The sequence below is a fragment of the Paenibacillus sp. JT22N7 genome (assembly GCF_059383875.1).
Window position 1 is genome coordinate 286,596 of the sequence record NZ_JBXENY010000003.1, and the last position, 57,671, is coordinate 344,266.

The 57,671-nt window shown below is 49.4% G+C and carries 50 protein-coding genes and 1 pseudogene (2 of these 51 cut by a window edge); 42 read left to right on the forward strand and 9 right to left on the reverse strand.

The features are described from left to right. The 15 genes from AC50Y5_RS09755 to AC50Y5_RS09825 form a co-directional block, all read left to right on the forward strand. On the forward strand, nt 1-1,379 hold the 3' portion of the coding sequence (locus AC50Y5_RS09755; protein WP_494860160.1) for a hypothetical protein. Its footprint begins 346 nt before the window's first position; the window shows 1,379 of its 1,725 coding nt (coding positions 347-1,725); its start codon lies off the left edge, out of view; its stop codon occupies nt 1,377-1,379. A gap of 83 nt (nt 1,380-1,462) precedes the next feature. Continuing rightward, the gene (locus tag AC50Y5_RS09760; RefSeq protein ID WP_494860165.1) at nt 1,463-2,131 is read left to right on the forward strand and encodes an aspartate/glutamate racemase family protein; all 669 of its coding nucleotides are present in this window, start codon (nt 1,463-1,465) and stop codon (nt 2,129-2,131) included. Between the two features lie 67 nt (nt 2,132-2,198). Beyond that, entirely contained in the window at nt 2,199-3,458 is a 1,260-nt protein-coding gene (locus AC50Y5_RS09765) for a ribulose-bisphosphate carboxylase large subunit family protein (RefSeq protein ID WP_494860167.1), read from the forward strand. Nucleotides 3,459-3,464: 6 nt separating this feature from the next. After that, nucleotides 3,465-5,003 (forward strand): four-carbon acid sugar kinase family protein, encoded by a 1,539-nt coding sequence (locus AC50Y5_RS09770; protein ID WP_494860699.1) that lies wholly within the window; start codon nt 3,465-3,467, stop codon nt 5,001-5,003. Further along, nucleotides 4,993-8,238 carry a glycoside hydrolase family 2 TIM barrel-domain containing protein gene (locus AC50Y5_RS09775; protein WP_494860169.1) on the forward strand — a complete coding sequence of 1,082 codons (3,246 nt, stop codon included), beginning with the start codon at nt 4,993-4,995 and terminating at the stop codon, nt 8,236-8,238. The genes AC50Y5_RS09770 and AC50Y5_RS09775 overlap by 11 nt, the downstream gene beginning before the upstream one ends. A gap of 177 nt (nt 8,239-8,415) precedes the next feature. Next, on the forward strand, nt 8,416-9,453 hold the full coding sequence (locus AC50Y5_RS09780; RefSeq protein ID WP_494860171.1) for an ATP-binding cassette domain-containing protein: 1,038 nt from the start codon (nt 8,416-8,418) through the stop codon (nt 9,451-9,453). Further along, nucleotides 9,450-10,265 (forward strand): ABC transporter permease, encoded by an 816-nt coding sequence (locus AC50Y5_RS09785; protein WP_494860173.1) that lies wholly within the window; start codon nt 9,450-9,452, stop codon nt 10,263-10,265. Before AC50Y5_RS09780 ends, AC50Y5_RS09785 begins: the two co-directional genes overlap by 4 nt. Before the next feature lie 68 nt (nt 10,266-10,333). Next, nucleotides 10,334-11,008 (forward strand): response regulator transcription factor, encoded by a 675-nt coding sequence (locus tag AC50Y5_RS09790; RefSeq protein ID WP_494860175.1) that lies wholly within the window; start codon nt 10,334-10,336, stop codon nt 11,006-11,008. Further along, nucleotides 11,005-12,087, forward strand: a complete 1,083-nt coding sequence (locus AC50Y5_RS09795; protein ID WP_494860177.1) for a sensor histidine kinase — start codon at nt 11,005-11,007, stop codon at nt 12,085-12,087. Before AC50Y5_RS09790 ends, AC50Y5_RS09795 begins: the two co-directional genes overlap by 4 nt. Nucleotides 12,088-12,329: 242 nt before the next feature. Continuing rightward, nucleotides 12,330-13,694, forward strand: a complete 1,365-nt coding sequence (locus AC50Y5_RS09800) for an outer membrane protein assembly factor BamB family protein (protein ID WP_494860179.1) — start codon at nt 12,330-12,332, stop codon at nt 13,692-13,694. Nucleotides 13,695-14,359: 665 nt separating this feature from the next. Then, on the forward strand, nt 14,360-15,976 hold the full coding sequence (locus AC50Y5_RS09805; RefSeq protein ID WP_494860181.1) for a response regulator: 1,617 nt from the start codon (nt 14,360-14,362) through the stop codon (nt 15,974-15,976). Between the two features lie 35 nt (nt 15,977-16,011). Next, entirely contained in the window at nt 16,012-17,856 is a 1,845-nt protein-coding gene (locus tag AC50Y5_RS09810; RefSeq protein ID WP_494860183.1) for a cache domain-containing sensor histidine kinase, read from the forward strand. A gap of 92 nt (nt 17,857-17,948) precedes the next feature. After that, on the forward strand, nt 17,949-18,617 hold the full coding sequence (locus AC50Y5_RS09815) for a VOC family protein (protein ID WP_494860185.1): 669 nt from the start codon (nt 17,949-17,951) through the stop codon (nt 18,615-18,617). Nucleotides 18,618-18,716: 99 nt separating this feature from the next. After that, a complete protein-coding gene (locus AC50Y5_RS09820) occupies nt 18,717-19,355 on the forward strand; it encodes an HAD family hydrolase (RefSeq protein WP_494860187.1) in 639 nt (212 codons plus the stop codon). A 14-nt stretch (nt 19,356-19,369) separates the two neighbouring features. Beyond that, nucleotides 19,370-20,200 (forward strand): GNAT family N-acetyltransferase, encoded by an 831-nt coding sequence (locus AC50Y5_RS09825; protein WP_494860189.1) that lies wholly within the window; start codon nt 19,370-19,372, stop codon nt 20,198-20,200. A gap of 97 nt (nt 20,201-20,297) precedes the next feature. Here the strand turns inward: AC50Y5_RS09825 and AC50Y5_RS09830 are convergent, their stop codons facing one another. Continuing rightward, a complete protein-coding gene (locus AC50Y5_RS09830; protein WP_056040595.1) occupies nt 20,298-20,477 on the reverse strand; it encodes a hypothetical protein in 180 nt (59 codons plus the stop codon). A gap of 355 nt (nt 20,478-20,832) precedes the next feature. On the opposite strand from AC50Y5_RS09830, the gene fabI reads away from it, so the two are divergent. From fabI to AC50Y5_RS09940, 22 genes and pseudogenes are all read left to right on the forward strand, one after another. Continuing rightward, nucleotides 20,833-21,609 (forward strand): enoyl-ACP reductase FabI, encoded by a 777-nt coding sequence (gene fabI / locus AC50Y5_RS09835; protein WP_056040594.1) that lies wholly within the window; start codon nt 20,833-20,835, stop codon nt 21,607-21,609. A 35-nt stretch (nt 21,610-21,644) separates the two neighbouring features. After that, entirely contained in the window at nt 21,645-22,325 is a 681-nt protein-coding gene (gene rpiA / locus AC50Y5_RS09840; RefSeq protein ID WP_494860191.1) for a ribose-5-phosphate isomerase RpiA, read from the forward strand. 122 nt (nt 22,326-22,447) lie between these two features. After that, a complete protein-coding gene (locus AC50Y5_RS09845) occupies nt 22,448-23,539 on the forward strand; it encodes an endospore germination permease (RefSeq protein ID WP_494860193.1) in 1,092 nt (363 codons plus the stop codon). Beyond that, a pseudogene (locus AC50Y5_RS09850) lies at nt 23,536-25,010 on the forward strand (spore germination protein). Before AC50Y5_RS09845 ends, AC50Y5_RS09850 begins: the two are co-directional and overlap by 4 nt. Before the next feature lies 1 nt (nt 25,011). Further along, on the forward strand, nt 25,012-26,160 hold the full coding sequence (locus tag AC50Y5_RS09855) for a Ger(x)C family spore germination protein (protein WP_494860195.1): 1,149 nt from the start codon (nt 25,012-25,014) through the stop codon (nt 26,158-26,160). A gap of 168 nt (nt 26,161-26,328) precedes the next feature. Continuing rightward, entirely contained in the window at nt 26,329-26,496 is a 168-nt protein-coding gene (locus AC50Y5_RS09860) for a cold-inducible protein YdjO-related protein (protein WP_231594233.1), read from the forward strand. 84 nt (nt 26,497-26,580) lie between these two features. Beyond that, on the forward strand, nt 26,581-28,536 hold the full coding sequence (locus AC50Y5_RS09865) for an ATP-dependent DNA helicase (protein WP_494860197.1): 1,956 nt from the start codon (nt 26,581-26,583) through the stop codon (nt 28,534-28,536). A 59-nt stretch (nt 28,537-28,595) separates the two neighbouring features. Continuing rightward, nucleotides 28,596-29,801 carry a Bcr/CflA family multidrug efflux MFS transporter gene (locus AC50Y5_RS09870; RefSeq protein ID WP_056040582.1) on the forward strand — a complete coding sequence of 402 codons (1,206 nt, stop codon included), beginning with the start codon at nt 28,596-28,598 and terminating at the stop codon, nt 29,799-29,801. 625 nt (nt 29,802-30,426) lie between these two features. Continuing rightward, nucleotides 30,427-31,881, forward strand: coding sequence for a spore germination protein (locus AC50Y5_RS09875; protein ID WP_494860199.1), 1,455 nt, complete (start codon nt 30,427-30,429; stop codon nt 31,879-31,881). A 4-nt stretch (nt 31,882-31,885) separates the two neighbouring features. Beyond that, nucleotides 31,886-33,004 (forward strand): spore germination protein, encoded by a 1,119-nt coding sequence (locus tag AC50Y5_RS09880; RefSeq protein WP_494860201.1) that lies wholly within the window; start codon nt 31,886-31,888, stop codon nt 33,002-33,004. Further along, nucleotides 32,994-34,205 carry a Ger(x)C family spore germination protein gene (locus AC50Y5_RS09885; RefSeq protein WP_494860203.1) on the forward strand — a complete coding sequence of 404 codons (1,212 nt, stop codon included), beginning with the start codon at nt 32,994-32,996 and terminating at the stop codon, nt 34,203-34,205. Before AC50Y5_RS09880 ends, AC50Y5_RS09885 begins: the two co-directional genes overlap by 11 nt. A 170-nt stretch (nt 34,206-34,375) precedes the next feature. Further along, nucleotides 34,376-35,305 (forward strand): tyrosine-type recombinase/integrase, encoded by a 930-nt coding sequence (locus tag AC50Y5_RS09890; RefSeq protein WP_494860205.1) that lies wholly within the window; start codon nt 34,376-34,378, stop codon nt 35,303-35,305. Nucleotides 35,306-35,583: 278 nt separating this feature from the next. Then, nucleotides 35,584-36,126, forward strand: coding sequence for a DoxX family membrane protein (locus AC50Y5_RS09895; RefSeq protein ID WP_494860701.1), 543 nt, complete (start codon nt 35,584-35,586; stop codon nt 36,124-36,126). Nucleotides 36,127-36,377: 251 nt separating this feature from the next. Next, nucleotides 36,378-36,920 (forward strand): DoxX family protein, encoded by a 543-nt coding sequence (locus tag AC50Y5_RS09900; protein ID WP_494860207.1) that lies wholly within the window; start codon nt 36,378-36,380, stop codon nt 36,918-36,920. A 193-nt stretch (nt 36,921-37,113) separates the two neighbouring features. Beyond that, nucleotides 37,114-37,869, forward strand: a complete 756-nt coding sequence (locus AC50Y5_RS09905; RefSeq protein WP_172455612.1) for a Crp/Fnr family transcriptional regulator — start codon at nt 37,114-37,116, stop codon at nt 37,867-37,869. 192 nt (nt 37,870-38,061) lie between these two features. Next, on the forward strand, nt 38,062-38,967 hold the full coding sequence (locus AC50Y5_RS09910; protein WP_494860209.1) for an SDR family oxidoreductase: 906 nt from the start codon (nt 38,062-38,064) through the stop codon (nt 38,965-38,967). 19 nt (nt 38,968-38,986) lie between these two features. Further along, a complete protein-coding gene (locus AC50Y5_RS09915; protein ID WP_494860703.1) occupies nt 38,987-39,961 on the forward strand; it encodes a helix-turn-helix transcriptional regulator in 975 nt (324 codons plus the stop codon). Nucleotides 39,962-40,034: 73 nt separating this feature from the next. After that, on the forward strand, nt 40,035-40,508 hold the full coding sequence (locus tag AC50Y5_RS09920) for a ferritin-like domain-containing protein (protein WP_494860211.1): 474 nt from the start codon (nt 40,035-40,037) through the stop codon (nt 40,506-40,508). 235 nt (nt 40,509-40,743) lie between these two features. Beyond that, nucleotides 40,744-43,311, forward strand: a complete 2,568-nt coding sequence (locus AC50Y5_RS09925; RefSeq protein WP_327204941.1) for a WG repeat-containing protein — start codon at nt 40,744-40,746, stop codon at nt 43,309-43,311. Nucleotides 43,312-43,402: 91 nt separating this feature from the next. Continuing rightward, nucleotides 43,403-44,287, forward strand: coding sequence for a radical SAM/SPASM domain-containing protein (locus tag AC50Y5_RS09930; RefSeq protein ID WP_099520280.1), 885 nt, complete (start codon nt 43,403-43,405; stop codon nt 44,285-44,287). A gap of 295 nt (nt 44,288-44,582) precedes the next feature. Continuing rightward, nucleotides 44,583-45,134, forward strand: coding sequence for a class I SAM-dependent methyltransferase (locus AC50Y5_RS09935; RefSeq protein WP_494860214.1), 552 nt, complete (start codon nt 44,583-44,585; stop codon nt 45,132-45,134). A gap of 66 nt (nt 45,135-45,200) precedes the next feature. Then, on the forward strand, nt 45,201-45,821 hold the full coding sequence (locus AC50Y5_RS09940; protein ID WP_494860216.1) for a hypothetical protein: 621 nt from the start codon (nt 45,201-45,203) through the stop codon (nt 45,819-45,821). A 192-nt stretch (nt 45,822-46,013) separates the two neighbouring features. Here the strand turns inward: AC50Y5_RS09940 and AC50Y5_RS09945 are convergent, their stop codons facing one another. From AC50Y5_RS09945 to AC50Y5_RS09965, 5 genes are all read right to left on the reverse strand, one after another. After that, a complete protein-coding gene (locus tag AC50Y5_RS09945) occupies nt 46,014-46,781 on the reverse strand; it encodes an ABC transporter permease (protein ID WP_056040562.1) in 768 nt (255 codons plus the stop codon). Then, entirely contained in the window at nt 46,782-47,543 is a 762-nt protein-coding gene (locus tag AC50Y5_RS09950; protein WP_056040560.1) for an ABC transporter ATP-binding protein, read from the reverse strand. It lies immediately after the preceding gene. Nucleotides 47,544-47,555: 12 nt separating this feature from the next. After that, nucleotides 47,556-48,422, reverse strand: a complete 867-nt coding sequence (locus tag AC50Y5_RS09955; RefSeq protein WP_056040558.1) for a pentapeptide repeat-containing protein — start codon at nt 48,420-48,422, stop codon at nt 47,556-47,558. A gap of 15 nt (nt 48,423-48,437) precedes the next feature. Then, a complete protein-coding gene (locus AC50Y5_RS09960; protein ID WP_056040557.1) occupies nt 48,438-48,767 on the reverse strand; it encodes a PadR family transcriptional regulator in 330 nt (109 codons plus the stop codon). Nucleotides 48,768-49,007: 240 nt separating this feature from the next. After that, nucleotides 49,008-50,234, reverse strand: coding sequence for a chloride channel protein (locus tag AC50Y5_RS09965; RefSeq protein ID WP_494860220.1), 1,227 nt, complete (start codon nt 50,232-50,234; stop codon nt 49,008-49,010). A gap of 189 nt (nt 50,235-50,423) precedes the next feature. Here AC50Y5_RS09965 and AC50Y5_RS09970 point away from each other — a divergent pair, with 189 nt between their 5' ends. The 3 genes from AC50Y5_RS09970 (at nt 50,424) to AC50Y5_RS09980 (ending at nt 53,346) form a co-directional block, all read left to right on the forward strand. Beyond that, a complete protein-coding gene (locus AC50Y5_RS09970; RefSeq protein WP_494860705.1) occupies nt 50,424-51,206 on the forward strand; it encodes a PhzF family phenazine biosynthesis protein in 783 nt (260 codons plus the stop codon). A 134-nt stretch (nt 51,207-51,340) separates the two neighbouring features. Continuing rightward, a complete protein-coding gene (locus AC50Y5_RS09975; protein ID WP_056040845.1) occupies nt 51,341-52,411 on the forward strand; it encodes a M42 family metallopeptidase in 1,071 nt (356 codons plus the stop codon). Continuing rightward, nucleotides 52,390-53,346, forward strand: coding sequence for a phosphotransferase family protein (locus AC50Y5_RS09980; RefSeq protein ID WP_494860222.1), 957 nt, complete (start codon nt 52,390-52,392; stop codon nt 53,344-53,346). The genes AC50Y5_RS09975 and AC50Y5_RS09980 overlap by 22 nt, the downstream gene beginning before the upstream one ends. A gap of 90 nt (nt 53,347-53,436) precedes the next feature. On the opposite strand, the gene AC50Y5_RS09985 is transcribed toward AC50Y5_RS09980, so the two are convergent. After that, a complete protein-coding gene (locus tag AC50Y5_RS09985) occupies nt 53,437-53,643 on the reverse strand; it encodes an alpha/beta-type small acid-soluble spore protein (RefSeq protein WP_056040551.1) in 207 nt (68 codons plus the stop codon). 402 nt (nt 53,644-54,045) lie between these two features. Between AC50Y5_RS09985 and AC50Y5_RS09990 the strand changes: the two genes are divergently transcribed. Further along, the gene (locus AC50Y5_RS09990) at nt 54,046-54,684 is read left to right on the forward strand and encodes an ATP-dependent DNA ligase (protein WP_056040547.1); all 639 of its coding nucleotides are present in this window, start codon (nt 54,046-54,048) and stop codon (nt 54,682-54,684) included. A 17-nt stretch (nt 54,685-54,701) separates the two neighbouring features. On the opposite strand, the gene AC50Y5_RS09995 is transcribed toward AC50Y5_RS09990, so the two are convergent. Beyond that, nucleotides 54,702-55,115: a ribosomal maturation YjgA family protein gene (locus AC50Y5_RS09995; RefSeq protein WP_494860225.1), complete on the reverse strand. Its 414-nt coding sequence runs from the start codon at nt 55,113-55,115 to the stop codon at nt 54,702-54,704. 28 nt (nt 55,116-55,143) lie between these two features. Next, on the reverse strand, nt 55,144-55,971 hold the full coding sequence (locus AC50Y5_RS10000; protein ID WP_056040543.1) for an AraC family transcriptional regulator: 828 nt from the start codon (nt 55,969-55,971) through the stop codon (nt 55,144-55,146). Between the two features lie 138 nt (nt 55,972-56,109). Between AC50Y5_RS10000 and lacZ the strand changes: the two genes are divergently transcribed. Beyond that, nucleotides 56,110-57,671, forward strand: the 5' portion of a protein-coding gene (gene lacZ / locus AC50Y5_RS10005) for a beta-galactosidase, LacZ type (protein ID WP_494860227.1). Its footprint extends 1,567 nt past the window's final position; 1,562 of the gene's 3,129 nt are visible here — the first part of the coding sequence; the start codon lies at nt 56,110-56,112; the stop codon falls past the right edge of the window.

Genomic DNA, 57,671 nt, shown 5'->3' on the forward strand with positions numbered 1-57,671 from the left:
TCGACCAGCGTGCGGTCATTTTATCGCTTACGAGCTGGTTTATGGAGACGGGTGATCCGTTGGTGAAGGAGGCGGCAGATAACCATGTTGCGGCGCTTAAACGGATTGCGATTAAGGAGCGGGATGTGTGGTTTTATCCGGCGTCGGAGTATAAGGAAGGCGGCTGGCCTTCGTCCAATGGTATCATGCTGCGTCTTGCGCCAGATCCGGCTGCCTTCTGCGGACGGCTCGTTATGCCGCTGCTGAAATACCATGAGCTCACAGGCAATGCGGATGCGTTTGAGCTATGCCAGTTTTTCACCGCGCTCATCGTGCAGCGCAGCGGCGTGTTTAACGCAGACGGCAGCTTTAACGATGCGCTCGCTTACCGCAGCGGACATTTCCATACGAGGCTCGGCACGCTCGATGCGTTGGCGCGGTTTGGCGTATTCACAGGGGATGCGGCGCTGCTCAGCTTTGTGGAAAAAAGCTACGCTTGGGCGGTTACACAGTGTACCGCTTTCGGCTGGACGCCGGGCGACATGAAGGAGCAGGCCTACGAGCATGAAACATGCTCGCTGGTCGATCTAATCGCAACGGGCATTACGCTCGCGCAAAGCGGCTATACCCGCTACTGGGGCGTGACCGAGCGTTATATTCGCAATCACCTTACCGAGTCGCAGCTGCTCGATATGGACTGGGTGAAGGAAACGGAAGACCGATCCGGCAACATTCCTGGACTTATTACGCATGAAAATATTGCGAAGCGGACGCGGGGCGCTTTTGCCGGGTACTCGGCGCCGAATGATTTTTGCTGCAACGTCAACCATGGGCGGGGACATACGAATGATTTGCAAATTTGCTGCCTCGGCTCGGGCACGCGCGGGCTGTTTATGGGCTGGAGCAACACCGTTACTGAGAAAAAAGGTACCGTCAGCGTAAACTTCCTGCTTAACCGCAGCTCGGCGTGGCTCGATGTCGACAGCTATTTGCCGCATGAAGGCAAGCTGGTGCTGCATATCCACCGCGACATTCCGCGCCTGCAGGTGCGCATTCCCGAGTGGGCAGGCTTCGCGAAGGTAGCCTTTACCCGCGAGCTGGACGGCAGCACGGAGCAGGGCAAAGGCAGTGAGCCGAGCCGCTGGGTGAATGAATGCTTCCTGCTGCTTGGCGCAGCATCCGCTGGAGAAATGATTACGATTACGTTCCCGCTTTCGCGCCGCCAGACGGTTGAAACTGCAATCGGACAAACGTTCATAACCCAGTGGCTAGGCGATGATGTCATTGGCATTTCGCCGGAAGGGGAGCATCATCCATTCTACAGCGGCAGAGAGGTATATGATAAAGCACCGATGCGCGAAGCCAGCATACGGCGAGTGGAGAACGAATTGGTCTGGTAGCTCAGCCAGTTTGCTAGTCTGTCAATTCTATAGAGCAGGTTAAAGTACAGGTTCAATAATTGTTCGAATGGGAGGCTGGGAGTATGACAACGGTAGTTGCGGTTTACACCGGACAAGGGCTTGCTGATCCGCTGAAGGCTGTGTTTCAGGAGGTGCTGCCGGGCGTGCGGCTGGTCAATATTATTGATGACAGCCTGATCGGCGATGTCGTCAAGGCGGGACATATTCCGGCGGGAGTGAGTAAGCGGCTGACGCAATATTTTCAGCATGGGGAGGAGCTGGGGGCGGATATTATTTTGAATACCTGCTCCTCAGTTGGCGAAGTGGCTGATGCTGCGCGGGGACAGCTTGGCATTCCGCTCGTTAAAATTGATGAGGCGATGACCGCCAAGGCGGCGGCCGAATACGACGCGATTGCGGTGCTGGCCACGCTGCCTTCAACTCTGGAACCGACGATGCGCTTTTTGGCGAAGCAGGCGGAAGCCATTGGCAAAGAGGTCACCATCTTGAATGGGCTCGCTGTCGGAGCCTTCGATGCGCTGGTAGGAGGAAACCCGGCGGAGCATGACCGCATTTTGCTGGAGACGGCGCTTGCGGTCAGCGATCAAGCGGATGTCATCGTACTTGCCCAAGGATCAATGGCTCGGATGGAGGGAGCCATACGGGAGGCGACAGGCAAGCCGGTGCTATCCAGCCCGCGGCTTGCTGCCGAGCAAATTAAGGAGATGCTGGCAGAGCGAGGGCTGCTTTAGCCGCAATGATTTTAGCATGAACAGCTACAGCAAGGGACAAAGGCAAATTTAGCGGGAGGGAAATAGCGTGGAAAAAGAGAGAGTAACGGCCGTCTATTTAATAGAGACACCCTATTCGCTGGAGCGTGCTGCCGAGGTGATTGCCGGCGAGCAATCGACGGGCACTTTTACAGCGGTGCCAGGCGAGACGGATCAGCTGAAAGAGCGGCATGGGGCGCGGATTGAACAAATTGTCGAGCTTCAGCCTGTATCCTCACAGGCGCTGCCGGGCTCCAAAACGCCGCTGGGTCATGACGGTCTTTATCGGCGCGGAGAGGTAACGATTTCCTTTCCGCTGCACAATTTTGGGCCGTCCATTCCGAATTTAATGTCTGCAATTGCCGGCAATTTGTTCGAGCTTCAGGAATTGTCCGGACTGAGGCTGGTCGATTTGGAGCTGCCGGAAGCGTTCGCAGCAAGGTACCCCGGCCCGAAATTTGGCATCACGGGTACTCGGGAGCTAACCGGCGTGTATGACCGTCCGATTATAGGGACGATTGTCAAGCCGAGCATCGGGCTTCCTATGGCTGACCTCCAGCAGATGATTATGGACGTTTCGGCTGCTGGGCTTGATTTTATAAAGGATGATGAGCTGAATGCTAATGGAACTTATGCGCCTCTTGCACAGCGGGTCAGTGCGGTCATGGATGCCGTCAACCGGGCGGCTGACGCAACGGGCAAAAAAATCATGTACGCCTTCAACATTACCGGTGATATCGATGAGATGGAGCGTGGGCATGAGCTAGTCGTCAAGGCAGGCGGCAACTGTGTCATGGTCAGCATAATGAGCGTCGGATTGGCGGGGCTTGCTCACTTGAGCAAATACAGCGAGGTGCCGATTCACGGCCATCGCAATCAGTGGGGCATGATGACACGCTGTCCGATGCTGGGCTTCGCTTTTCCAGCTTATCAGAAGCTGTGCCGTCTGGCAGGAGCCGACCATCTGCATGTGAACGGTTTAGACAGCAAATTTTATGAAAGCAACAGCTCGGTTGTCAGCTCCATCCGCGCTTGTTTGAAGCCTATGTATGGCGGTTATGGGACGATGCCAGTCGTTTCCTCGGCACAATGGGCAGGGACTGCTCCGGCTACTTATGAAGCAACAGGGACGGTAGATGTGATGCATTTGGCCGGAGGCGGCATTTTGGCCCATCCGGGCGGGGCGGCGGCTGGCTTTGCAAGCATGAAGCAGGGCTGGGAAGCTGCCGTTCAAGGCATTCCGCTCGCTGAGTATGCAAGTCGGCATCCGGAGCTGCAGCAGGCTATAGCAAAATACGGAAAGGGCTGAGCGGTGATGGACAGAGCGGGATTAACGCATAAGCCAAACGATTGTGACACTAGCGGCAGCGACAGCGGCGGAAAGATGCCACTCAGCATAGGCACTAAGGGGGACACTGGGCAACGCCAGAAGGAGGCAGGCTCGGGTAGCTCCGGTGATCGGCTCCCGGCATCGCAGCGCCTGCTCAGCTACTATGGCGACGATTTCACCGGTTCTACCGATGTGCTGGAAGCACTGTTCCGAGCAGGTCTGCGGGCAGCGTTATTTCTGGAGCCGCCAAGCGAGCAGCTGCTTGCTAGCAAATTTGCAGATTTAGAAGCCATTGGAGTAGCGGGCATTGGACGCTCGCTGACGCCAGATGAGGCGGAGCGTGAGCTGCGTCCGGTACTAGAGCAGCTGCGAAAAATAGGGGCTGCCATTACGCATTACAAAATATGCTCGACATTCGATTCCTCCGCTGAAGTTGGCAGCATCGGCAAAGCAGCGGAAATTGGCCGCTCCGTGTTCGGTTCTGGCTATATTCCGATACTGGCGGGGGTTCCTTATTTAGGCCGCTATACGTTGTTCGGCAACCATTTTGCAGCGGCAGGCGGCGAGACGTATCGGCTTGACCGCCATCCGACGATGTCACGCCATCCGATTACGCCGATGGCGGAAGCGGATTTGCGCCAGCATTTGGCCCAGCAGACGGAGTTAAAGACGGCGCTGATGGATATTTTGGCGCTGGAGGGAGACATGTTCGAAGTGGGCGAACGGCTCGCTAAACTAGTAGAGCGCGAGCAGCCTGATCTCGTGCTGTTTGATGTGCTCGACGAAGCTAGGCTGGCAGCGGCTGGACAGCTGATTTGGGCGGAAGCCCAGCAGCGTGACGGCTTGTTTGCCATTGGCTCTTCTGGTGTGGAGTATGCGCTTGGGGCCTGCTGGCGCAAGCTTGGTCTGCTGCAGGAGCAGCCAGAAATTAGCGCTGCTTCTGCAGCAGAAGTTGAGCGTCTGCTCGTAGTGTCGGGAAGCTGCTCGCCAGTTACGGAGCAGCAAATCAAGGCAGCGCTGGCAGCAGGCTTTGCAGGCATTCGCGTTCCGGCAGAGGAGCTGCTGGACGGGAAGAAAGGCGCGGCTGCGAGGCAGCGGCTGCTGAAAGAAGCTCGGGAAAAGCTGGCAGATGGGCGCAGTCTGCTGCTATATTCAGCAGAAGGTGTGGACGATCCAGGCATTCCGCGTTTCCGGGAAACGCTTGCCGCGCAGGGCTATGGGCCTGAGCAAAGCAGCCGCCTATTAGGCGCTTTGCTTGGAGCGCTGGCACGTGAGCTGATCATCGACGAGCAGCTTACACGCATCGTCATCGCTGGCGGGGATACGTCTGGTTATGTAACGCGCGGCTTGGGCATTTATGCACTGGAATGCGTGGCTGCACTAACGCCGGGAGCGCCACTATGCCGCGCTTTCTCGGAGGAGTCTGCGCTGGATGGGCTGGAGCTGGTGCTGAAGGGTGGACAAATCGGCGAACGGGATTTTTTCACCCGGATGAAGCAAGGGAGGACAGCATATGACGAATGAAAACGAGCAACTGCCAGATTATTGCAACTTAAACGTGCTGGAGCGCGGTTCATTGCCTCCACGCAGCGAGCTGATTCCATTTGACAATCCGGCAGCGGCGCTGCGTGGCGACCGAGAAGAATCGCCCTATTACAAGCTGCTTAGCGGGAATTGGCGTTTCCGCTACTTCGAATCGCCGCTGCATGGTCCAGAGGGCAGCCATTTGGATGCATGCGATGATACGGGTTGGGATAAAATTCCCGTTCCCTCCAATTGGCAAATGCACGGGTACGGACAGCCCCATTACAGCAGCTGTCCTTATCCTTTTCCGCTTGACCCTCCACATATTCCACTGCTCAATGCTACAGGCTGCTATCGTACCAGCTTTACAGTTCCAGAGCATTGGGAAAAGCGCCAAATTCGCCTCGTATTTGGCGGAGTTGATTCCGCCTTCCATGTATGGCTGAATGGCGAGCTGGTCGGATACAGTCAGGGAAGCCACCATATGTCAGAGTTTGATATTTCCCGCCTCATCCGTCCCGGTTGTAATTTGCTTGCGGTTCGCGTCTACCAATGGTGCGAGGGCAGCTATTTGGAGTCGCAGGACAAGTGGCGGCTAAGCGGCATATTTCGCGATGTTTATTTAACGGCACAGGCCGCTGTCACGATTGAGGATGTTCTGGTGCGAACTGTTTTTGTCCCCGATACTGCCTATCGGGAGGCGAGCTTGAGCTTGCAAATGACGCTCGCTCAAAGCAGTCTCTTGAGAAGTGCGGCGGAATCCGCCAACTTGACCGATTATACAGATGGAGAAGGCTTCCGTTTAAGCGTCGCCTTATTAGATGCGGACGGAGAAACCGTTGCAGAGCAATCGTTTAATGCAAGCAATCCAGACCCTTCTTGCCATTCTGATGCACGGGGTACAGGCAGCTATCCAACGTCCGATTCGCTTAAAGAGCTCAGAACGATTTCCGCCGAGATTCCTATTTCGGGGCCCCAGCTATGGACAGCAGAAACGCCTTATTTGTATGCGCTGTTATTGACGATATATGGGGCGGATGGAGAGGTAGCGGAGGTGAAGCGGCTTTCGGTTGGCTTTAGGGATATTCGAATTGAAAAAGGCAAGCTGCTCATAAATGGACAATCTATCGTTATCCAAGGCGTCAACCGCAACGAATTCCACCCGCAATTAGGGTATGTAACGACGCCTGAAGCGATGCTGCAGGATATAACGCTGATGAAGCAGCATAACATTAACACGGTCCGGCTGTCCCATTATCCGAACGATTCGCGCTGGCTCGATTTATGCGACCAATTCGGCTTGTACGTTATAAACGAAGCGGATTTGGAGACGCATGGGTTTCATTTTATGGACAATGAATCTTATTTAAGCAAACATCCCGACTGGCGGGAGGCGTATTTACATCGTGCGCAGAAAATGGTTGGACGCGATAAAAATCATCCTTCTATCATCGTATGGTCGCTTGGCAATGAGTCAGGCTACGGTGAAAATCATGATGCAATGGCGGAGTGGATACGCAGCGTCGATCCGACAAGGCCGATTCACTACGAGCGGGCTTATGAGGCCGCAGTCGTTGACATCGTCAGCTCCATGTACCCTTCGGTCGACATGCTCATAGAAGAAGGCAGGAAGCCGGATGAACGCCCATATCTCATGGTCGAGTTCGGTCATGCCATGGGCAATTCCACGGGCAATTTGCAGGAATATTGGGATGCGGTGTACGAATATCCACGACTGCTGGGCGGCCTTATTTGGGAATGGTCAGATATGGGCATTTTACAGCAAAACGACGGCAAACCAGCGTTTTACGCCTATGGCGGCGACTTTGGCGATGCCCCGCACAGCGGACCATTTTGCATGGATGGGCTGCTGTTTCCAGACAGAAGCGTTAAAGCGTCCCTGCTGGAATACAAGAAGATCATTCAGCCGGTGAAAATAAAGCCAGACCCCGCCCAGCTTGGCCGGGTTCACCTTAGTAATCGCTACAGCTTTTTGTCGCTGGAGCATTTGAAAGGGCATTGGCAGCTGCTGCGCAGCGGCACGGCGATTGCCCAAGGCGAGCTTGCACGCTTGCATACGCCGCCGGGCGGGGAAGAGACGCTAATCATTCCGCTGCCTTCGGAGCAATTGAAGGAAAAGGGCGAATATGCGCTGCATATCTGCTTTACAGAGCGTAATAGCAGCTTGTGGTGTGACGCTGGCCATGAGACAGCTTGGGCCGATTTGCTGTTTGAGGAGGCGGGTTGGTCCCCGCAGGAAAAGGCTATAGCGTATAACGCTAATGCTGAGTTTTCTAGTAGTGTTCGTCTAACGGCAGCCGATGCTTCCGAAGGGATTCCCATGCACATGCATCCTCAGTATCAAAATTTGCAGCGGGAAGATGGCAAGCTTGTATACCGCATAAGCGGGAACGGGTTGCAAGTAGACATCGATCAAATGACAGGCACAATTAGCAATTGGCTTTATCATGGCGATGAGCTGCTGCTTGCAGGCCCACAGCTGCAGCTATGGCGCGCCCCGCTTGACAACGATGTCCATTTGGCGAAAGAATGGGTGAAAGCTGGTTATGACCGGCTCCAATGGCAGCTGCGCCGATTTTCAATAACTGCTGGCAACAATGGAAGCGTTATAGCAACAGCTGACGCAATTATTGGGGCAAAAGGCGAGCCAGCAGCTTTCCGCAGCAGGATGGTCCACCAAATGAATGCTGACGGCTCCATAGGCGTGGAGACCACGCTTGAACCGCTTGGAAGCGAGCTGCCGCCGCTGCCGCGTTTTGGCCTTGAGCTGCGCCTCCGCGACGGCTATGACCAGTTTAGCTGGTATGGTAGAGGCCCTCATGAATGTTACGCTGACCGCAAAGAAAGCGGTAAGCTTGGAATTTACAGCGGCACGGTAGCGGAGCAATTTGTCCCCTATGTGAAGCCCCAGGAAAACGGCAATAAGTGCGATGTGCGCTGGGCGAAGCTTAGGGATGGGCAAGGTGCTGGAATCGGCATTACGGGCAGCGAGCTGTTTAACATTAGCGTCCACCATTATTCCACGGAGGATATGTCGCGCACCAGCCACGTGCATAAGCTGACCAGGCTGCCAGAAACAATCGTCAAAATCGACGCCAAGCAAAGCGGCCTCGGCAATCATAGCTGCGGCTACGCCCCGACGCTCGATGCTTATTTAATAAAGCCGAAGCCGATGAAGCTGTCCATTATGCTTTTTCCGTTAACGAACGCTTAGTACGGAGATGGACCCCAATAAACGAACACTGAACTGAAAAAATAACAGGGAAAGGCCGATCCGCTTGCCGGGTCGGCTTTTTTTGCCATTCCGTGCCCTTCATGTTATTTGGTTCACATTCAGTTCATAAACGAGGATTAACATCCATCTATAAACCGTTACAGGGAGGCACTACTAATGACAGTAAATGATCGATACAAAGAAGAGCTATGGAAAAATAGCGGGGAGTGGGCGGTTGAAGCACGTGGGCTTGTGAAGACATTCGGCAATAACCGGGCAGTGGATGGCGTAGATTTGAACGTGCGGGCCGGAACCATTTATGGTGTGCTTGGCCCTAATGGAGCAGGCAAAACAACGACCATCAGAATGCTGGCTACACTATTGCGCCCCGATGCTGGCTCGGCACGCATTTTCGGGTACGATGCAGCGAAGGACCCGCAAATCGTGCGGCAATTGATCGGGGTGACAGGTCAATACGCATCCGTCGACGAAGCGCTCAGCGCTACGGAAAATTTGGTCATCTTTTCCAGGCTGCTAGGGCTTGGGCGGGCAGAGGCGCGCCATAGGACGGAGGAGTTGTTGGAGGAATTCGGGCTGACGGAAGCAGCAAAACGTCCATTGAAGCATTTTTCCGGGGGCATGCGGCGTCGGCTGGATTTGGCAGCCAGTCTCATTGCACAGCCGCCGCTTATTTTTCTCGATGAACCGACGACAGGACTTGATCCGCGTACACGTACGCAAATGTGGGATACGATCCGCCGGCTGGTGAAAACCGGTTCAACAGTGCTGTTAACAACGCAATACCTGGATGAGGCTGACCAGTTGGCTGACCGAATTGCGGTCATTGATCGCGGCCAGGTCGTAGCAGAAGGGACGGTCGATGAGCTGAAAACATCAGTCGGCACCTCCTCGCTGCAGCTAAAAATCCAAAATCCGCAGGACATCGCGGCCACTCGCCAAATTGTGGAACAAGTGTTTAGGGTCGAGTCTGTTGTATCAGCGGAAAATGCAAAAATTACGGCGCCGCTGGCGGATGTCGACAAAGTTACCGACCTGCTTGTAGCTCTTCGGGAGGCGGGCATTTATTTGGTGGAGATGAGCGTACAGAAGCCTACACTTGACGAGGTGTTTTTAACCATTACAGGCCATGGCGTGAAAGATAGCCTTTCATCGCTATCTGATCAATCAAATAAAAAAGAGGGGGCAGCCGTATGAAAAGCGCGTCGATCCAAACACGTCATACTCGCCAGTTGAAGAAACATACAAGCTTGGGACAGTCGATTCGAAATTCGCTCACGATGGCCTACAGGGGATTATTAAAAATTCGGCGCACACCAGAGCAATTATTTGACGTGACGCTGCAGCCCATTATTTTCACATTGATGTTTGCTTATATTTTTGGCGGTGCCATCTCAGGAAATGTCGTTGATTATTTGCCGGTTATCATTCCTGGTATTTTGGTGCAAACCGTAATTACGACGTCGATTGTCACGGGTGTTCAGCTGCGGGAGGATATGGATAAAGGCGTATTTGACCGCTTCAAGTCCCTTCCGATTGCCCGAATTGCTCCACTTGCAGGAGCTCTGCTGGCGGATACGGTTCGCTATACGATTGCGACTGCATTAACCTTTTCCATGGGCTATATTTTGGGGTATCAACCTGATGGCGGCTTAGGCTACGTCGTTATTGCGGCCCTTCTTGTCATCGTTTGTGCTTGGGCGATTAGCTGGATTTTTGCTTTTTTTGGCGTCATTTCCCGTACAGCATCCAGCGTTCAGGGGATCTCGATGATCGTGTTGTTTCCGCTCACCTTTGTGTCCAACGCCTTTGTGCCGGTTGACACCATGCCAGGCTGGCTCCAGTGGTTTTCAAGCATCAATCCGGTTTCCCATTTGGTTAGTGCCGTACGGGAGCTTGCCAACAACGGTGCAATTGGCGCAGATTTTGTATTTTCGCTAGTCGGCGCAGCCGTCATTGTCGCGATCTTTGCTCCGCTAACGGTAAGTGCCTATATGCGCCGGACATAGAGGTTAAGGCGTTCAGGTTTACGGAAATCGTGAAAGGTTGATAAAATAGGATAAAGGCGGTGAACGGGATGACCCGAATATTAGTCGTTGATGATGATCCGCATATCCGAGAATTAATTGGTCATTTTTTGCGGCAGGAAGGCTTTGAGGTCGCTCATGCCGTTGATGGCCTGGATGCGCTGCGGATGCTTGCCGAGGTAAAGGCGGATATGGTGATCCTTGATATTATGATGCCAGGCATGGACGGATGGGAGCTGTGCCGCAAGCTGCGGGAGCAGACGGACCTGCCGCTGCTGATGCTGACGGCCAAAGGCGAAGCGTCTCAGATCGTAAAGGGCTTTACGCTAGGAACAGATGACTATTTGGTGAAGCCATTTGATCCATCCGTGCTTGTCGCCCGTGTGAAATCTTTATTCAGGCGATACCGGATTCAATCCTCACAAGCGGTCATAATAGGCAATGTAACGCTGCGCCGCGATACGTTCGAGTGCCGCGTAGGGGAACAAGATTTGACCTTGCCGCTTAAAGAGTTCGAGCTGCTGTTTAAGCTCGCCAGCTATCCCCGCAAGACGTTCACGCGCGATCAGCTGATTGAGCAGATTTGGGGCTTCGATTATGAGGGCGATGAAAGAACCGTCGATGTGCATATAAAGCGGCTGAGGGAGCGTTTTCCTGAGGAGCAGCATGGCTTTCGCATCAGCACGATCCGGGGACTAGGCTACCGGCTGGAGGTGCAGTCGTGAACCAGAAGCCAAGCCTCCTCCATCTGGCGATGAATTTTACGATTGCCTTGTCGGCATTGCTCGCCTGCTGGATCATTTCTTTTTATATAACAAAGTCCGTTTTTTCGGCAGTGGCATGGGCCCCGCATGACTTGCTAAGTTTTCTCATAAATGCGGTGCTCGGTTTTTGTATCTTTGGGGTGGGCATCGCCATTGTAGGCAAGTTTTTTCGGCGGAGGGAGCATTACTTTCTGGACGACATGCTTGAAGCATTAAAACGTATTTCACAGGGCGACTTTCGCGTCAATCTGGAGTGGGAGTTCGGCAGAAACAATGAACAGCAGCGGCATCCCTATGTGCAGCTTGTTGACAGCATCAATAGCATGGCAGCCAATTTGAAGGAGATGGAGGAGCTTCGGCAGGAGTTCATCTCGAACGTATCGCATGAAATCGGCTCGCCGCTTACATCGATCAGCGGTTTTGCCAAGGCGCTGAAGAATGACAAGCTGGATGTAGAGCAGCGGCAGCGGTATTTGACCATTATTGAAACGGAATGCTTCCGTTTATCGAAGCTTAGCGATAATCTGCTGAAGCTGGCCGTTCTGGATTCGGAGAGGCAACCGTTCCATCCGACCACTTATCGGCTGGATAAGCAGCTTGTATCGCTTATTCTCGCTTGTGAGCCGCAGTGGGAGGAGAAGAAGATCGAGATGAGCGTGGAAGCAGAAGAGATGGAGATCAGCGCGGACGAGGACCTGATGAGTCAAGTTTGGCTGAATCTTATTCATAATGGCATTAAGTTTACGCCTGAAAGCGGGAAAATAACGATTTCCCTCTCGCGTACCGAGGAGCATGCGGTCGTCTGCATCGCAGATACGGGGCCGGGAATTGACGAGCAGGATTACACGCGTATTTTCGAACGTTTTTATAAAGCGGATAAATCACGTGTCCGTGCCTTAGGAGGCAGCGGCCTCGGGCTGTCCATTGCCCTTAAAATTATGGAGCTCCATCGCGGCTCAATAGCCGTGCAGAGCAAGCTGGGAGAAGGGACTGAATTTACCGTTTCTTTGCCACTGCGATTAGATCGTGCTGAAGCTTAGATTCATATGGTAAAAAGAAGCGACTTTCATAAAAATAAGTAGAATCGCCACCCTGATTGGCCTATAATATGGATATGATGCCATTTTGCTAAGGATAACGAAATGGCAGAGAGTGTTGAATAGCTGGTGATGGCGTTTAAACAATAGCCGGATTGCCCTTGCATGTTTATGGGGTAATCCGGTCATTTATGTTGAAAAAGTGTTTATCCTATTTAAAAATGGAAAGAATGGGACGGTGCTAGATGCTTATCAATCTTTCGCAACAAATGAAAAGGATCATCGCGGTTAGTGTCACTTCCTCCATTCTCGCCTGCGGCTTGCAGGGAGGAACGGTTGTTTTTGCTGAGAAGCCTGTCATTAGCAGTACCACCCCTATGTATGGAGTAGCCTCTGCTCCAGCTGTCAAACCATTATGGAGCTTGCCGCTTGCGAAATTTGATCAGGATGGCAGAGCTATAACGGCGGCATTTGCAGAGGAGGGACGACTGTTCGCCCTTGTGGATGGGGGGCAGCTTGCTGCTTATGACGGCAAAAGTGGGCGAAAGCTGTGGAAATATGGTTCTGGATTGAGGCCTGTGCTCGCCTATAATCAAGGCAGCTTGTATGGTCTTACAACAGATGGCGCAGTCATTGCTGTTACCAAAAATGGCAGCAAGCAGTGGACGACAGCAATTCGTGCCGATAAAGCAGATCAGATCATTCCGGTCGGAGATACGATTTATGTGACGCAAAATTTAACTCTTTTTGCATTAGAACGGGCAACGGGCAAGCTTCGCTGGAAATTAACGGAGAAGGAGAACCAATACTCATCAGGATCAAATGATATTATCGTAAGCAAAGGTGTTGTGCTTCGCAGTTATTTGGTTCAAGGCGCTCTTACTTCTAATCAGATTAATGCCTACGATCAGGCAACAGGCAAAAAGCTTTGGACGTCATTTGCCCAATTTTCCCCGCTCTTGGTCAAGGACGGGCTGGTTTATTCGGTCATGGACACGTTCATGAGGGGAGATGACGATTCCATTAATAGAAGTTTGCATATCGCCGTCCTTGACTTATTGACTGGGAAGAAGAAAGGCGAGCGAGTTTACAACTGGACGGTAGAGCCTGAAGTACCTGGACAAATTGAATTCGGCGGTGCTAATGGCTCTGCATTTCTGGATGGCAATGACCTTTATATTTATCAGGGAAAAGCGGTTGCCAAATATAATTTCGCCTCCTATACCCCAAACGGTAAAGCCGTTCAAAAGTGGAATGCGCCTAATCCGAAAGAATATCAACCGCTCTATAGCATTTATGGCGGCAAACTGCTTTATCAGAGCTCCATTGATCGTTCCATTCTCGCCCTTAAGACGACGAGCGGGCAAGGAATCCAATTCCCGAGCGGTATTAGTCCCGTGCAGACGGACCTATTTGCCAACGGCCTGTTTGTCGCTCGCGCAGACGGAACGCTGGATGCGTATAATTTCGCAACTACAAAGCCCGTTTTCAGCGTGAAAACCGGCTCGGGCGAATTTGATCCGACGCTGAAGTCAGGCGATATGATCTATGTTCGCTCTGGCGGCACTCTGCATGCCGTAAAGCTGCCTGCAAGTCTAACAAAGAGCTAGATAGATGAGATGGGTAAATAGACGCCTCGTTGAGAGTGCGTCTATTTAGGGTGTGTATGCAAACAAGAGTCGGCCTGCTGCGCTTTGCTTAGCGCTTATTCGAGGCCAATCTCATCTGACGATTCAAGAATTAAGGAACCGCAGCACGCGATTACGGCTAAGAGCAATGTTGCAAAAACTACTTTGGCTGAGGCCATACGGCTTGGATGCTCACTACTTTTTTTACAGGACTGAGGTTCCGCTATTTTGGATTTTTATCCTATTTTAGGCTGGATGCGGACAGGAGATCCGCTATTACCCTCATTTTCCCTTCAAAATGGCGATTGACAGCCCATTAGCGGCTCCTGAGTCCGCAGCCTGCTCCATTCCCTTGATTTTGTTGAAATAGCGGCTGCTGTCTCCGCCAAGTTTATTTTCGTGTTTTGTGCAGGGAGTAAATCGGGGTCGTTTCCGAAACTGCGGCGGAAAGTGTTCCGGTGTCCACCAAGTCTAGTTAAGTGTAGGTTAGGATAGGGTGTGACCCTCTGCAATGAAGGGCATGGAGCTGTTTTTCCTCCGCAAAATCAGACATTTTTCTACAAAATCTCCGCTTGCAATCGGAATTCAGACAGAAGTACGATAAAGGTATTCTTGTGCCCAAAATGAAACGAACAGGAGCGCTGTCCATGTACAACATTTTGCTTGTGGATGATGAACCGGGCCATTTGGCGGGGCTATCCAAAATGCTGCAAAAGCTCCGCCCTCAATATGCGATTTCTATAGCGCGCAATGGAAAGGAAGCGCTGTCAAAATGCCAAGAGCAGCCATTTCAGCTGATCATCTCCGACATCCAAATGCCTCTGATGAACGGTCTCGAATTTCTGGAACAGCTTCCACCAGCGAATCAGCCGCAGAAATTTATTTATTTGAGCGGCTATGACTATTTCGACTATGCCCAAAAAGCGATAGGGCTCGGCACCTTTGATTATTTATTAAAGCCTGTCGATCAGGAAAAATTCGCACTTGTGCTGGAGAAGGCCGAGCGAAGCCTTCGAACCGAGCAGGAGGCACAGCTGGCGAATAGCCGGCTTGAGGTTAAGCTGAACACAATTGCCCCTTTGTATCGCAGCCGTGTAATGAAGGAGTGGCTTCATAATCAAGCGTTATCCAAAGCAGAGAGCAAAGAGCTGGAAGAATGGCTTGGCTTCGGCGGCCCCGGTATTTTGCTGTTAACCGAAATTCGGCTGCGCAGCAAGGCAGCGTGGGAGCCGGAGGATATGCTTTTTCCCCGCATCCAGCAGCAACTGGAAGCTTGCCTGCAAGCATCGGGCAGCGCACTCAGCAGCATTACGCTGTATGAAGGGGAGGGGGGCAGCCATGGCAGGCTAATTACAGTAACGAATGCTTCAATCAGCGCGGAGCAGCTGCAGACGCTGCAGCAGAAAATGCAGCAGGCGGTTCCCAACTCCTATCAAATTACGCTTGGCGTGAGCAGTCACGCGGAGGATATGCTAGTTTCCGCTTCGCAGATGTATGCAGAAGCAGGGTTAGCTTTATCGGAAAGCTTTTATGTGGAGCAGCAGACCGTATTCCACGCCAGTCAGACGAATGTGAATGCAGAGCTTACGCTTAAGCTGGAGGCCCGGCACGAAGCCTTGCTGCATGAGGCCGTTGTCCATGAGCATGAGCAAGGGCAGCTTAACCTTATCGCAGGCGAGCTGCTGCACAAGCTGCTTGGAGAAGGTAGCGGGCTTCCGCAGCCAGAACGGCTGATGCTTTGCGTCCAGAGGCTGCTTGTACGGTTGTCCGAAAGCTTGACCATGCCAAAACATCAAACGCTGGAGGATTGGAGGGTTCGCATGGAGGAGGCATTAGGTGAAGCTGCCAGCCTAAGCACTCTGCAAACCGCAATCTCAGAACAGCTGGACTTGCTCGCAACTGCTCACGCCGAAGCCAAGCGGGATCATAAGGAGCAGTTGATTTATAAGTGTATCGCTTATATTGACGAGCATTACATGGAAGATTTGTCACTGGAGTCGGTTGCGGCCGTTTTTCATTTTAATGCCAGCTATTTCTCCCAATACTTCAAAAGCAAGCTAAACATCAATTTCAGCCAATATGTTACGCAGGTTCGGCTCACGAAAGCGAGACAGCTGCTAGAGGAAAGCAACGATAAAATTTATCAGGTAGCTGGAAGCCTCGGCTATCATGATGTGAAATATTTTAATCGCGTGTTCAAAAAGGAATTTGGACTGACGCCAGAGGAATATCGGTCGATAGCCCGTCATATGAAGCGCTCCTGACCCGAGGTCAGAAGCCGGAGGAAGCAGGGAGCATTTTGCGGAAAATTCGCGAGCGTGTACGGGATATGAAGTTCAGAACGAGGCTCATTTTGTTTTTTGTGCTGTTGATTACGCTTCCATCTGTGCTAAACGGCATCCTGCATTACAGTGCAAGCTCTGACATTATTGTCACGAATGCGCGCGACAGCATGCTGGAAATTGTGAAAAAAAACAATGAAATCGGCGATATTGTGTTCAGCAACATTGAAGAGCGCACCGTTTCACTCATCTCTGACCCGGACTTATACCGGCTGTTCAACCGCCCTAAGCCGCAAAATGATTACGAGTTGGTCCAGATGGACCGGCAGGCAACGGTTATTTTGAATAAATATTTTGGACATGATCAGGATTTGTATACCGCTCAGCTTGTGACGAGCTATTTCAGCTTTGGATCAGGCAGCGGCATGTATACGTCCTCCTCCCCGTTCGTCTCGGCGGATCCGCAGGGCTTCCGCAAGTCGGCCATTTATAAGGAAGTGATGGCCAGCAGAGGCAGCCTAATTTGGGTACCCACCTATGATTTAACCCGCGCTTTCCAACAGGAGGCGCTATATGACATGGATGCCAAGTTCCGGATGGTGTTTTCCTGCGCCCGCCTGCTCAACAGCTCCCCGATTATTGACGGTGCCATTTACAATTGGCCAGAGCATGTCGAGCGACCGGTGCTGCTGCTTAATTTCAATGAATCCTTTTATCAGCGCAGTGTGCAGCAGAGCTTGTCCGCGGTTCAAGGCTCCTATTTTTATATCGTCTCCAAGGATGGAAAGATCGTAACGCATCCCGAGCTAAGCAAGCTCGGTACAGCTGACCACAATCAATGGTACAAGACAGAGTTTCGGCAGCCATTCGGCACTTCGCTCGTTAAGGAAAACGGGGAGGATGTACTGATCAGCTACGATACTTCTCAGGTTACAGGCTGGGTGACGGTTAATGTGACGCCGTACAAGCAGCTGCTTGGCAATTTGCCAGCCATTCGCTATATGGATATATTATCAGGCGTGGCACTGCTCATTATTTCAATCGTTATTGCCTCCTTTATCGCAGGGCGCCTGACCCAGCCGATCAAAAAAATGCTGGTTGCCATTCAAATGACCGGAGCAGGCGATTTCACAGCGAAAATTCCTGACCAGCCGCAGCTGGAATTCCGCATTTTAACGAAGAAATTTAATGTGATGAATGATAAAATACGCGAGCTGATTCAAGAAAACTACGAAAGCCGGCTGCGGGAGAAGGAAACGGAAATTATGGCGCTTAATCTCCAGCTGAACCCGCATTTTTTGTACAATACGCTTAATATTATTAACTGGATGGCGATTGATCGGGATGAGTCCGCCATTAGCCGAATGATCGTCAGCTTGTCGTCCATGCTGCAATACACGGTGAAAAACAAGCAGGAAATGGTACGGCTGCGCGACGATTTAAATTGGCTGCAAAGCTACACGCATATTATGGAAAATCGCTTTGATGGCATTTTTAAAGTGGCCTATGATTTAGAGGGCGTGCCAGAGGATAGCCTCGTTCCGAAGCTTTTTCTCCAGCCGCTCGTGGAAAATGCGATGATTCATGGCTTTGAATCCGGTGAACCGGGCGAGCAGGGCGGTCTTGTGAACATTAGCGGCCGGATGGTGGAGGACCGATTGTTGTTCGAGGTCAGCGACAATGGCAAAGGCATGAGCCCGCAGCAGGCGGCGGACGCACGGAGCAAGGAAGGTGCAGGAATCGGAATGAGCAACGTCATTTCGCGTCTGGCGTTGCTGTATGGCGAGCAGGCTGAGCTCCGTGTGCGTTCTAAACCCGGCGAAGGCACGACCATTACGGTCGTCATTCCCTTGCAGTGCTGAAGCTAAAGGCTAGTCAGTATGGTAAAATAGACTTTCAAAATATTTGCAAGGGTGCAGGCAGTATTGCCTTGCTGTAGGGAGGAATAGGCACGATGAAATTTGAACAAATCACCTTATGGACAAGCAGGCTGGAGGCCCTGTATTCCTTTTATATGGAGCAGCTTGGTTTCCCGGTGCTGGAGCGAAACGAGCAGTCCTTCACGGCAGCAATTGGCAGCACGCAGCTCACTTTCCGGGCGACAACGGACCACACTGACCCCTTCTATCATTTTGCGATCAATATACCGGAAAACAAGCTTGCGGAGGCAAAAAGCTGGCTAAAGGGAAAGGTGGCGCTCATTGAGGAGGAGGGCAGAGACGAAGTGTTTTTCACCTCATGGAATGCAGGGGCCGTTTATTTCGCCGATCCCGCTGGTAATATTATCGAGTTTATTGCCAGGCATCAGTTGAAAAATAGTACCGAGCACCCGTTTGCCCTCTCGGATTGCATCGAAATCAGCGAGCTTGGCATCGTTGCCACCGAGGTCATTCCTGCCGTTCGGCAGCTGAACGCTATAGGCCTACCCAATTGGGGTGAAGATAGCGAGGGATTTACCCCTGTCGGCGATGAGCATGGGCTGTTTATTGTGGTGAAGCAAGCCCGGGAATGGTATTTTTCAGGCGGCAGGCAGGCGCAGTTTTATCCGGCAGAAGTGGTAGTCGCTTCAATAGGACGAATAGAATTTACGGACATTTCGCAAATTCACTTGCTTCATACTTAGGATGTTAGAGACGTATTTTCTGAATAGTCTGAATTTAATTGAATAGTTACATAAATATAGTTATGTAAACAAATGCAAAGTCGGAATGGGGAGAGTGCGATGGAAGCATTTATTTTCGATATGGATGGCGTCATTATCGATAGTGAACCGCTGCATTTTGAGGTGGATTTGGAGACGATGGAGCATCTGGGCTTCAAGGTCACGCAGGACGACCTGGAAAAATACGTGGGCATGACCAATCCGGCCATGTGGCGTCTTATTCGCGTGGAATATGGCATGGAGCATACAGTGGAGGAGATCATTTCTTACCAGCTACGGCGAAAAATAGAGGAGCTTCGCGCTCGTGATTTTGCGCCAATTGCGGGTATTTTGTCCCTTCTTGCCGAGCTCAAGCAACGGAACCTGCCAATCGCTTTAGCGTCTTCCTCCCCGCGGATTTTTATTGAAGAAGTGCTGCGCAAGTTCGATATTACCGATTATTTTGCAAGTATCGTCAGCGGAGAAGAGGTGCCGAGCGGCAAGCCAGCTCCCGATGTATATTTGGAGGCAGCTCGTCAGCTTGGCGTATTGCCAGCGGATTGCGTCGTTTTGGAGGATTCCCGCAACGGGGTCATCGCAGCGAAAGAGGCGGGCATGCGCTGCATCGGCTATATTAATATTCATTCAGGCGATCAGGATCTTTCCCGTGCCGATTGGATCGTTAAAGCCATTAAGGATATTCCATTGTCCCAATTATAAGGAGGCTTCACTTGTTGAATATATGGATGACTACCCCCGAGCTTGTGGAGCACGTTGAGAACTCCGAGCTTGTCTATATGCTGGATCGAATGAAGGCCATTCAGGAACGGGAGCATAACCCGATGGGAATAGCGCTGCAACGCTTCGGCCCAGCAGTGGCTATTGCCAGCCGAGCAATGCCATGGCCGCAATTTAATACGGTTAAAGGCTTTGGCCGTGCAGGTGCAGCGCAGCTGGATGAAGTGCTAAAGTGGTATAAAGAGCAGGGCGGGAGCCCACAATTTGAAATTGTGCCTTCGCGTACAGATGGGGAGACGCTGCTGGCGCTGGCCAAGCAAGGGTTTTATCAGACGGGCTTTCATGCGAGTATGGCAGGAAGCATTGCTGAAACAGCAGACGTGAGGTCGGAGGAAGGTCAGATGGGCATTGTCGTACGCAGGCTGGCTGAGCATGAGATTGATCTATATGCGGAGCTGCATGCGCTGGGCAGCGGGTTGCCGATTGCTGGTAAAAACCACATTGCGGACAATAACCGCATGCTGTTCAGCCGGGAAGGCTGGCAGTTTTATGCTGCTGAGATCGATCATATCGCTGTTGGGGTCGGCGTCGTGCATATCCATGAACATATCGCATCCCTTACATTTGCCGCTACTTTGCCAGAATATCGCATGCGAGGTGTTCAAGCGGCTTTAATTGCAGCGCGCTTGCGTGCTGCTGTCCAAGCGGGCTGCAGCCTCATAGTAGGACAAGCCGCCTATTGCTCTAGCAGCCAGCGGAATATGGAGCGCGCTGGCATGCGCCTTTGCTATACGCGCAGCACATGGAGCAGGCTGCCCTTTATGTAAATCTGTCTCTTGTCTAGCTAAAGAAGAGAAGGCAGGAAGCCAAATTCTAAATTCTAAAAAAATAAGGCAGCAAACCGTTCTTTGACGGTCTGCTGCCTTATCCTTTGCCCTTCGCTTCAAAGTTCAGGCAAGGCTTCCCGGAGGAAGCTAGCACAACTTGGCTTGGCATCGCCTGCGATTTAAAGCCGAACGCCCTGCAGCCTCTTGGCGCGCCGGGGTCCCAAGTTACATAATAATGGCGGCATTTCATGCAATTCATGCGCTCCTGCTCTGTCATTACAATAAATCATCCTTCTATGAATAAGATGCTAACGTTTATTATAGCATTTCTCGGACTGAAACGCGCCGCGCCGCCTATGGACGGCGATAGCCGTTTCACCTTGAAATATAGGAAAGGATATTCAAACGTCATCCTTTCTCTATATTTCTCGGACTGAAACGCGCTGCGCCGCCAAAGGAAGGCGCCAGCCGTTTCACCTTGAAATATAGGAAAGGATATCCAAACGTTATCCTTTCTCTATATTTCTCGGACTGAAACGCGCCACGCCGCCTATGGACGGCGACAGCCGTTTCACCTTGTTTTGTGCTATAATGGCAAAAGGTTTATGGATTTAGTTAATGGAGGGATTATTTTGTCTGGAATGATGAACAACAAAAAAATCGTAGTCATGGGCGTCGCGAATGAGCGCAGCATTGCTTGGGGAATTGCCAAGTCGCTGCATCGGGAAGGGGCTCAGCTTATTTTTACATACAGAAAGGAACGCTCTTTCGAGAAGCTGAAGGGCTTGCTGGAGCAGACAGGCATTACGCCACTGCTGACGGTACCTTGCGACGTATTGGATGATGAAAGCATAAGCGCAGCTTTTGCCCATATTAAAGAGCAGGCGGGAAGCATTGATGGAATCGTGCATTCCCTTGCTTTTTCGGATAAAGACGAGCTTAAGGGCGAGTACCTGGAAACGTCGCGTGAAGGCTATCTCCTCGCGCAAAATTCCAGCGCTTTTTCCCTTGTGGCGATTGCCAAACAGGCAAAGGGTGTCATGTCCGAGGGCGGCAGCATCGTTACCCAATCTTATATTGGCGCAGAGCGCGTCGTGAAAAATTATAATGTTATGGGCGTTGCCAAGGCAGCGCTTGAAGCAAGCGTACGATATTTGGCGGAGGATCTTGGCAAATATAATATTCGTGTTAATGCGGTTTCTGCTGGCCCGATTAAAACCCTATCGGCAAAAGGCGTTTCCGGCTTCAATGACATTATGCAGACGATCGAAGAACGTGCGCCGCTGCGGCGCAATATTGATCAGGAAGAAGTCGGTGATGCGACGCTATTCCTTCTTAGCCATCTGTCACGCGGAATAACTGGCGAAGTGCTGCATGTCGATGCAGGCTATCACATATTAGGCTTGTAACTTTAAAACGGTACGCAGAGAGCGGAGGGAAACGTTTGAACGTCAAGCAATTGGCAGCAGAGAAAGCCGTCCAGCTTGTGCAAGATGGCATGCTTGTTGGGCTTGGAACAGGAACGACAGCGTATTGGGCGATTTTGAAGCTGGCACAAAGAATGAAGCTCGAAGGACTGGACATTAAAGCCGTTGCCAGCTCCAAGCAGTCGGAGGATTTAGCGGCTGAATACGGCATTCCGTTAGTTCCACTCGCTGAAATTACGGCGATTGATTTAACGATTGACGGTGCGGATGAAGTAGACGGCGAGCTTCATTTGATTAAAGGCGGCGGCGGTGCGCTATTGCGGGAAAAAATTCTTGCTGCTCACAGCAAAACCTTTGTCGTAATCGTGGATGAGTCCAAAAAAGTAAGCCAGCTTGGACATTTTCCGCTTCCGGTGGAAGTTGTGCCCTTCGCCTCTAATTTGACGCTGCAAAAGCTGAGAGAGCTTGGCTGCACCGCCGAGCTGCGGGCATCGGCAGACGGAACCTTTGTAACGGATAACGGCAACTATATTGCTGACTGCCGTTTCGGCACGATTGCCTCGCCTTCCGAGCTGCATGAACAGCTGAATTCGATTCCTGGCGTAGTGGAAAATGGCTTGTTTATTTCGATGGCAGCCCAAGTGATTGTCGGCTTCGATACGGGGGAGACCGAGATTTTGGTTCCGGTTAAACGTTAATAAATTTATATGGGAATACCGCCTTGAAGGCGGTGTTCCTTTTTTTTTGTATAAAATTGGATCAATAAGGAAACCTATAAGCGCTATTATCGTTTAAATAAACGCTTTGGGTGGGATTTGAAATGGTTAAGGTACTTCATAAAGTAAGCTTCCTGCAAATATGCATGATTCTCATGATGACCGTTGGCTTAACGAATCATGTCGTTGTGAATCCTTTAATTTTGGATGCTTCCGGCAGGGATGCATGGATTTCCGTCTTATTAACAGGCGTATTGTTTCTTCCATGGTGCATATTGCTGGTGCTATTTATGAAGAGATCGGGTCAACAGAAGCTGCACCCTTGGCTGGCATCCAAAACGAATCCGGTCATCGCTTGGCTGATGATCATTCCGCTCGGTCTGCAATTGCTTTACATCGGGGGATTTACCTTAATTGATACGGTCCGATGGGCGACCACCAATTATATGCCCAGCACGCCAAGATCGGCTTTAATTATCACCCTATGTCTAGTATGCTGCTATTTTGCAATATCCGGCATTCGCATGATAGCGATTGCTGCAGGGATTATGCTTCCTGTAGTCATTTTGCTGGGTTACTTTGTAGCCATAGCTAATACGCCGGAGAAAGATTATCGTCTTTTGCAGCCTGTCCTAGAAAATGGCTGGCAGCCCGCGATTCATGGCATGATCTATGTCGGTGGCGGATTTGTAGAAATGATTATGCTTTTAGCTGTCCAGCACCGGATCAAGTCCCGCGTAAAGACATGGCAGCTCCTCATTTTGGCCGTTCTCTTAATTTATATTACGCTCGGACCTATTATCGGGGGCATTACGGAGTTTGGACATGTAGAAGCGGGGAAGCAGATGGAATCCCCTTTTGAGCAATGGAGGCTTGTGAAATTCGGCAACATTGAGCATGTGGATTTTTTATCGGAGTTTCAATGGCTGTCTGGAGCCGTTATTCGTACAAGCTTTGCTATGTTTTTATTGGGAGAGCTCATTCCCTTTCGGAAAAAGGAAGGGACGCGGCGACTCATTATGTTGCTGACACTTGGCTATATTCTGTTCGGGTTCATCCCGATTAATGGCTATTCCTCTTATCTATGGCTCTATCACTATTACTTCCCCGTCACGCTGGCGACGGTTTTGGTTCTTTCAGCCGTATTCCTCGCAATCGCTTTGCTGAAGCGGCAAAGGGAGGGGAACCTGGCATGAACAAAACCAAACTTCAGCCTGCTGAGCCATGGAAGCTGCAGTCGATATCCGCCTTATTTTCGCATTCTGCGGATGTGTTGATCCAGCGATTTCAATTTGATGAGGATGTCCTATCGGAGATCATTCTTGTTTATAGCGAAGGGTTATGTGATACTTCCCAAATTGGAAAGTATATTCTTCCGGATCTCGAGCAGCTATACCGTAAAAATGGATTTGCTCATTTGCAAACGGGGAAGCTATACGGGACGCTGCCGCTCATTCCAGCAGCTGCGGATACGCTGCCAGAGCAGCTTTGCGAGTGGATTTTTCAAGGTGATTTGCTGCTCCTGTTTAATGAGTCAAATGCCTTATTTCGAATGACGCTTGGCCATCCCCCTCATCGTACACCAGAGGAATCAACAACAGAAGTATCGATTAAAGGGGCTAGAGACGGCTTTGTGGAGGATGTAGGCATTAATGTCGCGCTCATTCGCAAACGAATTCGCAGCAAGTCTTTATGCTATGAGACGGTAACGCTCGGCAGACGAACGAGAACGAAGGTCGGTTTATTGTACATCGACGATATTATTGCGCCAAATGTGCTGAGCGAGGTTAGAGATAGATTAAATAGCATTGATGTGGATGGACTATACAGCATTAATCAATTGGAAGAAATGCTTGTGGAAGAGAAGTATAGCCTATTTCCTTTGCTCGACTTTACGGGACGGCCGGATTATGCAGTAAGCAGCTTGCTCGCAGGCAGATTTATCGTTGTTGTGGATGGCAATCCTATGGTTTTAATTGGCCCAAGCCCCTTTTTTCTCATGCTGAAATCACCTGAAGACTTATATTTTAATTTTCAATATGTTTCGTTTGCGCGCTTGCTGCGCATTTTTAGTTTTTTCAATCTATTTTGCTGCCGGGGCTGTGGATTGCGCTTTCCGCCTTTCATCAAGATCAAATCCCGTTTAGGCTAATGTCGACGATTGCTGCTGCCCGAATTGGACTGCCCTTCTCAGGAGCATTGGAATTTTTAATTTTGCTTCTGCTACTGGAAATATTCAGAGAGGCCGGCGTTCGTCTGCCAAGCTCCATCGGCCAAAGCTTAACCGTTATTGGCGGATTAATTATTGGCGATTCTGCTATTCGGGCCGGCTTTGTGTCACCAAGCGTCGTCGTTGTGGGGGCGATTACGGCAGTTGCTGGAGCGACACTTGTCAATCAATCGTTAAGTACGACGGTAAGCGTCATCCGTTTTCTGTTGTTTGTAGCTGCTTCCCTATTGGGAATGTACGGATTCATATTAGGGATTGTCGTGCTTATCGGATATATGGGACGGCTCAGCTCTTTCGGGGTCCCGTACCTGTCGCCGTTTTCTCCTCCTATAATGAGGGAGCTTCTTACGGCTGCGCTTCGGCTGCCCTGGGTAAAGCAGAAACAAAGGCCGGAAACATTGCATACGGTTGATTCGGACAAGCAAGGGGAAGATTAGCATGAAAGTATGGATAAAATGGAGCCTGATCGCTAGTTTGCTGCTGCTGAGTCCAGGCTGCTTTGATTCAAAGCCGATTCAAAACATGGCTTATGTCACAGCTATCGGCCTGGATTATAAGGATGGGTTTTTTATATCTTACGCGCAGGTGCTTAACTTCTTAAATGTAGCCAAATCCGATAAAAATGAAATAGGGAAAAACATACCGGTATGGATCGGCCGCGGCACAGGAAAGACGGTGACGGAATCGTTGTCCTCGCTGTCCGAAACTTCGCAGATTAGATTGTTTTGGGGACATGTCAAAGCGGTTGTGGTAGATGAGGAGCTTCTAAAATCACAAGCGATTGTTCGGCAAAGCTACGAAGCAATCAATCGTTACCGCGAAGTTCGTTACAATATATTGCTCTATTCAACAAAGACGCCGATCGTAGATATTTTTAAGCAAAAATCGATTTTGAATTTGCCTGTCTTGGATACCATTCTGGATATACCCGAGGATACCCATGCCCAGCGCTCCAACATTGATCCCCAATATGGCTTCAAATTTATTGCCGAATTTAATGAGCCGGGCAATACCGCCATCATTCCTACGATTGGCATAACGAAGGAGGTATGGAGGGAGGATGCCCGGAAAATGCCGATGTTTAAAATTACGGGCGCCTTTTTCATTCGGCAAAACGAGAATTTAAGCTGGTTTTCTGAAACAGAATTGCTCGGAAGAAGATGGGTGCAAAAAGAAAATAAACGTTCCGTTCTGCTAATTGGCAATCGAGAAGCTCCGACCGCTACACTCGTCATTATTAAACCGAATTACCGGATACGGTATGTTAAGAACAGCAAGCCATTGCAGTTTAAGATTGAAATTAAGGCGAGAGCCTATGTGGAGGAAATGATTAAAGATGTTTCGGTGAAAGAGATGGAGGTTCTTGCAGCGAAGGCGATTCGCGATGAAATGATGGCTACCTATGAGAAAGGCCTTGTCACTCAAACCGATCTATTAAATTTATTTGCCGAGCTCTATCGCAGTGAACCCAAGCTGTGGCATCAGCTGCGTAATAGCAAACAGCTTCTACTAAACCAAAAAACATTGGGCCAAATCGATGTGAAAGTAACGATTACCAATACTGGAAAATACAAAGGGAAGCTGTAACGTTTCCTAGCCAGCTAGAGGGGGCTGGCGGGTTTGGGAGCCTTGACGTATGCGGCCAAGAAGTGATATATTATGTCAGATTGCCTGAACGTGTAAATGAAAGGGATGTAAAATATATTGGCTACGAGCGAAGACATTACGAAACCGAAATTATTACCTACCAAAATTTTGAAATGTAAAAACCCCGAATGCAAAGCGTGGGTAAGAGATGAATTCGCCTCGGCAGAGCAAACCTGCCCGATATGCAAAGGACCGATGCTACGAAGCATGAAGCATTTGCCAGCCGTGCAGAACAAGCCAAAGCCGCAGCCTAGAAAACCGAAATCTGACTTTTAATTTCAATTTGAAAAAAAAACCGCCCGAACGGCTGCGTGATTTTAGCGCAGCCGTTCGGGCGTCTATTTGGAGGCGCTGCTAAGCATGACACAACACCATTATCCGTTTGATTTTGACCCGTCGCAGCCTTATATGCAGCAGGCAAGCGACTGGATCGCGGATGTTTTTTACGAGAAGCTTCCCGAAGCCGGGCTTGAGCTGCGAGATGAGCAAATTTATATGGCATTTCAGCTGGAACGGGCTTATGCGGACAAGCAGACGATTTTCGCTGAGGCCGGCGTCGGCACAGGCAAAACTTTCGTTTATTTGCTTTATGCCATTAGCTACGCGCGTTATACTCGCAAGCCGGCTATTATTGCCTGCGCTGATGAATCGCTCATCGAGCAGCTGGTAAAGCCGGAAGGCGATATTGCCAAGCTGTCCCGCCATTTAGGGCTGAACATCGACAGCAGATTGGGAAGATCGCCTGACCAGTATGTCTGCTTGAACAAGCTGGATGATGCACGGGGCGACGCACAATTAGAGGGCGCAGAGCATTTTGACGACATTTATCGCAGCTTGCCGGATTTTGTTCATAAGCCAGAAACGATGCAAAGCTTTTATCCTTATGGCAACCGCCGGGATTATCCGGAGCTCAGCGATGAAGTTTGGGACCATGTCGGTTGGGACGTCTTTCAGGACTGCATGGTATGCAGCCGCAGACATCGCTGCGGACAAACGCTGTCACGCGATCATTACCGCAAATCAACGGATTTAATTATTTGCTCGCATGACTTTTATATGGAGCATGTATGGACCTATGAAGCACGCAAACGCGAGGGACAACTTCCCTTGCTGCCGGAGCATAGCTCAGTTGTATTCGACGAAGGGCATTTGCTCGAAACGGCGGCGCAGCAGGCGCTAACGTATAAGCTCAACCATGCGGTATTTGAGAGCATTATTACGCGATTGCTGGAAGGGGAAATCCGCGAATCGCTGGCGCTGGCCATTGAGGATGCAATTGTGCAAAGCGAGCAGCTTTTTGAGCGTATCCAGCAAAGCAGCCGTGCTGTCGCAGCATCAGATCGCCGCGAGCTGCTGTGGGACAACACGCTTATACAGGAAGTAAACCGGCTGCATCAGCTGCTTGATCTCATTGAGGAGGAGCTTGTGTTCGAAAGCGGCTTGTTCACGCTTGATGAATATCAGCTCAAAATCGTCGAGGAGCATTTGGAGATGATTCAATATGCCCTTTCGCTGTTCCGCAAACCCGAAAAGCCGATTAGCTGGGTGATGGAGGACAAGTCGGGCATTTCTCTTGTCATTATGCCTAAGATGGTGAAGGAAGTGCTGGAGGAGCATGTGTTCTCTCGCAAAATGCCAATCGTCTTCTCATCGGCTACGCTGTCGGTAGACGGCTCCTTCGAATATACGATGGACAGCCTGGGCATTAAGCAGGCTGAGTCGTTCTCCGTTGCTTCGCCTTATGATTATGAGCATAAAATGCGGGTGCTTGCATCCGAGTCGGAAGCTTTGGATGAATTCGCGAACCAAATGCAGGCAACGGTAAAGCTGCTTGGGGAAGCGAAGGGCGGCACGCTCATTTTGTTCCCTTCTCGTGAGGAGCTTGCGCGCTTCAAGCAGGCGATGAATGATGAGCCGCTTGCACAGCAAAGACGTTTCCTTTATGAAGGAACGTCGGAGATTAGCCATTTGATTGGGGCATTCCAAGCCGATGAGTCCAGCGTGCTGTGCGCGGTGACGCTGTGGGAGGGACTGGACATACCGGGGCCTTCTTTATCGCAGGTCATTGTATGGTCGCTGCCATTCCCGCCGAATGATCCGGTGTTTGCTGCAAGACGCGCCGATGCCCAGCTGCCTTTCGAGGAAGTGGATATGCCTTATATGCTGCTGAGGTTAAGACAAGGCATGGGACGTTTGATTCGCACGAGCAGCGATGAAGGAACGGTAGTCATTTTTGGCGAGGAAATGCGCCAGCCTGCTGTTAAAGAGCGTATTAGCGCCATAATGCCCAAAGGGGTTAAGCTGCTGGCTCTATAATGGTATAAATTCATAACAAGTTTATTTTCATACGACACCAGAGAGGAATTAAGCTTCAAATGAAAATGAATCAGAATCGTAACCGGCTCAGGCTGGCCTTGCTGCTCGGTTCTTTCTCGGCTCTGGGCCCGCTGACGATTGATATGTATTTGCCTTCGTTTCCACAAATAGCCGAGGATTTCGGTACGAAGGCTTCACTTGTGCAATTGAGCTTAACCGCCTGTTTAATCGGCCTTGGCCTCGGGCAGCTCGTCATGGGACCGATGAGTGACGTTCATGGCCGGCGCAAGCCGCTGCTGCTGTCCTTGGTCGTTTATTTAATTGCTTCGCTGGCCTGTGCGCTGGCACCGAATATTACTTTGTTTATCGTTGCCCGTTTTATACAAGGCTTTGCGGCCTCAGCAGGCATCGTTATTTCAAGGGCTATTGTCCGTGATCTATATAGCGGACATGAGCTGACCAAATATTTTGCACTTATTATGCTGGTTAACAATGTTATGCCTTTACTGGCACCTGTTGCGGGAAGCGGAATTATATCCTTCACCACTTGGATCGGCGTGTTTATCGTACTCGGGGCGATAGGCCTTGCTCTGGCGCTTATTGCAACGTGGCAGCTGGAGGAAACACTGCCACGCGAAAAGCGAATTTCGAGCAATTTCGGCGAGCTGCTGCGTAATTTCGGGCAGTTGCTTAAAGATCGCGAGTTCACCGGTTATGCGTTGACGCAAGGTCTGATGATCGGCGGTATTTTCGCTTATGTCTCAGGCACACCGTTTATTTATCAGCATATTTACGGCACCTCGCCGCAAGTATTTGCCTTTTTGTTCGGCACCAACGGCCTCAGCCTTATTTTGGGCTCGCAGATCGTCGGGCGCCTCAGCCATAAATGGACGGAGCAGCAATTTTTGCTACTCGGGCTGCTGCTCTCCGCGGCATCCAGCGTTTCATTGCTGATTGCGGTGCTTGTGGAGGGGCCGCTGTGGTCGCTAGTCGTTCCTTTATTTTTCTTTGTATGCTCAATCGGTATTACCGCTACCGCTTCGTTTTCGCTGGCTATGGAAAACCAAGCCCATATTGCCGGCAGTGCCTCGGCTTTGCTTGGCTTGCTGCCTTTTGTGCTTGGTGCTGTAGCGGCTCCGCTCGTTGGCATTGCCGGAGAGGAAACAGCTGTCCCGATGGGCGTCATTATTTTTACCGCCAGCATGCTCGGGATGGTTGCTTATTTCGGCCTCGTCCGCTCTAAGCAGCGTGCTTCTGGAAAATAAGCTAGAGTTGCAAACGTACGAGTGAAGCTAGATTAGCAAGCAACAATGAAATAAAGCAAGCCTTAATCATTAGGTACCTATAGTCAGACACTTTGAAAAAAAGTGGTCGGACTGTGGGTACTTTTTTTTTGAAATATAAGAAAGCATATGCTTACTTATATTTCTCGGACTGAAACGCGCCGCGCCGCCAGAGGACGGCGCCAGCCGTTTCACCTTGAAATATAGGAAAGGCTATTCTAACGCTATCCTTTCTCTATATTTCTCGGACTGAAACGCGCTGTGCCGCCAGAGGACGGCGCCAGCCGTTTCACCTTGAAATATAGGAAAGGCTATTCTAACGCTATCCTTTCTCTATATTTCTCGGACTGAAACGCGCTGCGCCGCCAGAGGACGGCGCCAGCCGTTTCACCTTGTTTTTCAAAGTTAGTGGTTAAAAACAGGGAAATCAGGAAAACATACACTTTATTCAATCAAGCGCAAAACAAAGGGATGGCGGTGCAAAGTGAAGACATTTCTAGCCTATATACCGGAATACCCCGTCTTCCTTCAGGCACTGGCCGTGCTAATCGTTCCGGTCATACTCTCGGTCGTATTCAAATGGGCTGAGTCGGAAAGGAATTGAGTCATGAATAGGGAAAACAGCATTGAAAGCCGTTTAGAGGTTATAAGAGAACAGATAAAGGAATACGGAGATGTCAGCATACGGCAATTTGAACTGGGGCAGACAGAGATCAAAGCGGCAATTGTGTATTGTGATGGGCTGACGGACAGGGAGCAAATTGATTTTCATGTGTTAAAAGCGTTAATGTCCTATTCGTTTGATGATCGACCGATTTCGAAGGAGCTTATTCAAAATACGCTGTTATCTACAAGCGAAATTATGGAAGTGGAAACGCAGGAAGAGATGCTTTCCAAAGTGCTTACAGGTTATACGGCCTTAATAATTGATGGGATAAAAGAAATTACATTAATCTACGCGCTCGCGGGCAAAAGCCGCAGCATTGAAGAGCCTATTTCGGAAGCATTGGTTCGCGGGCCAAGAGCGGGATTTAATGAAAATTTATCCGACAATATCGCTTTGCTGCGCAAACAGGGTGAAAATAAGGACTTGTGTTTGCTAAAGCTCCAGGTTGGCGAGCGGGCGAAGAAGGATCTGTATATCGGCTATATGAAAGGAATCGCGGATCCTGATCTAGTGGAGGAGGTGCGCCGGCGGGTATCTAAAATCCGCATCGACAACGTGCTGGAGTCGGGCTATATTGAGCAGCTAATTGAGGATAACTATTTAAGCCCCTTTCCGCAAATTCAAAACACGGAAAGGCCAGATAGAGTGACGGCAGCTCTAATGGAAGGGAAGGTGGCCATTTTGCTTGATGGTACGCCATTTGCTCTAATCGCACCTGTAACCTTCAGCATGCTGCTGCAGTCGCCAGAGGATTATTATGAGCGCTGGATTGCCGGCACGCTGCTAAGGATTATGCGCTTTTTCGCCGCAATAATGGCCTTGTTTGTTCCGGCTACTTATATTTCCTTCATCTCCTTTCACCCTGGCTTAATTCCAACTAAATTGGTCATTTCCATCATTGCTACGAGAGTAGGCGTACCTTTCTCTTCTCTGGTTGAAGCATTGATTATGGAAATTGCCATTGAAATATTGCGGGAAGCTGGCCTCCGTCTGCCGAAGCCGATTGGTCCGGCGATGGGAATCGTAGGCGGTCTCATTATTGGGGAAGCGGCTGTTCAGGCGGGAATTGTCAGCCCGATTCTCGTTATCGTCGTGGCACTGACCGCGATCTGCTCGTTTTCGATACCGCAATATAGTGCCGGCATTTCTATACGTATGCTGCGCTTTCCCGCGATGTTTTGTGCAGCCGCCTTCGGCATGTATGGCGTTATCTTGTATGCTCTGCTGTTAGGCGCTCATATTTCGAGGCTGCAAAGCTTTGGCGTCCCTTATGCCAGCCCGGCAGCTCCATACCGGTTAGGGGAATGGAAGGATTTTCTTATGCGCGCGCCGCTGCGGATGATGAAGCGGAGGCCAAAGCTTCTTTATCCGCAGGATTCTACTAGAAAAAGGTGAGCCAATGAGCGGGAACCAACAGGCTATAGGCGGCCTTCCCCAGGAAAAACTCACGACCATCCAGGTCGCGGTTATGATTTCTAACTTCATGCTGGGCTCTGGCATATTATCGCTTCCCCGGGTATCAGCGGAAAAGGTTGGCACGCCGGACGCTTGGATATCGGTCTTATTGGGCGGGCTTGTAGCCATTGTGGTGGGGGTCATTATGGCGCTTTTATCGCAAGCCTATCCCGGTCAAACCTTTTATGAATACAGTCGAAAAATTATAGGTTCGTGGCTGGGGCATTTGCTAGGTCCAGTGATGATCTTATATTTTGCCGCGACTGCCGCTTTTCAAGTGCGTTCTTTAGCCGAGGTTTCCAGCTTTATATTATTAGAGGGAACACCGCAATGGGCGATTACTTCCGTATTTTTGTGGGTGGGGCTGTATTTGATGCTGGGCGGACTCGGTGCCATTGCCCGGCTGTTTGAGCTGATTTTGCCACTGACGATTTTCATCTACTTACTGGTAACGTTAATGGGGTTTACTATATTTGATTTAGATAATTTGCGTCCGCTATTGGGGCAAGGCATCTGGCCCGTTCTAAAAGGGATTCAGACGACCTCGCTCGCCTTTACAGGCTTTGAGGTCATTATCTTCTTGACAGCCTATATGAAAAATCCCCAAAAAAACATTAAAGCGGTGACCGCAGGGATAGCCATTCCGCTCGTTATTTATATTGTGACCGTCTTTATGGTCATTGGGGCATTGTCCGTTGATGGCACCTTAACGAAAAACTGGCCTACACTTGATATGGCCAGAAGCTTCGAATTGTCGGGCTTGATTTTTGAAAGATTCGAATTTTTGCTGTTGATTATTTGGATTATGCAAATTTTCTCCAGCTTCACAACCGCCTTTTATTTTTCAGCGTTGGGCATTTCCCAGCTATACAAGCGCAAAATAAAAACCTGTCTGTATGGTCTGCTCCCATTCGTTTATATTTTCGTTGCTGTCCCGAAAAAATTAGACGATGTGTTTACGCTTGGGGACTGGATTGGAAAAGTGGCATTGTATTTGTTTGGGGTTATTCCGATTGTTTTATTGATTGTGACGAAATGGAGGGCGAGCAAGCATGCGAATTAGACATAAAGCCAAGCGCTCGCTCCTTATTGTTTTATGTGCGGTCGTTCTGCCCTTGCAGACGGGCTGCTGGAGCAAGGATGAGATCGAGGATCAAAGCATCTATGTCGGCATGAGCCTGGATCCGGCGAGTGAAACGAAACTGGAAAAAACATTTCGTAAAGAAGGAGACGACTATCGCAAGCGCAAGCTTCTAAGTTATACCCTGCAGATTATTAATGTGCAATCTGAAAGCCAGCATAGTGGCGGACAGGCGCCAGTCTCAGCGAAGCCATATTTTAATATTTCCGAAACCGGGGATTCCATGTTTCAGCTCATTCGCGAGTTTTCGGCGCGAATGGAACGTCCAGTCATTGGCCAACATATGAAGGTCATTGTTATTAATGAGAAGCTTTCGCGGAAATACAGCATGAATGAGCTGCTCGATTTTTTCCTGCGTGACAATGAAATTCGGCCGAGTTGTCTCGTTCTGATTAGCAAAGGGAGCGCACGCAGCACATTGATTGCGAAAGACAACTCTATTATTCCGTCCTTTCGGCTTTCGGGACTAGTGGACAACCGTTACCGCTCCTTAAAAATTTTAGAGCCGATGACGTTATCGAAGCTGGAGGGAAAAATATATGGTGAGCAAAGCTATTTGCTGCAAAATGTCATTGCCGCAGATGGAGAGGTCAAATTTTCCGGCGGGGCCGTTATTAAAGGCAAAACGCAAAAATTGCAAGGGCTACTAAATGAAGAAGAAACGATTGGCTGCGTATGGCTGACTGGAAAAGGAGTGGGTGGCTTGGTCAAAAGCTATCATGAGGACAACCATCAGCCGATTGTCTATGAGGTGAAAAGCATGAAAAGCAAAATTGACGCCAAAGTAGCAGGTGATCAAATTTCCTTCCATGTGAGCATTAAGTCGAAGGGACGGCTGATCGAAGAATGGTTGAACAATAATGAACCGATTGATCCTGCATTTAAAAAACAGGCGGAAGTAGGCAGCCAGAAGGAAGTACGGAGACTGACCAATATGGCTCTGAAAAAGCTGCAGAAGCAATATGGAACGGATGTGCTTGGCTTCGGCAAGCAGTTCAGTATTCAGCATCCGCGCAAGTGGGAGAAAATAAAAGACCGATGGGAAGAGCTGTTTCCTGATATTCCGATTACAGTCAGCATCGACATGGAAATTACCGAATATGGGGCTAAAATTACGCGTTAGTGCCGGATTAAGCGGCATTTGGAGCCTATTTTAGAGCTGAAAAAACTGCGTGAAATACATATTTCACGCAGTTTCCCTTTACGCGCATTATATTTATCAGCTATGATAAGGAATATATCAAATTTTAGCTGGAAAAGTTAGAATTTGAGGAGCTGGAGGTAGCAAGCAGCATGTGGCAGCATGAAATTATCGATACGTATACGCAGGAGCTGGAGCTGTTCTCCATCTGGATGAAAAACAAAGGGATGACGGCGGCGACCCAGCGTGCCTATTTGAGTGACACTCAGCATTTTTTACATATGGTACATCCGAAGGCGCTGGATCAGGTGGGGAAATTGGATATGGTGCGATTTATGTCGGCTTGCCGTGAAAAAGGGGCAGGGGATGAAGCGCGCAACCGCAAGCTATCCTCCTTGCGTTCCTTTTATAAAGCGCTGATCGAGCTTGAGGCTCTCAGCGTTAATCCGGCTGCGCTTATTGCCAAGTCAAAGCAAGAGAAGGGGCGCATTCCTGTCTACTTGGAGGAGGATGAGCTGGAGCAGCTTGTTTCTGCGATTGGTGGAAAATATTACGAGCGAAATCTCGCGATTATGCTGCTCATGTGTTATGCGGGACTGCGGGTAGGCGAGGTTCATCGTCTGAACTTGCAGCATTTTCATTCCGACGGCTCGCTTCATATTCTCGGAAAAGGACGGAAATGGCGGGTTGTTCCACTGCCCGCACCGCTTCAGGAGGTGCTGCGCCGAGCGATAGAGGAGAGAAAGGCGCCGGGACAATTGAAGGAGCAGGCCATGTTCGTCTCGCAATTCGGCAGGCGGCTGTCCATCCGCATGATTCAGACTATCGCAGATGACACGATTGGGCTATTGAAGGAAAGGCTGCCAGAGCTTGCGGGCAAAAAAATTTCCAGCCATAAGCTGCGGCATTCCTTTGCTACGCTGCAAATTCGCAGCGGTACGGACATCCGTACGCTGCAGGAACTTATGGGCCATGCGAGTATAGCGACAACGCAAATTTATACGCATATAGACAATAAACAGCTGCAAAATGCGATGAATAATATTGCGGGCAAAATGAAGGTTGGCAGCAGAAAAGCCTAGCCGTTCGTTATAGCTGGGGAGAGAAAGCGTTGCATCTCTGATGCAGCGTTTTTTTATGAAAGGGATGTCAATAGAAAGCTAACAGCGCATAGCCTGCTTTTTTCATTAGATAAGTTTACATAATTAAAGTTACGGTAACTTATATAATTATCCTCAAATTTACTTAAGAGTAAATAAAATTCAACTTGTTTAATTTTTAATAAAAATACTTACATTATTCATAATTTCCTATATAATGAAATTGTTCGACAAAATTAGACGAAAGGAGGTTAATCATGATGGTACTAACATGGATGAAGGAGAGCCGAATGGCGGCAGCTATTTTTGTATTACTTCGCTTGTATATTGGGGTGAAGTGGCTTTCGGCTGGCTGGGGCAAGCTGACTGGAGAAGGTTTTAGCTCGGCGGGCTTTATGGCGAATGCCGTCGAAAATCCGATCACGGATAAAGCGACGGGCTTGCTTGTTTATCCGGTGTACACGGGGTTTTTGGAGCATTTTGCTTTGCCCAACGCTGATCTATTTAATCTCATTATTCCCATTGGTGAATTTCTCGTAGGGCTGGGCCTTATTTTAGGAGCTTTCACCACGACGGCCGTTTTGTTCGGATTGCTCATGAATTTCATGTTTTTATTAGCAGGCTCTATCTCTACGAATCCTTGGATGGTGCTGCTAGGCGGCATTATACTAATCGGAGGAGCTAATGCTGGCAAGTTCGGGCTGGATTATTACCTGTTGCCCTACATGAAAACGAGGTTTCAACGTATCGCTGGCAAAAGCAGGAACGGCGGAGACAATCCATTTAAGCCGACAGTTGGCTAGAAGGTTATCTCTTAATTTCAGCCAGCTGCTCTGCGCCACTTACATAATAAGCAGCATCAGACTTTAGATTAATGGTGGCGCAGCGCAATGGTCGAACAGCTTCGTGCTTGCGTTCAAATATACGACACAAATAGACGAAATCAGCCAATCTTTTTTGTATATTGTGAAAAAAATCACATATTAATGTTCTACGATCCCTTATGATAAAGACAGAAACAAACAACACATAAACACATAAGGAGTGAGTGGTCATGTTATACAAATGGCTGAGAGAAAATCGAATTGCAGCAGGTGTACTTTTACTGCTTAGACTATATGTCGGGTACCACTGGCTGGAATCGGGCTGGGGCAAGCTGACAGGCGGGGGCTTTGATACGGCAGGATTTTTGAATAATGCTGTTCAGAACCCGGTAGCTGACAAGGCGACAGGGCTCCCCGTCTACCCGACGTATACCGCATTCATCGAGCATTTCGCACTGCCTAATGCAAAGCTGTTCAATTTTTTAATCCCGCTTGGCGAATTTCTAGTTGGTTTAGGTCTCATCGTTGGTGCACTTACGACAGCAGCAGTATTTTTCGGACTTCTGATGAACTTTATGTTCATGTTCGCTGGAACAATATCGGTTAACCCATGGATGGTGCTGCTGGGTGTTTTCATCATCGTAGGTGGCGCAAATGCTGGCAAATATGGTCTTGACTACTACGTGCTGCCACTGCTACGCAAATGGTATCAACGTCTTGTTCATCATAAAAATGACGGCGAAAGCACCGGGCTGAAGCCCTCGGCGAGATGACGCTGAGCTCGGGGACAATTAAATAAATGAAGGCTGCATCGTACAAGTCAAGGTTCTCCACGAACCGCTGATGGCTGCGATGCAGCTTTTTTTCGTGTGATAATTACGGATTTCAACAATTTTATTCCTCTTTTGTATGCACAAAGACGTCATATATTGGTATGATGTACAAAACGGGAGGGGGATGAGCCAGATGAGTGCAAATAGCTCCAACGAACGAGGCAGCTTTGCTCGCCCTGCCATTGCACAAGGAGAAGGCATTGCGGCCTTTTTTACCCCAGCTGATTTGGAACGTTTAACCGAGCGGATGAGCATGCACCGTTATGAGTCGGGCAATCATTTATTTTGGGAAGGCGATGCAGCGAGCTATCATTATTTGATTGTTTCAGGAAGAATTAAGCTGACCCGAATGATGGCGGATGGCAAAAGCTTGACGCTGTCTTTTGCTGGGCATGGCGACTTTCTTGGCGAATATGGCGGTGAAGGTGAGCTTTTGCATGGCATGAGTGCAGAGGCTACAGAAGAAGTGGTTGCTGGGCTTATCGCTTCAGACGAATTGGAGCTGCTGCTTAATACAAATGGGAGCATGGCGGTCAGTTTCGCCAAGTGGCTAGGAATTATGCAGCAAATTAGCCAATCAAAGCTGCGTGACTTGACGCAGTTCGGCAAACTTGGGGCGCTCGCTTCGACGCTGATCCGGCTTAGCAATATGTACGGGGTGCTGCGTCCAGAAGGGCTGCATCTTGATATTCGGTTGACTAACAATGAGCTTGCTGAGCTGATCGGAGCGACGCGTGAAAGTGTCAATCGGATGCTGGCTGCGCTTAAGGATGAAGAGGTAATCAAGGTCGTCCGTGGTGAAATTATTATCCTCAAGCTGGATGAGCTTCGTCATCACTGTGAATGTCCGACGGCACCAACCTGTGCGAAGGGTGTTTGCCGTCTGTAAAATAACGTAAGGCAATCGCTAATGGTGTTGCGGGGGGAAGCGGCTCGCAGGCTTCATTAGCGATTTTGTTTTGCCCTTTAATTTCTAAGCTTGCAGCCCAAATCGTTTGAGATATATGACAGTAGTTGTCATCTAGCGAACGATATAATGGGAGAGACTAGAAGAAGCAATGAAAAGGGAGCGTGACTGGTAATGAAACCATTAGCCGGAAAAGTTGCTGTTGTAGCGGGAGCGACAAGAGGAGCGGGCAGAGGAATTGCAATTGGTTTGGGGAAAGCGGGGGCAACCGTCTATTGTACAGGGCGCAGTGTGCGAGGCGGCTTGTCGAATATGAACAGGCAGGAGACCATTGACGAAACGGCGGAGCTCGTTGCCGCAGCTGGGGGTATAGGCATTGCAGTGCGTGTAGACCATACGGTGGAGTCCGAGGTTCGGGCATTGTTCGAGCGGGTTAAAGCTGAGCAGAATGGGCAGCTAGACCTCCTTGTGAATGATGTGTGGGGCGGTGATCCATTAACCGAGTGGGGCAAGCCGTTTTGGGAGCATTCGCTGGAGGATGGCCTGCTTATGCAGCAGCGTGCTGTTTTTTCTCATATGATTACCAGTTATTATGGAGCGCCGCTTATGACTGCAAGAAAACAAGGGCTTATTATTGAAATTACGGATGGAGTAGACAACGAGTATCGGGGCAATTTGTATTATAGCTTGGCAAAAACGTCGGTTATCCATTTGGCTAAAGCGATGGCAGAGGATTTGCGCCCTTTTGGTGTAACGGCTGTAGCTTTAACACCAGGTTTTCTGCGTTCGGAAGCGATGCTGGACCATTTTGGCGTGAAGAAGGAGAATTGGCGGGATGCAGCCGCGCAGGAGCCGCATTTTCTCATGTCTGAAACACCTGCCTACATTGGCGGAGCGGTTGCTGCACTCGCAGCAGATCCAGAAGTACATCTCAAATCAGGGAAAGCGCTGAGCACTTGGGGGCTTTCGGAACAATATCGGTTTGACGATGAAGATGGCACTCGCCCGCATTGGGGAAACTATGCGGCTACTATCGGAACGGAAGCAAGTTCGGAAGCGGGCGACAGCGAAAAGACATAAGAGATAGGAGGGAAATCAACTGCGGGCAGATCGATTGATTGCAATATTGCTGCTGCTGCAAAATCGCGGCAGAATGACATCGCAGGAGCTTTCGGACAAGCTTGAAGTATCAGGGAGGACGATCCACCGCGACATGGAGGCGTTAAGCGCTGCAGGCATTCCTATCGTGGCCGAGCGGGGGACGAATGGCGGCTGGATGCTTGCCGAAGGCTACCGGACAAATTTGACCGGCATGAAGAAGGAAGAGATCCAGTCGTTGCTTTTGTCTCAGCCGACAGGCATTGTCGGAGCTCTGGGAATCAGCGATAACTTTGAAGCTGCTTTTCAGAAGCTGATTGCCGCATTTCCCTCGATGTATCAGGAGGAAGCGGAAAAGGTGCGGCAGCGCATTCATATTGACGGCGCTGGCTGGCGGGAAGCAAGCGAGCAGGTTCCGCTGCTCCCGCTTATTCAAGAAGCGATTTGGCTGGAGCGTCAGCTGCTCATTATATATTCTCGCGGAGCGGAGCAGGCTAAGAGGCTAGTCCAGCCACTTGGGCTCGTGGCTAAAAATAATGCTTGGTACCTCGTGGCGGACACGGAAGGAGGAATGCGCACGTATCGCATTTCTCGGCTGCAAGAAGCTGCTATGCAGGGAGAGACGTTCGATCGGCCAGATCGGTTCGACTTAGCCTCCTACTGGCAGCAATCCATTGCGGAGTTCAAGTCTGCGCTGCCGCGTTATCCGGCGAAAATCCGCATGAAGGAAGCAGACCTATCTCGATTTCGCCAGCAATGGTATGTAACGCTTACGAAAGTAGGCGCTGTTTCGCAGGGGGAGCTAGAGGCGGATGTGCTGTTCAATACCTTGGAATCCGCATGCGAAATTTTGCTTAAATTCGGTGCAGCTGTTGAAGCTCTTGAGCCGCCAGAGCTGCGCCAGAAGCTGCTTCAAGAGGTAAAGGCAATGGCGAAGCTTTATGCGGACAATCTGGAGGATTACGCTGACAAATAGGCAACTGTAAACAAATGGGCTGCACACTCATATGCTGATCTAAATAATGATCCTTATTTGTGGAGGCTAATAGATGAATTGGGTTAACTATCAATGGAGAAACACGGTTTTTATGCCAGTATGGGCAACAACCCCACAGCATGCGCTAACGTTAATCAAAGAAGCTGTACAAGGGGAACGAAATGACGAGTTGTTTTATGATGAGCTTATTAGGCTAGCGCCAAATGCCGAACAGGCTGGGATCATTATGTCCATTCGCAATGATGAGCGCGGGCACAACCAAATGTTTCGCGGGATGTATAGACAACTTACTGGCCAGGAAATTACCGGAGTCAGCAATGAAGCCCATCAGCCGGTGAGCTCCTACCTTGCTGGAATAGAGGAGGCTTTATTAGGAGAGCTTGCTGCAGTTGAAAAATACCGCAACATTTGGTTTGGCTTGCCCGCGGGTATATATAAAGACACGGTTTTTGGCATTATTTTAGACGAGATGAAACATGCAAGCAAATACAATTATCTTATTACATTAAATCGAACGAATGGCTAGTTTAGAAAAAAATAAAGCCGGTTGCTCCTGATAGGAGAATGTACCGGCTTTATTTTTTTGTAAGGAGTTCATTTACTTAACTTAAGAAAAACGAATAAACGTATTTTGTTTACATAAAAAATAATATGTCACCTTTTTCGAGGGAGCCTCTCTTAACCTCCTATCATATTCTCTTTTTTCCTGCATATGTTTAGTTTGTTAAGGATAAATTCCAGTCGTATACGGGTGGGGTGTGATGAAAATGAACGCGGATGACATGCAGTGGGTGCGATTGGCTGCCGCTCATTTGCCGATTGGTGCGGAGCTTGCTGAAATTTGTTGCCCGTCGCCACATTACGCAGTTGTAGTGGCAGATTTAAATGGGGACGGTTGCCCCGAAGTAGCAGCGGTGTATCGTTTGCATAACGAATATTTTGTTATGATTTTGCAGCATTGTCAGTTTGGCTGGGTTGTAGCCGCTTGTGTGAAAGGAATGGGGTACGGCGTAACAGTGATGACTGCCGCGCCTGTAACCAACTGCTTATGCTGTAATTTAATCATTGGCTGGCAGGTTGGGGCGATATGGTCCACGCTGTCTGTGTATGCCTACAGCAATTTCAAGCTTTGTCCCGTGCTGCCGGATGGCATCAATTTCAGCTATTTGGATGTGGAGGATATGCCAGGACCGAACGGAAGGGATGGTCAAGCTGAACTGGCGCTATGGGCACATGACACGGGGGAAGCTTATGATGTCCACGTCATGCGCTGGTCGAAAGGGATGCTTGTTCCAGCGCCAGATGTGTATCCCTATTACTTTTGCAAAGTTGTCGACTATTACGAACGAATGGTAGCGGAGCATCCGGATTATGGTTTTTATTGGTTCCATCTGGCAGATGCGCAGTTTAAAGCGTGCCAGCTGCAGGCGGCGCTTGCCTCTGTCCACAAGGCGCTTAGCTTCCCCCAGCCTTATCCATCGCTTGAGGTGCTGAAGCAATTAAAGCATGCCATATTGGCTAGCAGCCGAGGGGAGATGGGCATAGAGGCAGCACGGCCAGCAGCAGGTATAACTGCCGATATTGACGGCTTTGATGCGGAAGATAGGGAAAATGAGCGCAGAGTGGTACTTCTTCCCGCAGCAGTAAAGACGACGAGCGGGACAAAATGGGGCTATATTGATGCAAAAGGCAGCTTCGTCATAGCGCCGCAATTCAGCAGTGCAGATGCTTTTCAGCCGAATGGGCTAGCAGTTGTTCAATTAGGCAACAATAGCGGCCTAATTGACATGTCAGGCGCTTTCCGTATACGGCCGATTTATGATTTTATCGGCCCGTTCACGGAAGGACGTGCGGTCATCATTGATAGCGCAGGCTTTAAAATCATCGATGAGCGGGGAAATGTGCTGACGACTAAAGCCTATTCATACATCTCTGCGTTTGCAGATGAACGGGCGATGTTCTACGTCATGAATGAAGCAGACAGCAGCTCCAAATATGGGTATTTGGACCGTAAAGGGACGGAGGTTATTCCGGCACAGTTCGAAAGCGCTGGCGATTTTACCAAAGGAAAAGCAGTCGTAAAGCTGCATGATCAGGCCTTTGCGTTAATTGATCGAAGTGGACGCAAGCTTGCGGAATATCCGTTTTATGATGTAGGCCAGCTCGGAGAGGGGCTGCTTTCCTATCAGCCGGAGCAAAACGGCAAATACGGGTACATTAATGAGCGCGGCCAATCGGTCATTTATCCGGCGTTTACAGCGGCCATGCCGTTTCAGGATGGACGTGCGATTGTGAATACAGCGGAGGATTTTCGCGCGCTGTACGGCGTCATTGACAAGCGGGGCGGCTATGTTGTGCAGCCGGCCTATAATGATATTCGCCAGCTGGGCGAGCAGCGGCTGGCGCTGGGCAAGGCGAGAAATGCGGATCAGCCGTATATCGGCTCGCTGTATGCGATTGCAGATCAAGACGGCAAACTGCTGACGGACTATTTTTTCACGGATGTGGCGGATTATAAATATGGGCTGGCTTCCGTTACGGACGGGAAACAGACCTATTTTATAAATACAAAAGGGCAGCCTGCACAGGGGTATCCACGCCTGTCCGGAAGAGGCGTATTAACGATTATGGATGGCGTTGTGCAGGCGATAGTCGATAACCGGGAGTCCTATTATACGCGCAGCGGTCGCCTTATTTGGCAAAGCAACACGATCATTCCGCTGCGGGTTCCACTGCGTGTCAAGGAACATAAATATAAGCCGAACGTCGATTATTTGGTGTATTATCCAAGCGTTGAGGGTATGGTCAACCAAGCGGCACAGCAGCAGGTGAACCGCAAGCTGGAGGAGCTGTCGCAGGTCAAGAGGGTCCCGGCGAATGTGCAGCTGGAGTATTCGTATGATGGCGATTTTGACGTCGCCTGGTTCCACAAAAACCTGCTCGTTTTGCAGTTGAACGGCTACAATTTCCCGTTCGGTGCTGCTCATGGGATGCCGACGATGATTTACAGCCATATCAATGTCATCGACGGGTCGATGTACGAGCTGAAGGATCTGTTCCAGCCAGGCAGCAACTATGTAAAGGTGCTTAGTGATATCGTTGGCGAGCAAATTAAGACGGATCCTCAGTACAGCTATGTGTTCCCGGACACGTATATGGGCATTAAGCCGGATCAGCCTTTTTATGTGACGGAGGATGCGCTGCATCTTTATTTTAACCCTTATGATATTGCACCGTTTGCTGCCGGGTTCCCGACGTTCCGCATTCCGTATGCCCAAATAAGCACCATTATTGCAACAGAAGGTGCTTTTTGGCGGTCCTTTCATTGAGAGTAGCGGCTTTTATAGCATAATGGTCGCGCAAGCGGAGAGCATGCTATAATAGCAGGAAGGACTATGGAGCAGAATGGAGCAACGCGCAATGAAGAGGTTTAAAAAGTTTTATGTGGAAATTACGAGCATCTGCAATCTGGCCTGTACCTTCTGTCCCCAGACACAGCGGGCGAAAGGCTTTATCCAGGTCGAGGATTTTGAGAAGCGGCTGGAGCAGATTAAACCGTTTACGGACTATATTTATTTTCATCTCAAAGGCGAGCCGCTGCTGCATCCGAAAATTGACGAGCTGCTGGATCTGAGCCAAAAGCACGGCTTCAAAGTCAATTTGACGTCAAACGGGACGCTGCTTCATAAAGTGAAAGAGAAAATTTTGACAAAGCCTGCGCTGCGCCAAATGAATTTCTCTTTGCATAGCTTTGACGGACACATTGGCTCGACGAATAAGGAAGGTTATGTTCGAAGCGTATTGGATTTTGCACGTGAGGCGGTTGAGCGGACAAATATGATCATTTCGCTGCGCCTTTGGAATTTGCATACCGACAATGCGACGAATGCGGAGCGCCAGCGCAATCGCGACGTTTTGGCGATGATTGAACAGCAATTTGGGCTGGATTACTTCATTGAGGAGCGGGTTGCTCCCGGTAAAGGACTGAAAATTGCTGATCGTATTTACTTGAATCAGGATCATGAATTTGAATGGCCCGATTTGAAAGCGGAAGAGGATGACGGCAAAGGCTTCTGCTACGGGCTGCGCAATCAGGCAGGCATTTTGGTCGATGGAACGGTCGTTCCATGCTGCCTCGACGGCGAAGGCGTCATTGATCTAGGGAACATTAATGATAAACCGTTCTCGGACATTATTGAGGATGATCGGGCGATTAAGCTGGTCGAAGGTTTCTCCCGCAGGGAAGCGGTCGAGGAGCTATGCCGGAAATGCGGCTATCGCAAGCGCTTCGGAGCTGGGGCATAAGAAGATACGGGTCGAATGCAGCCCAATGCAGCACGATGGAGCTTGTACGGCGCATGCGAACGTGAGCGTGATAAACGTCAAACAGAAAAACCGGAATCCTTGATTGAAGGAGACCGGTTTTTTCCACGTTCAGCCATAGACTAGGGGAGTATTAAACGAATGAGCAACATACTTATAATCAAAAATGACTATCCATGCATTGTTTTTATTAGTTATAATTATTACTATTGAGGACTTAAACGGTGGCGTTTAGGCTAGACATAGCCCCAAAATAAAACGACTTGGAGCTGAAATTTTGAACAATCCATGGCAAGAAATTAAACTGGATATATATGAAAACCACATGAAGTCTGATGCTGTATTTCAATTACAAACTTTAAATCAAATCACAAAAGAGCAGTTTGAAAGTTATGGGCACGAAATCGTTGGTATCCTTGGAGTTGCTGGGGGAAATGGACTAGACGTGATTGATTTACATACTACTAAAAAAATATATGGTTTTGACATAAACAAAGATTACTTGAATGCTTGTCAAAAAAGATATTCTTATATGGGGAATACGCTTGAGCTAGTGCATTGTGATATTTGTGATCCTACATTTACATTACCAAAAACAGATTTATTAATCGCAAATTTAATTATTGAGTATGTTGGAGATGCTTCATTTGTTTCCCTAATCAATCAGAACAGAAATCAAGTAGAAGTTGTTTCTTGCACGATTCAAAAAAATCAAGCTGACAGCTTTGTAAGTCAATCCAATTACATATCAGCCTTTGATCCATTACTTTCAATTGCACATGATGTAGATGCAAAAAAAATCATTAGACTGGATTTCAAAAAATCATAAGAAATATAATGCAATTCGATTATAATAAGAAGTTAGTTTTAATCACTAGATAGGGGAATGTGAGCCATGATAAAAAAAGTATTTAATATAACGGTATTATCAACAATAGTAGTCACCCTTTCTGCTTGTTCGGTTTTAAAGGATGCTGAACCATTAACAAGCGAACAAGCCCAAACCTATACAAATGCTACCGCAAATAAGTATCAGACGATTTTCAAAGGTAGGGGACAGACTGTTGTCTTTGCTAATGGAACATCCCTTCATTATGAAATTGCCGAAGATCATATAGACTCCATGGGTGGCGAAAACGACGGCGATTGGGTAGTCAAAGAGTCCGCGGAACAGCTCATTGCAAGTGTCAATGGGGAAAAAATCAATATTACGGATGCTCTTGAGGAAAAAGGCTATTTTTACTATGGCTATCGGGACGATGCTGACATCCTGCATAGACTATATATCGTTAAAAATGCAGGCGGCACCAAGGATTATGCAGAACGCTGGTATTCCCAAGCTGAGTGGCTACCTGAGCTTGGCATGAGTGGAGGTTCAAGGGGACTCAGCGGACCTTTGGCCATGGCCATTGGGTCTGCCGAACTAGATGTGAACGATGATAATGCTGAGCTTGATACTGCGCTACAAAAGCATTTAAAGCATTATTGGAATGAATATGGGGAAGAATCGTTTTAACCCATGCTATTTAAAAGGAAGCCTTGTTATGCTAAAGGCGAACGTTAGTTCAGCGATCCAGGAGCAGTTTGCCACAGCGGCAGCTGCTCCTGCTGTTATTAAGCTAAAGGCAGAATCCTTCCAATATTTGTAGAAGTATGAATGAACAGAAAGAGTTTTTCAGGGGAAGGGCTGAATATGGTCGCTCCTTTTTCATACCCGCTTATTGTACACCCTCATTGCAAAGAAATAGGCTATGAGCAAAATCCCGACGCACCACGCAAGAGCGATCCATATATCATTGCCCACCGGCTGCCCTGACAGTAGTGCACGGATGGCTTCCACTATCGAGGTCACCGGTTGTTTTTCGGCAAAGGCACGAACGACCGCAGGCATCGACTCGGTAGGTACAAACGCCGAGCTGATAAACGGCAGGAAGATAATCGGGTAGGAAAAGGCGCTTGCGCCGTCCACCGACTTTGCTGACAGCCCTGCAATTGCCGCGACCCAAGTTAATGCCAACGTAAACAGAGCAAGTATGCCAACTACTGCAAGCCATGACAGTGGCCCCGCGGACGAACGAAAGCCCATAACGAGCGCTACAAGTATGATGACGACAATCGATAGGGCGTTGGATACCAGCGAGGTCAGCACATGTCCCCACAATAAGGTGGAACGTGAAATGGGCATAGAGTGAAACCGCTCGAATATGCCGCGTTGCACATCGGTAAAAAGGCGGAAAGCCGTGTAGGATATACCGCTAGCAATAGCAATGAGTAGGATGCCAGGCAACAAGTAATTCACATAGTTATCCGTTCCGGTTTCAATTGCACCGCCGAAGACATAGACGAACAGCAACAACAAAGCGATCGGCATGATGGTAACCGAGATAATGGTGTCCATACTGCGGAAAATATGGCGCATGGAACGTCCAAGCATAACGCTCAGATCGCTGACAAAGTGCTTCTTTACCGTCTCCATTTATTTTCCCTCCTTGTTGCCGACGATTGCGAGGAATATCTCCTCTAATGTCGGCTGTTTTTCAACATATTCCACCTTTGTCGATGGAAACAGCGTTTTCAGCTCCGAAAGCGTGCCGTTGGCAATAATTCTACCCTCGTGCAAAATGGCAATTCGGTCGGCAAGCTGCTCAGCTTCTTCCAAATACTGCGTGGTCAGGAGTACCGTCGTGCCACCGTCGGCAAGCTCCTTGACAATCTTCCAAACCTCGATACGCGACTCGGGATCAAGTCCAGTGGTCGGCTCGTCGAGGAAAATAATCTGTGGTTTTCCCACAAGGCTGAGGGCGATGTCGAGCCTGCGGCGCATACCGCCCGAATAAGTAGACACCTTGCGGTCAGCGGCGTCTGTCAGGACGAAGCGTTTAAGCAAATCGTCCGCAACCTGGCGCGGATTTTTGAGGTATCGCAGCTTGGCAATCATAATAAGATTTTCTCGTCCGGTTAAAATTTCGTCCACGGCGGCAAATTGCCCGGTCAGACTGATCGCCTGCCGCACATGGTCGGGTTCTGTAGCAACATCGAATCCGTTTACGTAGGCGGTTCCGCTGTCTTTTTTGAGCAGCGTGGTGAGAATTTTGACAACGGTTGTTTTGCCCGCCCCGTTGGAGCCGAGCAGGGCGAAAATACTGCCCTTTTCCACCTCGAAATCTACGCCCTTTAGGACTTGCAGCTGCTTGTAGGACTTTTGCAGGCCAATCACTTGAATCGACTTGTGCTGCATATTTTTCCCTCCTTATATAACCGTAACTTTAGACAAATCAGCATCCATGCCTTTAAGGGCAGCATAGGTCAGCTTATCCATCGTCGCGCCTTCAAAGCAGATGGTTTTGATCGCACGGTAATATTTCTTGGACAAAGAAAAGCCAGAAAGGAACGAAACATTTTTGAGTATCGCGCCTTTAAACGAAACCTCATTCAGCGCCGACTTGTCAAACTTGACGCCTATGAAGGTCTGCTCGTCAAATCGCACCCCTCGCAAATCCGAATATTTGAAGTCCACTCCGTTAAAGGTACATCTTTCAAAGATTGTTTTTCTAAGGTCGGTCATCGTTAACTGGACGTCAGTTAGCTTCACATCAATGAATTTTGCTCCGTCCAGACCCGACTTGCTGATGTTGGTACGTACAAGGATGGACTTGTGGAAGCTTGAATCCTTAAGGTCAATGGCAGAGAGGTTGCAGTCAGTGAGATTGGCATGGTCAAAAATAGCTTCACCCACATCGCTGCTCGCAAATGTGCTGCCCGTCAAGTCAGCACCCGTAAAGTCGGTACCACGTAACGCACTCGCAGCAAATTTTCCTTTATGCGCGTTAACGCCCGCAAGATCGCTCTTGGGCAGATAACTCGCACTAAAATTCGTCACCACTTGCCGTTCCAGCGAGCGGGAGAGGTTAGCGACCTCCAGTATAGTTTGTTCGATGTCGCCGATGCTCTCAATGGTCATATGAAACGCGGTTGCATCATCTTTGCCCTCGGTTTTGAGTTCGGAATACCGCTCCTGCAAATCGGAGTGCAGGTCCGCCTTTAATTCGCTGACGCTTTTTACCCCATCGTAGGGCGTAAATACACCGTTCAAATAGTTCGTCAATTTCTGATTCATCTCATCAAATCTCCTTTATAATAAATTTTCTAGCACGCGCTTCGAATACTCCCAATTGCTTTTGTTGCGGGCGTAAGTCTCCTTGCCCTTGTCGGTAATCCGAAAATACTTGCGCCGTCCTCCCTGAGATTCATCGCCCCAATACCACTCGATATCGCCGTCTGTTTCAAGCCGCCGGACGCTGGAGTACATCGTGGCTTCCTTTAATTCATACTCGCCGCCCGAGCGCTCTGCGATCAGTTTGACAATTTCGTACCCATAGCGGTCAGCTTCGGATAGGAGCCGTAAAATCATCGTATCGGTATGTCCGCGCAGCAGGTCGGATGTAATTTTGCTCTCGCTCATGTAATCACCTCCGCATTTTTATAATACGACACACTACTGTGACTGTCAAGGTAGTATTTCAAGTGAGATACTTTGTTTGAAAAGAAATATTTTTCGCTGAAGGAGTAAGTCGTGGAGAGGCTTCTGTGGATAATGAACAAAAATATACCGATGCCTACTCCGACTTATACATCGGTGTAGACATCGGTATGAAAGAACGAAGGAACATATAGAAGTTTGCGCAATATGGGAATAGAACAGTCATGAAGAGAATTTAAAAAATGAAAACCGAAGCTTAAGCTTATGCGTGCGACGAGACCAGTATATGCCCGTATGCCCGGAGAAAAGGTAGCTGATGATGCAGCCCAGCAGCAAATAAGGAAAGGCCTCGATGCCAAATAGCTCCATGCCCATTATGGCAGCGGCGAGCGGGGTATTGGTGGAACTGCCAAATACAGCAACGAAGCCAATGCCCGCAAGCAGGGGCACAGATACAGACAGCAGGCCGCCAAGCGCACTGCCTAGTGCAGAACCGATGACGAACAGCGGCGTTACTTCGCCGCCCTGAAATCCAGCGCCAAGCGTAACGGCGGTGAACAGGATTTTCAATAGAAAAGCGAATGGAGATAATGCTTCTTGAAAGGCTTGTTCCATTAGTGGGAGCCCAAGGCCAACATAATCTCGCGTCCCTACGGCGTAGACGAGCAAAATGATAAGCAGACCACCGATGAAGCTTTTGAAAGCTGGATTCGGGATATAATGGTTGAATACCGCTTTGAGCTTATGTGTAAGTACGACGAATAGCCGCGCCGTTAAACCGAACAATACCGAAGCGAGCACAATAGCGAGCAGCAGCTTTATATTGAAGCCTGGCAGGCTGCCGATGGCATAATGGCTATGATGCGTGCCTAACCCAAGGGCGACGGCGTGTCCAGTAAAGCCGGCCGCCAAAGCGGGCAGCAGCAGCCAGTAGGGGACGAGGCCTATTGCGAGCAGCTCTAAGCTGAATATGGCGCCAGCAAGCGGGGTGCCGAAGACGGAACCGAAGCCGCCGCTTATACCGCAGATAAGCAGCATCTTTCGCTCTAGCCCACCGAGCCGACAAAGGCATCCGATATAGCTAGCCATACTGCCGCCCATTTGCACGGCTGTCCCTTCACGTCCGGCTGAACCACCGAATAGATGGGTGATCATCGTACCGAAAAGAACGAGCGGTGCCATGCGCAGCGGCACTCCGCCATCTTCTGCATGCAGCTGCTCCAGCACAAGGTTATTCCCTTTGCCAGCATCTCCGCCTAGCTTCATATACAGATAGCTGGCCAAAGCTCCACCTAGTGGAAGAAGCCAGAGCAGCCATGGATGCGCCAGCCGCTGATACGTTGCTGCATCCAAAAGCGCCAGCAGCAGCGCAGAAGCAGCTCCCGTGAGTAGCCCAGTGGAGCCAGCAATGCCTAGCCAAATAAGGAGAATGCGTATTTGCTGCTTCATGAATTATAATGCCCCTGACATGATAAGTTGATATTTAAGTCTATATCCCTTTTTCGGATGAGTCAATGAATGGAGGGCTTCACCATACATCAAATAATTGTACGTCATACAATTATTCATTTGAAGCCATACAAGAGCTCTTGATACAATGCTCATATATGGAGCATAAATGAAGGAAGGTTGATGAATATGAAATATTATGTCATTGATGCGTTTGCCAATCACCTTTTTGAAGGGAATCCAGCTGGTGTTTGCATTATGGATGCGTGGCTGCCGGATGAGCTCATGCAGAAGATTGCTATCGAGAACAATTTGTCCGAAACGGCGTTTGCGGTAAAGATTGCGGATGATGGTTACCATTTAAGGTGGTTCACACCAGGCGGGGAAATTGATTTGTGTGGCCATGCAACGCTGGCAGCAGCTTATGTGCTTGCGAACTTTTATGATACAGCTCTTATGCGTATTCGTTTCACAACACTCAGCGGCGACTTAATCGTTGTAAGGGACGGAGAGCTGTACGAATTGGATTTCCCGAACAAAATGCCCAAGCCCCATACGCTCACACAGCAGATGGTTGAAGCGCTCGGAATGATGCCCGTAGAAACGTATCTTGATCGCGATTTAATGTTTGTGCTGGAATCGGAGTCTGATGTCAGAAGCCTGAACCCGGATTTCACTAAACTCACCGCGCTGCCAGAAGGACTCGGTGTGCTGGTTACTGCTAAAAGTGAGCAGTACGATTTCGTATCCCGGTGCTTTTTTCCAAAATTAAAAGTGGATGAAGATCCTGTATGTGGATCAGCCCATTGCAATTTTATCCCATATTGGGCTGAGCGTCTGAGCAAGCAGGAAATGACGGCAAGACAGGTTTCTAAAAGGGGAGGCACCTTGTACTGCAAGCTTGCTGGTGATCGCGTGAAGATAAGCGGCCGAGCTGTATTGTATTCAATTGCTGACCTCTTTGTCGATTAAGATGATGAATATGGAGAAACGGGCATAGCTAGAGTTTATAAAAAATTTCACTATTCAACTGTAGCCGTTAATGCCTATACTAGTGGCTATAAACAGAAATGGATAGGAAGAGGAGAATGGCATTGATGAGCCCATTGCAAATACAATTGAACCGGGAATACATACTGGAATTTTTGAATCGCTTGCTTCAAACGCCAAGCCCTAGCGGCTACTGCATGGCGATTATGAGGCTGCTGGAGGAGGAAGCTCGCAAGCATGGCTTTGAGCTGGAGCTGACACCGAAAGGCAATGGAATCATTACGATTCCGGGAACAGGAAATTGTACAGCGGGCACGCTTGCGTTAACCGCCCATGTGGATACGCTTGGCGCGATGGTGCGAGCGATTAAGCCAAGTGGCATGCTGCGCTTTACGCCCATTGGCGGTTATGCCATGCATACAGTGGAAGGCGAATATTGCCTCGTTCATACGCGCGATGGCCGCCAGTATGAAGGAACCGTGCTGTCGACGAAAACGTCTGTCCATGTGTATCCAGAGGCACGGGACTGGAAGCGCAGCGAGGAAAACATGGAAATACGCCTGGATGCGGATACGACGTCTAAAGAGGAGACGAAACGGCTTGGCATCGAGGTCGGCGATATTATTTCATGGGACCCGCGCACAAAAATAATGGACAATGGCTGGGTAAAATCACGGCATTTGGATGATAAAGCTAGTGTCGCTGCCTTGTTCGGGCTGCTGGAGTGGTTTGGACGGGAAGGGAAGCGTCCGGAGCGCACGCTTAAGCTGATTTTTTCCACGTATGAAGAGGTAGGACATGGCAACGCCTATATGCCGCCGGATGTGACAGAGCTGATCGCGATTGATATGGGCGCTTTAGGCGATGATTTATCCGCAAGCGAGCGGGATGTATCCATTTGTGCCAAAGATTCCTCTGGCCCATATGATTATGCGATGACCTCGAAGCTGATCGAGCTGGCAAAGGCTTCAGGCATTTCCTATGCGGTCGATATTTATCCGCAATATGGCTCGGACGCATCGGCTGCGCTGAGAGGAGGCAGCAATATTCGGGCTGCGCTAATTGGGCCGGGTGTGCATGCTTCGCATGCCATGGAACGGACGCATGCAGATGCGATTATAAACACGGCAGTATTGTTATTATCCTACATAAGTGAGGGATATTCATGGACAACGAAATCAAGCTAAAGCTGGACACGCAGCAGTTGGGACAGATTGCCCAGCATCATTTCGGCAGGGAGCTTGCGCATTCGCGCGAGCTTACCGATGGCTGGGCCAATACGGCGTATCAACTGACGCTTGTGGACGGCTTCCAGGCGGTTGTAAAGGTAGCTCCTACGGCGGTTGGGGCGCTCATGCGCTATGAGCAAGAGATGATGAAAACCGAGGTAGAGGTTATGAGGCTCGTGTCTCAGGATCACCGCATTCCAGTTCCCGAAGTATACGCTTATGACCAATCACGGTCGCTTGTACCGACTGATTATTTTATTATGCAGTGGCTGGAAGGAGAGGCTTATAACAAAGTGAAGGAAAGCTTTACCCAAGAAGAGCGCGAGCAAATTGAGCTTCAGTTGGGCGAGTACAATGCCTATATTAACGAAATCAGCGGGGAAAAGTTCGGTTATTATCCGCTTAACGAGGCTTTTGCTAGTTGGACGGATGCTTTTTGGGCGATGCTGCATGGCGTGCTTGATGACGCAACGGATGCGGGCGTTACACTTCCGGCAGAGCGCTTGGTCATTGAACAGGAGGTAAAGGAGCGCTTGCCTTATCTGGATGCGGTGACTAAACCAAAGCTGCTGCACTGGGATTTGTGGGATGGTAATATTTTTATTAAGGATAAGCAAATTTGCGGCATTATTGACTTTGAACGGGCGATGTGGGGCGATCCGCTGATGGAGCATTATTTTAGCCATTTTAACTTGTCGGAGACGTTTTTACAGGGCTACGGTCGTGGAGCGCTGACGGCTGAGGAGCAAATAAGACGCAGTTTATATGATTTATATTTGGATCTCATTTTATTAATTGAATGCGCTTTCCGCAAATATAGCGACCAAACGCATCTGGAGTGGGCAAGAGACAATGCAGCTGAAGGCTGGGAGCGGTTTATGAAGCTGAAATAGCTGAAAAAATAAGAAGAAGAGCCGGGCAAGTAAACGAAAAGCTTGTAAAATGCTTGCTTTTCGTTTACTTGGCCCGGCTCTTTTGTGCAATCAGCGTCCGGAGAGCTGCTGCTCCGCAATTTGAATAAGACGGCGGGTAATGGATCCTCCGATGGAGCCCATGTCACGCGTGGTCATATGTCCATAATAACCATCCTGCGGCAATTGAATGCCAAGCTCCTGTGCAACCTCAAACTTCATTTGCTCAAGCGCTGCACGCGCCTGTGGTACAACCAGCTGATTCGAACCTCTAGGCATAAGGGTGACCTCCTCAAGTAATGAGCAGCAGCATTTTTATAAGAAACCAAGCTTTCCTTGGACAAGGTGAAACGGCTTTCGCCATCCTTTGGCGGCGCAGCGCGTTTCATTCCGAGAAATATAGAGAAAGGATGGGAAAATCATATGCTTTCCTATATTTCAAGGTGAAACGGCTTTCGCCGCCCTTTGGCGGTGCAGCGCGTTTCATTCCGAGAAATATAGAGAAAGGATAACGTTAGGATATCCTTTCTCTATATTTTAAAGAAAAATGGCTTCCAAGCGCTGGCTTATTGCTATTATGTGGAGGAATGTATCCGATTATTCACTAATTTATCCTGAATTTACCGCCGTTCAGCTGAACCGTTCCATGCTAAAATGATAGGACGGCAAGGGGGAATCGGCATGTTTAAGCGACCGATGCTGATGACGGCATGTAATCAGCCTTTTGATAACGAGCAATTTTTATTTGAGCCGCTCATTGATGGGCAGCGCTTGCTGCTTTCTTTTATTAATAGGAAGGCGCGTTTGTTCACAAAGCATGGGTATGAGGTTACTCGGCAATATCCAGAGCTGCTCAAGCTGCCGCTGTCCCGGCCCGTGGACGTCGTGCTTGATGGAGAGCTTGCTTATATGAACCCAGACACGCGGCGACTAGAATTTGCTCCGCTCATTGACCGATATAAGATGACGAAGGAAGCACGCATTCGCGAAGGTGCGATAAAATGGCCTGTTCGCTATTATGTGTTTGATTTGCTTTATTATGACGGAGTAGACTTGCGCAGCAAGCCGCTGCTGGAGCGGAAGAAGCTGCTGCAAGCGCTGCTTGAAGATAATGGATTTTTTATGAAGCTGCCATATGTAACCGGATGCGGCACACAGTTATGGGGTCGAATTGCCGCTTACGAGCTGGAGGGCATGGCTGGAAAAAGAAGCGAGAGCCAATACCTCGCTGGGCGGAGCGCCCATTGGCTGAAAATGACGAATGCGGCGTATTCCCGCATACATATGGACGCGAATACTGTGCTGCATGGCTCTGATTAAGAGCTATGCAGCCTTTTTTATGGGGCAGAGCCGATTTTTTGTTTGGCTTTGACCCGTTTACACGCAAAGTAATCAATAGCATAGGAAAGCAGCAGGCCAATGCTGTATCTGACTAAATCAATACCGCTGAAGCCTTGTCCTAGCACAAGCCCTCCGAGCGTCGTATGGCGCACATTTCTAATCCAGTCGGCCTGATACAGCTGGCTGAATTCAATGCCGTAGCTGAAGGCTGTGCTGCAAGCAAGCGAAAGGAGTAGGGGACGCCTGACCTGCTGCATGCGGAAGCCAAAGTAAACCATGCTGGCCCATAAAATATCGCCAAAATGGGCGACGACGAAGGACGGCAGCTGGCTGGCGAAATATCGCGAGCTAAAGCCGAGCGCCATCGCAAGGAGGAAGGCTGCCGCATAATAAATGATTGGTTTAAGCATCGTTTGTGCTCCTTTACTTACTCTATCCTTATTTGAATCCATGCATTTGCTTAAACTCTCCAGGCGTACAGCCTACATAAGCTTTGAACAAGGTATTAAAATACGTCGGATTTTCAAACCCTACTAGGCGGGCGATTTCATACAGCTTCATGCCGCCGCCGCGAATTAGCAGCTCCTTGCCTTTATTGATACGCTCTTTGTTGACATATTCAATTGGACGAAGCTTGAACGTCTTTTTGAAAAGCAGGCATAGATGCTGCGGCGTTACATGAAGCAGCTCCGCCAGCTCGGGCAATGTAATCGGGCGATGCAGGTTCGCCTCGATATAACGCAGCACAGGATGAAGCCGCTCATTCATTTGCTGCGTGGCAAGACTGCCTTCGGCAAGCTGCTGGCGCAGCCCAAGCAGCACGCTATAAATTTGCTTGGAGCCGAGCATGCCAAGGCCTGGTTCCTTCTCCCGCATAAGGCGCAGCATATCGCTCATCATCTCTAATACAGGGCGCGAGTCGTTAATCGTATAAATGCCAGGGCGGGTCAGGCCTGCCAGCTGGTTCAGCGATTCAGCGAGCGGCCCGTCATACGTAAACCAATAGGCTTCCCAAGGCTCTTTGACCGCATAATAGCTGTGGGTAAGTCTTGGAGGGAGAAGGAAGCCGTCTCCCTGCTTGACGAGATACCGCTCTTGCTCGATAATAAGCTCGCCTTCGCCTGAGACGACCTGCGTCCATTGGTAATCGGGAAAGCCCTCCGGGCGACGAATACCCTCCTGATGGTCCCAATGCCCCACACCGGTTACATAGACGGGCAGCTGATAATCCGTCGTCGTCAGCGTCGTATAAATAATTTCATTCACGGGCAGCATCCCTTCTTAGTTGCTAATATTCAAATCTTTAAGTAAAATACGAAAATAGTTTAATGATCTTTACTTTTCTAGCTTTTATAATGTGAATATTATAACTAAACTTATACTGAGTTGAAAGAGGTGCCTTAAGTGTCGAAGAGCAAATTTACGTATCAGGCTCCAGCTAACGGATATCCAGAGTGGAATAACAACCCTACCATTTTTGAGCTTAATCGGTTGGATGCACATGCAACCCGTATTTCCTATACAAGCGTAGAGGAAGCGCTTCAAGGCGAGCGCACAGGCTCCGAGCGTTATGTTTCGCTCAATGGCGATTGGAAGTTTTCCTTTGCGGAAAATGCGGAAGCACGCATCGCGGATTTTTATAAATTGGATTATGACTGCAGCAGTTGGGCTTCGATTCCTGTGCCGAGCCACTGGCAGCTTCAAGGGTATGATTACCCGCAATATACGAATGTGACTTACCCATGGGTGGGCAAGGAGGATATTAAGCCGCCTTTCGCTCCAGTTAAATATAATCCGGTCGGCTCCTATGCGACGACTTTTACCGTTCCTGAAGGCTGGGATGGTCAGCCTGTGTTTATCAGCTTCCAAGGTGTGGAATCTGCCTTCTACGTTTGGGTAAACGGTGATCTTGTCGGCTATAGCGAGGATACATTTACGCCGGCGGATTTTGATTTGACGCCTTATTTGCAAGAAGGCGAAAACAAGCTGGCGGTGGAAGTATACCGCTGGTGTGACGCAAGCTGGTTGGAGGATCAAGACTTTTGGCGGATGAGCGGTATTTTCCGTGAGGTGTATTTGTATACGGCGCCTCAGGTCCATATTTATGACTTCTTCGCTAAGGCAGCACTGGATACAAATTATGAAGATGGCGAGCTGACGGTAGAGGTAAAGGTACGTTTCGAGGAGGAAGCCTCTGAGCAGCAAACAGCTGTAGAAGCGATGCTGTATGATGCCTCCGGCGAGCCGGTTTGGCAGCAGCCGCTAAGCGGCGCGGCGATTCGTCAGGAAAAGGGCGAAACCGTTGCAGCATTAGCACTGAATACAAAGCTTGCACAGCCGCTCAAATGGAGCGCTGAGGAGCCGCATTTATATACGCTTGTGCTGTCGCTGAAAGATGCAGCGGGCAAGCTGACAGAAGCCGTTAGCTGCAAAGTCGGTTTCCGCACGTTTGAAATTAAAGACGGCTTGATGCAAATTAACGGTCAGCGCATTCTTTTTAAAGGTGTCAATCGCCATGAGTTTTCCTGCGACACTGGACGTGCGCTCAGCTACGAGGATATGGTTACCGATATTAAGCTAATGAAATCGCATAATGTCAATGCCGTGCGTACTTCGCATTATCCGAACCATCCGCTGTGGTATGATCTGTGCGATGAATATGGGCTTTATGTCATTGACGAAGTCAATCTTGAAACGCATGGCTCATGGACATATGGGCAAAAAGAGGTTGGAGACGCCGTACCTGGAAACTTCCCGGAATGGACGGCAAATGTACTGGACCGCAGCCGCTCCATGCTCGAACGCGATAAAAACCATCCATCAATCGTTATTTGGTCGCTTGGCAATGAATCGTTTGGCGGGGATAATTTCCTGAAAATGGCCGACTATTTCCGTAAGACAGATCCGTCCCGCATTGTGCATTACGAGGGCGTTTTCCATTGTCGCGAAAGCGAAGCGGCTTCGGA

What these genes read in the sequence shown, in the direction of transcription:
- AC50Y5_RS09775 (WP_494860169.1), top strand. Translation starts at nt 4,993, where the DNA reads ATGACGAATGAAAACGAGCAACTGCCAGATTATTGCAACTTAAACGTG.
- AC50Y5_RS09785 (WP_494860173.1), top strand. Translation starts at nt 9,450, where the DNA reads ATGAAAAGCGCGTCGATCCAAACACGTCATACTCGCCAGTTGAAGAAA.
- AC50Y5_RS09905 (WP_172455612.1), top strand. Translation starts at nt 37,114, where the DNA reads ATGAGTGCAAATAGCTCCAACGAACGAGGCAGCTTTGCTCGCCCTGCC.
- AC50Y5_RS09950 (WP_056040560.1), bottom strand. Translation starts at nt 47,543, where the DNA reads ATGCAGCACAAGTCGATTCAAGTGATTGGCCTGCAAAAGTCCTACAAG.
- AC50Y5_RS09820 (WP_494860187.1), top strand. Translation starts at nt 18,717, where the DNA reads ATGGAAGCATTTATTTTCGATATGGATGGCGTCATTATCGATAGTGAA.
- AC50Y5_RS09865 (WP_494860197.1), top strand. Translation starts at nt 26,581, where the DNA reads ATGACACAACACCATTATCCGTTTGATTTTGACCCGTCGCAGCCTTAT.
- AC50Y5_RS09880 (WP_494860201.1), top strand. Translation starts at nt 31,886, where the DNA reads ATGAGCGGGAACCAACAGGCTATAGGCGGCCTTCCCCAGGAAAAACTC.
- AC50Y5_RS09985 (WP_056040551.1), bottom strand. Translation starts at nt 53,643, where the DNA reads ATGCCTAGAGGTTCGAATCAGCTGGTTGTACCACAGGCGCGTGCAGCG.
- AC50Y5_RS09930 (WP_099520280.1), top strand. Translation starts at nt 43,403, where the DNA reads ATGAAGAGGTTTAAAAAGTTTTATGTGGAAATTACGAGCATCTGCAAT.
- AC50Y5_RS09830 (WP_056040595.1), bottom strand. Translation starts at nt 20,477, where the DNA reads ATGACAGAGCAGGAGCGCATGAATTGCATGAAATGCCGCCATTATTAT.
- AC50Y5_RS09895 (WP_494860701.1), top strand. Translation starts at nt 35,584, where the DNA reads ATGGTACTAACATGGATGAAGGAGAGCCGAATGGCGGCAGCTATTTTT.
- AC50Y5_RS09780 (WP_494860171.1), top strand. Translation starts at nt 8,416, where the DNA reads ATGACAGTAAATGATCGATACAAAGAAGAGCTATGGAAAAATAGCGGG.
- AC50Y5_RS09990 (WP_056040547.1), top strand. Translation starts at nt 54,046, where the DNA reads ATGTTTAAGCGACCGATGCTGATGACGGCATGTAATCAGCCTTTTGAT.
- AC50Y5_RS09980 (WP_494860222.1), top strand. Translation starts at nt 52,390, where the DNA reads ATGGACAACGAAATCAAGCTAAAGCTGGACACGCAGCAGTTGGGACAG.
- AC50Y5_RS09855 (WP_494860195.1), top strand. Translation starts at nt 25,012, where the DNA reads ATGAAAGTATGGATAAAATGGAGCCTGATCGCTAGTTTGCTGCTGCTG.
- AC50Y5_RS09960 (WP_056040557.1), bottom strand. Translation starts at nt 48,767, where the DNA reads ATGAGCGAGAGCAAAATTACATCCGACCTGCTGCGCGGACATACCGAT.
- AC50Y5_RS09920 (WP_494860211.1), top strand. Translation starts at nt 40,035, where the DNA reads ATGAATTGGGTTAACTATCAATGGAGAAACACGGTTTTTATGCCAGTA.
- AC50Y5_RS09995 (WP_494860225.1), bottom strand. Translation starts at nt 55,115, where the DNA reads ATGCTTAAACCAATCATTTATTATGCGGCAGCCTTCCTCCTTGCGATG.
- AC50Y5_RS09955 (WP_056040558.1), bottom strand. Translation starts at nt 48,422, where the DNA reads ATGAATCAGAAATTGACGAACTATTTGAACGGTGTATTTACGCCCTAC.
- AC50Y5_RS09910 (WP_494860209.1), top strand. Translation starts at nt 38,062, where the DNA reads ATGAAACCATTAGCCGGAAAAGTTGCTGTTGTAGCGGGAGCGACAAGA.
- AC50Y5_RS09875 (WP_494860199.1), top strand. Translation starts at nt 30,427, where the DNA reads ATGAATAGGGAAAACAGCATTGAAAGCCGTTTAGAGGTTATAAGAGAA.
- AC50Y5_RS09890 (WP_494860205.1), top strand. Translation starts at nt 34,376, where the DNA reads ATGTGGCAGCATGAAATTATCGATACGTATACGCAGGAGCTGGAGCTG.
- AC50Y5_RS09815 (WP_494860185.1), top strand. Translation starts at nt 17,949, where the DNA reads ATGAAATTTGAACAAATCACCTTATGGACAAGCAGGCTGGAGGCCCTG.
- AC50Y5_RS09800 (WP_494860179.1), top strand. Translation starts at nt 12,330, where the DNA reads ATGCTTATCAATCTTTCGCAACAAATGAAAAGGATCATCGCGGTTAGT.
- AC50Y5_RS09945 (WP_056040562.1), bottom strand. Translation starts at nt 46,781, where the DNA reads ATGGAGACGGTAAAGAAGCACTTTGTCAGCGATCTGAGCGTTATGCTT.
- AC50Y5_RS09770 (WP_494860699.1), top strand. Translation starts at nt 3,465, where the DNA reads ATGGACAGAGCGGGATTAACGCATAAGCCAAACGATTGTGACACTAGC.
- AC50Y5_RS09940 (WP_494860216.1), top strand. Translation starts at nt 45,201, where the DNA reads ATGATAAAAAAAGTATTTAATATAACGGTATTATCAACAATAGTAGTC.
- AC50Y5_RS09805 (WP_494860181.1), top strand. Translation starts at nt 14,360, where the DNA reads ATGTACAACATTTTGCTTGTGGATGATGAACCGGGCCATTTGGCGGGG.
- AC50Y5_RS09790 (WP_494860175.1), top strand. Translation starts at nt 10,334, where the DNA reads ATGACCCGAATATTAGTCGTTGATGATGATCCGCATATCCGAGAATTA.
- AC50Y5_RS09970 (WP_494860705.1), top strand. Translation starts at nt 50,424, where the DNA reads ATGAAATATTATGTCATTGATGCGTTTGCCAATCACCTTTTTGAAGGG.
- AC50Y5_RS09845 (WP_494860193.1), top strand. Translation starts at nt 22,448, where the DNA reads ATGGTTAAGGTACTTCATAAAGTAAGCTTCCTGCAAATATGCATGATT.
- AC50Y5_RS09965 (WP_494860220.1), bottom strand. Translation starts at nt 50,234, where the DNA reads ATGAAGCAGCAAATACGCATTCTCCTTATTTGGCTAGGCATTGCTGGC.
- AC50Y5_RS09870 (WP_056040582.1), top strand. Translation starts at nt 28,596, where the DNA reads ATGAAAATGAATCAGAATCGTAACCGGCTCAGGCTGGCCTTGCTGCTC.
- AC50Y5_RS09925 (WP_327204941.1), top strand. Translation starts at nt 40,744, where the DNA reads ATGAAAATGAACGCGGATGACATGCAGTGGGTGCGATTGGCTGCCGCT.
- AC50Y5_RS09760 (WP_494860165.1), top strand. Translation starts at nt 1,463, where the DNA reads ATGACAACGGTAGTTGCGGTTTACACCGGACAAGGGCTTGCTGATCCG.
- AC50Y5_RS09900 (WP_494860207.1), top strand. Translation starts at nt 36,378, where the DNA reads ATGTTATACAAATGGCTGAGAGAAAATCGAATTGCAGCAGGTGTACTT.
- AC50Y5_RS09885 (WP_494860203.1), top strand. Translation starts at nt 32,994, where the DNA reads ATGCGAATTAGACATAAAGCCAAGCGCTCGCTCCTTATTGTTTTATGT.